Origin of the sequence: Lentzea sp. NPDC058450 (assembly GCF_042721395.1) — a bacterium.
Lineage (GTDB): Bacteria > Actinomycetota > Actinomycetes > Mycobacteriales > Pseudonocardiaceae > Lentzea.
The window spans coordinates 56,534-111,684 of the sequence record NZ_JBHXLO010000030.1; the positions used below are offsets into that span (position 1 = coordinate 56,534).

Consider the following 55,151-nt stretch of genomic DNA (forward strand, 5'->3'; position numbering starts at 1 on the left):
GTACATGTCGTACAACTGCAGGGCGATCTGAGGAACGACCTGGCTCTTGCCATACCCGATCATCGGTAGCAAGCGATCTACGATCTTCCCGGCGGTCGAACAGGTGCGCAGGACGTAGCAAGCCGTGTAGTATTCCATGAACGTCCGGTGCGTAAACCCGAAGCGCCGCTCCCCTTCAAGCGACATGTCGACCTGGGTCAGCACCCACGCCCGCTCGGCGCAATAGTCCAGGAACTCCCGAGCCTGCTGGTGATAAGACTGCGCGCCTTCCTCCTCACGCTCGCTCAGATGGGCAACGACGAGACGCTCCAACGTCCTCTCACCCTCGTCACCCTGACCGTCGAGCTGGAAGAAGAAGTGCTGGGCCAACTCCTGCACCAGGAACTTCGCCAGTTTCACCGAGCGGATCACCGAAGGCACCTGGCTAATGGCGTCCCACCGCACCAGCATCAGCTCAGAACACTCCCGGTAGACATCAGCGGTGTTCTCAGGGATGTAACCCTCGCTTTGATAGAGCATGCACAGCAGCGACAACATCAACGGGTTCGAGCGCAGGTCGGTCAAGTGCTCGCTGTCCCGCAGAAACCCCTCGATCCGACTCCCTGCGTGCACGAGGGTGAACCAGGTCCGCACGTACTGCTCAACCTGGTCAGTTTCGAAGTCCGGCAACCAGTAGACCGGAAAGGTGGTGGAATCTAGCTTCGCAACCGGATAGCTCTCCTGCCGACACGTCACCACGATCCGCGCCAACGGGAACCGCGCGGCAAAAGCCTCGATCGCTGCCACCGCCGACCGCCGAGCCATGATGTCGCCGACCTCGTCCAGGCCGTCGAAGACCACGAGGGCCTCACCTGCGTCCAGCAGGTCGGCGATGCGCTGCGCCGACTCGGCGCGCTGGGTCACTGGCCTCAGTTCCTGCGCGATGATCGTGACGAAGTCGTCCATCAGCTTCTGGTGTTGTTTGAGCTGTACCAGCAATGGCACCGACTCGGTCCTGCGCAGCAACCTGCGGATGAATGTGCTCTTGCCCGCGCCCGGATTGCCCACCACGACGACCCTCCGGTCGCGCAGCTCGTCCTCACCGATCAAGTCGTCGCCAAGGCGCAGTGTGCGCGGCACGTAGATCTGGTCGATGCGGAAGCGGAAGTCCGCCTTCGAGTGGGGCATGACCATGCGGTCGTACTTGTCCGCCATCGCCTTGCGGATGACCTCACCCGTCGCGCGCGATTCGGCACGCCGACCCGTGTCGAGCGCGAGCCCCAACCGCTCGGCGATCGGGCGTTCAGGGCCCGTGACCTTGATCCGGATGCGGTCACGGGCGTCCAGGGGCCGAAACGAGGCGTTCTGCTCGATCACGTCCCACAAAGACGCGGCGAAGTCTGCGGACTGCTGAGTCTCACGCCGCACCGCGCGCTGGAACTCTCGCCGGAACGCCTCGGCGAGTTCGGCGCGTTCGGCGGACTGGCGGAATCTGCCTTCCTCGGTGTGTTCCAGCTGGCAGAGGAGTTCCAGCAGGGATGCGCAATCAGAGCCGCGCAGGTAGGTGGCGATCCGGCGGCGGAGGGCCGAGGACATGGGGGTGTTGTCAGCCCAGGTCAGAGCGGTCTCGGCCAGGTCCGCCACGACGGTCGCGATCGCTGTCACGCTGAGTGGATCGGTGCCAAACGGTGGGCTGTTACTCCTGTTTGCGGGCGCGGGAAGGCTGCACTCGCATGGGTTCGCCGGGCATTTTCGGGTAGTCCGGCGGGTAGGGCATCTCGCCTCGCGGGTCGGCCGCGTACCACTCCAGCAGGGTCTCGATGCCGAACGCCTCGGAGTCCAACGAGGCGTGCAGGTTGCCGCGTTCCTCCAGCATCTTCGGGACGGTCAGCACGTCGAAGTCGTCGGGGTCCACAGAGGACAGTTCGTCCCACGTGACCGGGGTGGAGACGGTGGCGCGCGGGGTGCCGCGGACCGACCAGGCCGAGGCGATGGTGCGGTCTCGGGCCGCCTGGTTGAAGTCGATGAAGACGCGTTCGCCGCGTTCTTCCTTCCACCACGCGGAAGTCGCCAAGGACGGTGCCCGCTTCTCTACCTCTCGGGCCAGGGCGATCACGGCGTGGCGGACGTCGATGAAGTCCCAGTCCGGGCGGATGCGGACGGCCACGTGGATTCCTCGGCCGCCGGAGGTCTTCGGGTAGCCGGTCAGGCCCGCGTCGGCCAGCACCTCGCGCAGGACGAGAGCTACGCGGGCGGCGTCCGAGAAGTCGGTGCCCGGTTGGGGGTCCAGGTCGATGCGGAGTTCGTCGGGGTGGTCCACGTCGGCACGGCGGACCGGCCACGGGTGGAAGTCGAAGGTGCCCAGGTTGGCGGCCCACACGATGACGGCCTCGGAGGTCGGGCAGATCTCGTCGGCCGGGCGACCCGACGGGAAGCGGACCTGGACCGTCTCCACGTACGGAGGGGCTCCCTTGGGGACGCGCTTCTGGTAGAACGCCTCGCCCTCCACGCCGTCCACGTAGCGCTTGAGCACCACCGGGCGGTCGCGCAGCACGGTCAGCAGGTGCGGGGCCACGGTGCGGTAGTACTCGACCACCTGGCCCTTGGTGATGCCGCGCGCGGGGAAGTACGGCTTGTCCGGGTTGGACACCCGCACCAGCTGGTCACCGACCTCTAGCTCGATCGCCTTGGAAGCCACGCCAGCACACTAAAGGCCGCGCACGAACGCCGCGAGCGCCAGCTCGAAGCTGTCGCGGTCGAGTTCCCGCGCGACGCCTGGCAGGAGGTGGGCGCGGTCCAGGTGCGGGTAGCGGCCGGAGTAGTCGGCGGGGTCGGCGGAGAAGCCGCTGGAGAACGAGCTCAGCGCCGAGCCGAACACGATGTACATCAGGCCCGCGGCGATCATCGTGGCCTCGCGGCGCGACCAGCCGGCGTCCACCAAAGCGCCATGGAGCAGGTCCAAGCGTTGCAACGACTCGTCGCGGCCGGCCGGACCGTACGCCAGGAACGGCACGATGTTCGGGTGCGAGGACAACGCCGCACGGTAGGAGCGCGCGCACCGCAGCAGACCCTCGCGCCAGTCGACCGAAAAGCCCGACACGTCGACGGCGGACAACACCGAAGAGGCGATGTCGTTCAGCAACTGGTCCTTGGTGCGGACGTGGCCGTACAACGACGCCGCCTGCACGCCCAGCTCCGCGGCGAGCTTGCGCATCGACAGGCCGTCGAGGCCGTCGCGGTCGATGATGGCCAGAGCCACCGACCGGATCCGATCGGGGCTCAGCAGAGGGGTGCTCGGCCGGGGCATGTGGGTTAACCTAACACTGTTCGGTTAGTCGGGAGGGCCCGTGGATCTAACGCTTTCGGACGAACACCGGCAGCTCAGGGAGCTGGCCAGGCGGTTCACCGACGACCGCGTCGTGCCCCACGCGACGCGCTGGGACCGGGAAGAGGCCATCGACCGGGACCTGCCAAACCAACTGGGCGAGGTCGGGTTCCTGGGCCTCGGCATCGACGAGCGCTACGGCGGCAGCGGCGGCGACAACCTCGCCTACTGCCTGGTCCTCGAGGAGATCGCCCGAGGTGACAGCGCCGTCCGGGGCATCATCTCGGTGTCGCTGGGCCTGGTCGCGAAGTCGATCGCGAAGCACGGCACCGAGGAGCAGAAGCAACGCTGGCTGCCCGGACTCACCAGCGGCACCCAGGTCGGCTGCTTCGCCCTCACCGAACCCGGCACCGGCAGCGACGCAGGCAATCTCACCACCAAGGCGACCAAAACCGCCACCGGCTACAAGATCACCGGACGCAAGGTCTTCATCACCAACGGCACGTGGGCCGACGTCGCGCTCGTGTTCGCCCGCACCGGTGGACCAGGTCCAAGAGGCATCTCCGCGTTCCTGGTCCCCACGGACACCACCGGCTTCCAGGCCACCGAGATCAAGGGCAAGCTCGGCATGCGCGGCCAGGCCACCGCCGAAATCACCCTCGACGACGTCGAGGTCGGCGAGGACGCCCTCCTCAGCGACCAGGGCTTCAAGCTCGCGATGGGCGCCCTCGACAAGGGCCGCATGTCCGTCGCGGCAGGCTGCGTGGGAGCGGCACGAGGCGCCCTCGAAGCGGCCCTGAAGTACGCCAAGGAACGCGAACAGTTCGGCAAGCCCATCGCGGGCTTCCAACTCGTCCAGGAACTCCTCGCCGACATGGCCGTCGAAACGGACGCCGCCAGGCTCCTGACCTGGCGCGTGGCCGACCTGGCCGACCGGAACCAACCGTTCAGCACCGAGGCCAGCATGGCCAAGCTGTTCGCCAGCGAGGCCGCGGTCAAGGTCGCCAACAGCGCCATCCAGGTCTTCGGCGGCTACGGCTACATCGACGAGTACCCGGTCGGCAAGTACCTGCGGGACGCCCGCGTCACCACCCTCTACGAGGGCACCAGCCAGATCCAGAAACTGCTCATCGGTCGCGCGCTCACGGGCGTGAACGCGTTCGCCTGAAAGGAAAGCAATGGACTTCACGCTCGACGCCGAGCAGAAGGAGATCCGCGACTGGGTGCGGACCTTCGTGCGCAAGGAGATCGTCCCGCTGGAACCCGAGGTCCTGCGGCGCGAACGCGCGGGTCAGCCCGGCCTTCCAAAGGAAGAGCTGAAAGCGTTGCAGGACAAGGCCAAGCAGGCCGGGTTCTTCGGCGTCCTCACGCCGCAGGAGTACGGCGGCATGGGCCTCGGCGGGATGATGACCGCCCTCATCGAGGCCGAGCTCGGCAGGTCGTTCGTCCCGTTCCGCTTCGGCGGCTACGCGGACAACATCCTGTTCCACGGCAACGAGGAGCAGAAGCAGCGCTACCTCCTGCCGACGATCTCCGGCGAACGCGTCTCGTGCTTCGCGATCACCGAACCGGGCGCCGGCAGCGACGCCAAGGCCATCCGCACGACCGCGGTGCGCGACGGCGACGAGTGGGTCATCAACGGCGAGAAGACCTTCATCACCCAGGGCAACGAGGCCGACTTCGTCATGGTGTTCGCCGTGACGGACAAGGAGAAGGGCGCCGACGGCGGCGTCACGTGCTTCCTCGTCGACCGCGACATGGGCTGGAAGTCCGAGCCCATCCCGACCATGGGCCAGTGGGGCCCGGCGGCGCTGGTGTTCGACAACGTCCGCGTGCCGCACGAGAACATCCTCGGCGAGGAGGGCAAGGGCTTCCACCTCGCCATGCAGTGGATCGGCCAGGGCCGCTACCTGCTGCCCGCCCGCGCGCTCGGCAGCGTCGAGCGGCTGGTCGAGATGTCCATCGAGCAGGCCAAGAACCGCGTCACGTTCGGCCAGCCGATCGCCGAGTACCAGGCCATCCAGTGGATGATCGCCGACTCCGCGGTCGAGATCGAGGCGCTGCGCTGGCTCGTGCTACACGCCGCGTGGCTCGTCGACCAGAAGCAGGACTCGCGGCAGGCGCAGTCGATCGCGAAGCTCTACGGCGGCATCAAGGCCAACGAGATCGTCGACCGCGTGCTGCAGATCCACGGCGGCATGGGCTACACCCGTGAGCTGCCGATCGAGCGCTGGTACCGCGAGCTGCGGCTGCTGCGCATCTACGAGGGCACCGACGAGATCCAGCGCCGCACGATCGCCCGCAACCTCCTCAAGGGTCACGCGAACGTGCGCGGCACACTGGGTTGATGCTCGATCACGGAATCCTCGGCGTCGTCGAACGGCAGGTCCGCACCTGGTCGGACGACGACGCCGAGGTGTACGCGGCGGCCGCCGGCGGATACTCGCCGGCGTTCGCCATCCCGTTGCTGCAACACGGCGGGCCGCAGCTCGGCCTCACCGGCGCCGACATGACCCAGGTCCTGCACGCCGAACAGTCGTTGTGGCTGCACGGCGAGCTCCCGCGCCAAGGCACGACGGAAGTCACGAAGACCGTCACCGCGATCCACGACAAGGGCTCCGGCACTCTCGTCGTCAGCGAGTGGGCGTCTCAGTACGCCACCACGAGATCGTCGTGTTTCATCAAGGGAGAAGGCGGTTTCGGCGGCGAACGAGGTGAGACGCGCAAGTTCACCATGCCGGACACCCGCCCGGAGACCAGTTTCTTCCAGACCACGCCCGACCAGGCGTTGCGCTACATGCGCACCGGGGACGTCAACCCGATGCACCACGATCAAGCGTTCGCACAGAAAGCCGGGTTCGCGAAACCCATCCTGCACGGCCTGTGCACGCTCGGGATCACCGTGGCGTTCCTGGACTTCACGGAGCTGCACGCCCGCTTCACCGCCCCCGTCACGCCCGGCGACGAGCTGCGGATCGAACGCTGGCCGACCGGCGAGTTCCGCACGTCCGTCGGAACCACCCAGGTTCTGATCGGTTCGGTTTTCCGAAGTGGACAACCGAGGAAACCTCGCACGATCGGGGCATGAGCACTGCCCTGGCAGCCGCGGACGCCGGAATCGAACCGGTGCGCGTGGCGGTGGAGTCCCGTGACCTGATCAGCGCGGCCGGTGTGACGCACCTGCTGAAGACCTCCCCACGGGTGCGGGTCGTGCAGGAACGCACAGACGCGCACGTGCTGCTGGCGCTGGTGAACGAGCTGTGCGCGCAGCAGGCCGCCCGGCTGCGGGCATCGGGTTCGGCCAGGATCGTGGTGATCGCGGCCCGCGTGCACGACCTCACCCCGTCGATCGCGGCGCAGGCCGGGCTCGCGCTCCCGTTGCGGCGCGCCGACGTCAACGCCGAACGCCTGATCAAGCTCCTCGTCGGCGGCCAGACCGTGCAGGAACGCGCGGCCGTGCTGAACGACCGCGACCTCCAGCTGCTCAAGCTCCTGGCCGACGGCGCGACGATCGCCGAGGTGGCCGCACGGCTGTTCTGCTCGGAACGCACCGTGAAGTACGCGCTGCACCAGCTGCTGGAACGGTTCGGGCTGCGCAACCGGGTGCACGCGGTGGCGTGGGCGTTGCGGTCGGGCCTGCTCTAACGGCCGAAGACGGACGAGAGCTGCACCCGCCTGCTGATCCCGACCTTGCGGTAGACGCGGGTGAGGTGCAGTTCGACGGCCCGTTGCGTGACGCCGAACCGTTCCGCGATCACCCGATTCGTCTCGCCTTCGAGCACCAACGAGACGATGCGCGACTCGTGCGGCGTCAGCTTCTCCCACGCCGCCGACCGCAACGGCCGTAGTGGCTCCACCAACGCCATTCGCGCCCGTTCCACCAGATCGGGCACGCCCGCCCGTTCGGCATCGGCCAACGCGGACCGCGCGGCACCGAGTGCGAGATGCATGCGAGCCCGTTGGTGCAGCAACACCGTGCACGCCCAGGCCGGCGGCAAGGTTCCCGCGTAACCCAAGCGCACCAACATCTCCCGCGCCTCACCCGGCCGGCCGGAGTCCACACAGGACGCGACGAACGCCGCCGCCCCCAACGCCACGCAGCCACGCGACGGCGACGCCTGGGCGAGATCGCGCATCAACCACGACACCACGGCGTGATCACCGAGCCGCGCCCACATCTCCAGCGCCGTCAGCCAGTCCTGCTCCGCGCCGACGAGCCGGGCCCGCAGCCGCGGCAGGAACTCCAGCACCACGCGCGCCGAATCCCGTTGCAGCAGGCCGAGTCCGGCCAGGGCGAGCGCCGGGACCACCCCGGGCCCGTCCACCGGCAGCTCCCGCAACGCCTGCTCGGGGTCGGCGGGCACCGGTGGCATCGACCCGACGCCCAGCACGTCCTCGTCGCACTGCCAGTCGAGGACGACGGCGGCGAACCAGTCCCCCGCGACGCCCTGTTGCCGCGCCAGCTCGCCGGCCAGCGGCGGGATGCCGCAGCGCAGGTGGAGGTCCGCCATCCCCACCGCCACCCGCGCCGCGATCTCCGCGCTCTGCGGCTCGCGCAGAGCGGCTCGGAGGCACCGGGCCGCGAGCTCGGCCCGTCCGGCGGCCCGGTGCAGCCGTGCCGCGTCGTGCAGCACCGGGGCCACCCAGTGCGCGCCGACCGGTTCCGCGCACGCCACCACGTGTTCGGCGACGGCAGCGGGCGGATCACAACGCCGGTGCAGCACCTGCGAGGCCGCGCGGTGCAGCCGGTCGCGCGCCTCGGGCGTCATCTCGTGCCGGATCGCGTGCCCCAGCGCCGGCGACCGGACCCGCATCGGGTCCCCCACGGCCAGACGCGCGTCCACGAGCCGTTCGAACGCGGCGAGCGCTGGGAACGGCTCCAATCCGGCGACCTCGCCCACCACGTCCAGCGACGCCGTCCCCAGCACGGCCAACGCCCGTGCGACGGCCACGGCGTCCGCGTCCAGCACCTCCCAGCTGCGCCGCACGGCCCGCAGCAGCCTCGGCAGGCGCAGTCCGGGCAACGCGGCGGGCAACGCCGTCACGTCTTGGACGGCCTCCAAGACGTCGCTCAGCACGCCCGGCGCACCCCCGCTGTACGCCAGGCACGCGGCGGCGAGGTCCGGCGGGACCTCGGCGTCGAACCGGCGCCGGACCATCTCCGCGACCGCCTCGGCGCCGATCGGGCGCAACGGCACCCGCACGGCGCCGACGACCGCCAATTCGTCAGGGTCGCAATCCCCCGCGAGCACGACCGTTCCCCGGAATCGCGCGAGCCGGTCGGCCTCTTCCTCGCCGAGCCGCTCGGCGTCGTCCACGACGAGCACGGTGTGGCCGTCGACCCCGCTCAACGCCCGCAAACCGCGCACCGGCCGCAACCCGCTGCGCACGGCGATAGAAGATGCAACGGAAAGCAATGTGCTTTTCCCCATACCAGTTGCACCATGCACAACGCACGAGCGAGCGCCACCACTCAGCGCGTCCGTCAGGGCGGCGATCTCCCGCTCGCGGCCCACGAGCAGGTCACCGGCCCTGCGCACGGCGGTCCCGACGAGGCCGGGGCGAAGTGGGGCAACCATGTCCCCCAGCAAATCGCGCGCGGACCGGCAGGACCATGCAGAAGCACCGGCAGAAGTTCCGCAGGTCTGCCCAATCGCACAGCGCGGCGCCACGAACCGGGACGGGGGAACGCGAAAACCATTCGACCAATCAACTGGTAATCGACAGCCCTGTTCCCTGAACCATTTCGGTGCCCATTACGTGATGCCTTAAGTACACCGGCGAACACTTCAGGGAGTTCCGATGCGGGTCGCGTCACGCACCGTCTTCGACTTCGTCCGGCTGGACGGGTCCACCGCCCCGGTCGAGACCGAGCTGATCTACCAGGCAGAAGACCCGTTCGCGGTCACCATGCGGTTCCACGCGGGTGGCAAGGTCGCCACCTGGATCATGGGCAGAGACCTGGTCACCGAGGGCATGAGCATGAGAGCCGGCGACGGGGACGTGCGGCTGCGCCCCCTGTCGAGCCGGGTGCTGCGGCTGGAGCTCGTGTCGGACCGGCACGTGACGGTGTTCCAGCTGCCCTCGACGACGCTGCGGAAGTTCCTCGACGCGGCCTACCGGCTGGTGCCGCCCGGCACGGAGCGGTTCGACGCCGACGCGTTCCTGAGCACCGTCCTGCGCTGACCGCGTTCCGTCACGCTCCGGTGAGGCGCTCCCGCACGGCGGCGGCGATCTCCCGGGTGACGTCGGTGTCCCAGCGTTCGCACGCGGCGAGCGCGTCCCTCAGGTGCCGCTGGTACGTGGTTTGGTCGTTTTGCGTGTTTGCGTTCTCGGCGAGTTCGCGCAGGATCTCGATCTCCGCGAGGCCGTCGCCGATCGCCCGGAACGCCGCGAGAGCCTGGCCGAGGTCGTCGTCGGACGCGCCGAGCCGGTCCGCCGCGCGGTGGGCGAGGCCGCGGTGCCAGCGCGTGCGGGCGAGCCAGGACGCCATCCGAGCACGCCGGTAGACGTCCTCCGCTTCCGTCAGCGCCGCGACCGCGTCGTCCGGCCTGTCGACGTCTATCAGGGCGAGGCCGAGCCATCCGAGCGTGCGGCCCAACGCGGAGAGTTCGTAGATCGAGGTGGCGTAGGCACGTTGCTGCTCGGCTACCTCTTCGTGCGCGGTGACGGCCGCGATCGGCCGGTTCATCAAGCGCCACAACACCCCGAGCACCGAACGCGCGTAGTGCTCGTCCATCGGTTCGCGCATCGAGCCGATGGCTTTGAGACACACGCGTTCGGCTTCGTCGAAGTCGCCGAGGCCGCTGTGCGCGGCCGACGCGATCAGCCAGATCCAGCCGAGGTGCCCGGTCTCCCCCGTCCGTTCGGCGATCCCGGCCGCGCGGGTCAGCACCTCCAGCGCGGGGCCGGGTGCGTGGGCGACGTCGAACAGCGCCCAGCCGAGCTGCCCCAGCACGACGATCTCCTGCCACGGCTCGCGCGCGGACGCGAGGGCGAGGCGGTAGACGCGTTCCCAGACCAGGCCGGGTTCGATGGCGGAGTAGTGCGAGAGTGCGATCACCGCGCGGGCCACGTGGTCGTGCAGGCCGCGCGCCTGGGCCCGTGCGACGATCTCGGGCAGCAGGTCGCGGTGCTCGTCCAGCCAGCGCCTTCCCGTTGCCACGTCCGGAAAAGCCTGCGCACCGGCCGTGACGCGGCGGGCGTCGCCCGTCTGTCCGAAGAGGACTCCGGCCGCGCTCGTGCGCTCCAGCAGCCAGGCGAGCATCGCGCGGTCAGCGTCCGCGTCGGTCTCGTCGATCAGGCCGTGGGCGAACGTCCGCACCAGGCCGTGCATCGCGTACCCGTGGTCGTCGGGGTCGAGCAGGCTGACGTCGGTGAGCTCCTCGAGCGCCTGCTCGGCCTCGGCGGCGGAGGTACCGGCCAGGACGGCGGCGAGGCCGGGGGTGACGTGCGTGCCGACGAGCAGGCCGAGGCGCCGGAACACCCGCCGCGCGGTCTCCGGCAGGTGCGCGAGCGACACCTCGAACGCGCCGCGCACGTCGAGGTCGCCCGCCGTCAGCGCGGCCAGCCTGCGTTCTTGGAGCTGCTCCACGAGGTGCCGCACCGGCCAGCGCGGACGGCTGGCCAGGCGGTTCCCGGCGATCCGCAGCGCGAGCGGCGACATCCCGCACAGCCGGACGAGGTCCCGCGCGCTGCCGGGGTCGGCTTGGACACGCTCCAAGCCGACGATCGAGGCGAGCAACTCGGTCGCGCACGGTTCGGTGAGGCCGCCGAGCCGGACCCGGGCCGCTCCGGCCAGTCCGGCGAGACGACGCCGGGACGTGACGATCGTGAGGCATCCCAGGTCCGCCTGGAGCGTGCGGACCTCCTCCTCTGTGCTCACACCGTCGAGCACGAGCAGCAGGCGTTTGCCGGCGACCAACGACCGGTAGAGGCGCTTCTGGCCGTGACCGTCCTCCGGCACGTGCTCCGCTGGTACGCCGAGGTCTTTGAGCAACCGCTGCAACGGCCGTGCGGAGCCCTCCAGGTCGATGAACAACTGACCGTCCGGAAAGCGCCCCTCCAGCAGATGAGCGGCCATCACGGCGAGGCTCGTCTTACCGGTCCCCGCAGCTCCATGGACCACCACGAGCCCATGCGGCGTTTTCGCTATCGCGTCGAGTTCGGCGTCACGGCCGATGAGGTCCGCGACGTACATCGGCAACGACCAGACCGGACTCGCTTGCGTGACCCGCCCGGTCCGCGCGAGCCGGCGCAGCTCGGCCCGGTCCCGTTCGCCGAGCCCCAGCGCGTCCAGCAACGCCTCGGTCGTGCGGCGCTGCGGCGACCGGGCCCGTCCCCGTTCCATGTCGCTGATCGCGCGCACGCTCACGCCGGACCGTTCGCTCAGCTCCTCCTGGCTGAGCCCGGCGTTCCTGCGGTGCTGCACGAGCCGGGCGCCGAACATCATGCAACAGAAGTTAGTGGGTCAAACTGGTCAGCATCTGCGCGCACACGCGGGAGAGGTGCCGCCGCATCACGGTCGACGCCCTGGCCGCGTCCCCGTCGGCGATCGCGCGGACGAGCTCGTCGTGGTCGTCCATCGACGCGTGCTGGTGCGGCGGGTCGTCCTCCAGCGAACTGCGCAGCAACACCACCCGTTGCTGCACGAGCCGAACCTGCTCGGCGATGTACGGACTGCGCGCCGCGTCCAGCAACGTCTGGTGGAACGCGAGGTCCAGCCGGTACGGAAACGCCTGCCCGGCCCGGTAGTTGCGCCGGCTCTCCGCACACACGTCCTGCAACCGCACGAGGTCGACATCGGTCCGCCGCGACGCCGCGTGCTCGGCCGCCGCGCACTCCAACGCCGTCCGCAGCTCGAACAGCGCCCTGACGTCCTCCGGCGTGGCGTCGGGCACGAAGGCACCCCGATGCGGCACCAGCGTCAACAGCCCTTCGGACGCCAGATGCCGGATCGCCTCGCGCAGCGGCCCGCGACTGATGCCGAGCTGCTGCGCCACCTCGACCTCGTTGACCCGCGAACCCGGAGCGATCTCCCCGGTCAGCACCTGCTCTCGCAGCACGTCCACGGCCTGCCCGGCCAGGCTGAGGTGCAGAGGGGGTGTCACCTTCGTCTCCTGATCTGGACGGCACCGGCCGTCCTCCCGCTAAACTAGCGAACGTGTCAACTGTCGACAGTTGGCAGTTTCTAGGACCCAGGAGGGGCGGCATGGGACACGAAGTGGTGGCAGAGGTCTGGCGGGGCGACTTCCTGGAGTCCGTGCACCACGGCACCGTCGTGGCCACCGACCCGTCGGGCCGGCCCGTCGTCTCCGTGGGCCGCCCCGGCGACGTGGCGTTCCCCCGCTCCTCCAACAAGCCGCTCCAAGCCCTCGCGATGCTGCGGTCGGGCCTCGACCTGGACGGCGAGCTCCTCGCCCTCGCCTGCGCCTCGCACTCGGGCGAGGACTTCCACGTCGACGGCGCACTGAGGATCCTCGCCGCGGCCGGCCTGACCGAGGACGCGCTGCGCTGCACGCCCGACCTGCCGCTGGGCGAGGAGGCCCGTGCCCGGCACCTGGCGCTCGGACTGCCCGCCGCGCCCAAGTACATGAACTGCTCCGGGAAGCACGCCGCGATGCTCGCCACCTGCGTGGCGAACGGCTGGTCGGTCGACGACTACCTGGACCCGGCGCACCCGTTGCAGGTCGCCACCCGCGCGACCATCTCCGAGGTGGCCGGCGAGGCCGTGGCGCAGGTCGGCGTGGACGGCTGCGGCGCGCCCATCTTCGCCATCTCCCTGACCGGGCTGGCCCGCGCGTTCGGGCGTCTCGCCGCTGCTCGGCCCGGCACCCTGGAGCACCGGGTGGCCGCCGCGATGAACGCCTACCCGGAGTGGGTGGGCGGTACCGGGCGTGACGTCACCGAGCTCATGTCGGCGTTGCCCGGGGTCATCGCGAAGGATGGGGCTGAAGGGGTTTACGCGGTCGGGCTGCCTTCCGGTGAAGGGGTGGCGTTGAAGATCGCGGACGGGTCCTCGCGGGCACGGGCTGTGGTGGTCGTTGCGGTGCTTCGGCGGCTCGGGGTGGATGTTCAGGCGGTGGAGGGGCTGGCGACTGTGCCCGTGCTGGGGCACGGGCGCGCGGTGGGTGCGGTTCGGCCATCGTTGGCGCTCGCGAGCTGATCCCTGGCCAAACCCCCTGACGAGCGTGGTCGAGCCATCGCCGCTGGCGCGTCGATAGAGATTGGGGCTTGACTTCGGGGCCCTTGCGAGGCGCTCATCGGCCGGAAAAGGCCGGGCTGAAAAGCGCCCGGCCGAGCTCTCGAAGCTAGCACCTCGCACCCAAAGTCAAGCCCCAATCTCAAGCGTGCGTGGCTGCGTTTGTGCAGGTACGTCACGTCATTACCGGCTGCCGTGGTGCGCCCAGGAAGGACGCCTCGCCTTCGGCATTGCGTTGAGGCAAGGAAGCTCGGCTGCGCCATCGCCGTACGCGCGCTCGTACGGGCTCGCCTTCGGCTTCGCGTTCACCTAAAGCCATTGGTGACCTGAGTCTTGCCTTGAACCACGCCGCTTGGCTCACCACCACCCCGCCTCTCGTCACGGGCCACCTAGCCGTTCCCCGCCTCACCTCTGGTGCCGTCCCAGGTACGCGACACCTCCCGCCTGCCCCCTGCGCGCGCAATCTCCCCCTACAGGCGCCGCTCGGCCTCAGCCCCAGGCGGGCGTTGAACGTCAACGCCCGGCACACCGGAATGTTCACCCTCTGCCACTAGGCTGGTGGTTATGGGCGATTCGAAGGACGAGAACGAGAGACTCCAGGAGGAGCTCATCGGCCTCGACCCGCACGACCCCGAGACGCAGGCGTTCGCCGACCATCTCGGCAAGATGCAGCGGCAGCGTCCCGGGTACACGGTCGAGGGCTACCTCGACGGCGTGCAGGACTTCGCGGACTCGGCCAACCGCACGACCGGGCACCAGCGGCTCGTGGCGGTGCTCGTGGTCGGGTTGATCCTGCTCGGGGTCATCCTGACGATCTGGTTCGCGCTCGGCGACATCCTCGCCATCATCTTCTGACCCCGAACGAGAACGAGTCCTTAACGGGGTCTTACGACGGCCTGGACCGCGGCAGGCTCGGGAAGCCTCGCACCCGCCGCCGCGTTATAAAGGGACATGGAACCTGTTGTCGGCGCCACCCCCAAAGTCGTGCGTTCCGAAGAGGAATGGCGCACTGTTCTCAACCCCGCCGAGTTCGCGGTGCTGCGGCAGGCGGGCACCGAGCGTCCGTGGACCGGTGAGTACACCGAGACCAAGACCGAGGGCGTCTACGAGTGCCGCGCCTGCGGGGCCGAACTCTTCCGCAGTGACACCAAGTTCGACTCGCACTGCGGGTGGCCCTCGTTCTTCTCGCCGCTGGCCGGGGAGTCGGTGATCCTCCGCGAGGACCGGGCACTCGGGATGAAGCGCGTGGAGGTGCTCTGCGCCGCGTGCCACAGCCACCTCGGGCATGTTTTCGAGGGTGAGGGGTACCCCACTCCGACGGATCAGCGCTACTGCATCAACTCCGTCTCCTTGAAACTCGTTCCGTCCGAATAGGAGACTGAGCCCAGTCCGGCCACCACGGGCCGGACAGACCTGGGAGGCAGAAATGATCTTCTTCGGTACTGACGGTGAAGGCTCCGGCGGAGTCGATGGCGGCTCGTCGAGCTAGCGACCGGTGGAACGCTGACAACGTTCCACCCCAAAGCATGACGGAAAGCGGACAACCCTAAGGCTTCGTCAACAAGCCTTGCCGGGCTGTGGCCCGGACCACACCATGAGTGCACCGAAGCACATTCGGGGCAAGTCAGGGGGTGGGTCAGATGGCTTGGGGGTTGTCCGGACCGGAGTTCCTCCGGCTCTACTGGATCGCGCTGGCGCTGGCGGTGCTGGCGGCGATCGTCGTTCGGGTACGCGTGCGGGCGGGTCGGAGCACCCAGCCCGTGCGCTCCCTCGACATGGACGAGCTCGCATATCTTGCAGGCGGTCCAAGGCGCGTGGTCGAGACGTCCGTCGCGCGACTGCTCACCGCAGGTGAGCTCAGGACTTCACGGCGTGGCACCGTTCAGGCCACGTCCGACACGAAGTCGATCAACCACGTCGACCGCGCCGTCATCACCGACGCGCAGCGCTACACCAACCGCACGGTCAACCTCATGATCCCGTCGGTCGCCCAGGACCGGGTGGTCACGTCGATCGGCGAGCGGCTGCGCGAGATGGGCCTGGTCGTCGACCCGGACGTCGCGAAAAGCGCGCTGCGCAAGGGATCCCTCGGTCTCTGGCTGGTGCTCGCGGTCGGGTTCGCCCGCTGGATCAACGGGATCGTCATCGGCGCGAGCATCGGCTGGCTGACGCTGCAGCTCGTCATCACGGGTCTGCTGATCCTGGTGCTGACCAGGCGTGGCAAGCACATCCGCACCAGCAAGGGCAACGACGTGCTGTCGTCGGCGCGCGGCACGAGCGTGCGGGCGAACACCGACGAAGGCCTGTACGCCGGTGCGGCGGGCATGGTGCTCTTCGGCGGTCTCGCCACCTACCCGGATCTGGCGGTGCGCAGCTCGTTGCTCGCCTCGTCCGGTTCCGGTTCGTACTCCGCGACCACCGGCTACAGCGGGTGTTCGAGCAGTTCTTCTTCGTGTTCAAGCGGAAGCAGTTGTGGCGGTGGCGGCGGCTGTGGTGGCGGCTGCGGCGGCGGCAGCTGATCGTTCGGTCCTAATCAGGTAACACCGGGAACCCAGGGGTAGATCTCACGTCGAAGATGCACCGACACCAGTGAGGGGAGTGCTGATGTCAACGTCCTCGACACCGCACCGGACCACGTGGTCCGCGGAGGAGATCGGGTTCCTGGCAGGGGGACCGGGCAGGGCGGCGGAGGCCGTGCTCGCCCGGCTGCTGGACGGCGGTCTCGTGCGCATCTCCCGCGAGGGACTCGTGACCGCCGTCCACCAGAACACCTACGGCGCCACGAGCGCGCTGGAGGCGTACGTCCTCGCCGGACTGCACGGCACCGCCCGCCCGATCCACCAGGTCACGCAGGTGGCGATGGCGAGCCACGAGATGGGCGCGCTGCATCAGAGCCTCGTCGCGCGAGGGATGGTGCCGCAGCAGTGGGGACGGCCGCGCGGCGGCAAGTCCGCGTTGCGGGTGGTGCTGTTCATGCTGGCGTTCGTGTCGGTGTTCGTGGCGTTCGCGATCGACCCGCGGCTGTTCCTGGTGACGGCGCTGCTGGTGTTCCTCGCGATCCTGTTGCGCAAGAAGGGCAGGCTCACCCGCAACGGCAAGGCCGTGTGGATGTACGCGTTGCGCAACCCGCGCAGCAGTGCGGACAACGTCGCGTTGTTCGGGTTGCGGCGCGGCAAACAGCGGGCGACGAACACCGGTACGTCCACTTCGTACATCGCGAGCAGCTGCAGTTCGTACGACTGGGACAACCACAGCTGCGGCGGCGGATCGAGTTGTTCGAGCAGCAGCTGCAACAGTTCGAGCAGTTGCAGCAGTTCCAGCAGCAGCTGTTCCAGTAGCAGCAGCAGTTGCAGCAGTTCGAGTTGCAGCAGCAGTAGCAGTAGCTGCAGCAGTTCCAGCAGTTAGGGGGAAACTGATGGAAACACCCACGACGCAGGGGACGTGGTTGTCGGCCGAGGAGGCCGGCTACCTGAAGGCGGGTCCGCGGCGGGCGGCGGAAACGGTGCTGGCCCGGCTGATCGACAGCGACCTGGTGCGGGTGTCCCGGGAGGGGCTCGTCTCCGCCGTGCACCAGAACGGCCACGGCGCCACCACGTCGGTCGAGGCGCGGATGCTGAGCCAGGCGCGGACCGGTGTCCCGTTCGACACGATCCTGCCGTCGGCGGCGACCAGCACCGAGATGGTCCAGCTGCACCAGCACCTGCTGGGGCGCGGCCTCATGCAACGGGGGCGGCACCGGCACGAGGGCTGGTGGTTCTCGCTCGCGATCGCGGTCCTGCTGTTCGTGCTCGGGTTCTCCGCGCCGGGCTGCTTCTACGGCGTGCCGATCGCGCTGGGCTTCTTCTTCTGGCAGTACGGCCGCGATCCCGTCACGCACGCGGGCAAGGCAGCGCTGCGGCAGGTGACCGCCCAGGACCGCGTGCACGCGGTGGCGTTGCACGGTTTCGACGGCAGGATCGCCTCCCAGAGCGTCTGGGCGCTGTTCGGTCTCCCGGACAACCTCGTCGTGACACCGCCACCGGCGCGCAGGTCCCGGCGGTCCTCTTCGGGCAGTGCGGGGCACGGCGCTTACAGTGCGTGCGGCAGCACGTCCGGGTGCGGCGGTTCGAGCTGTTCGAGCGGGTCGAGCTGCGGTGGCGGCGGCGGAGGCTGTGGCGGCGGAGGAGGAAGCTGATGGCGGTTCCCACGGCGGCACGGCGCACGGACGTGTCCGCGGAAGAGATCGGTTTCCTCACGGCGGGTCCGGGCCGGGCGGCGGAGACCGCGCTGGCCAGGCTGCTCGACGGCGGGATCGTGCGGGTGTCCCGCGACGGCCTGGTGTCCGCCGTGCACCAGAACGGCCACGGCGCCACGACCGACGTCGAGACGCACATCCACAACCAGGTGCGCAGCAAATCGGTGCGAATCGGTCAGGTCGTGCGCAACGCCGCGGACAGCGTGAAAATGGATGCCCTGCAACGGGAACTGCGCCGGCGCCGGCTCACCCGCAGTGCCCGCCCCCGGCTGGGGGCGTGGTGGGTGTTCCTGGTGATCGGACTGGTCATGGCGCTGGCCGCCATCACGCAACCGTGGCTGCTCATCGGCACGGCCGGGTTCCTCGGGACCGCCTGGTACTCGTTCGGCGCGAAACCGCTCACGAGGGCGGGCAGGGCGGCGCTGGCGGGCGTCACCGCGAGCGACAGAGTTCTCGCCGTGGCACTGGAAGGCTTCCGCGGCACCATCAGCGGACGGCCCGTGGGCGCGCTCTTCGGGATGTCCCAGGCCGTGACGAACATGGTCCCGCGCAAGAAGAAGCGCCGGAGGAACGCCCGCGGTGGTGGTGCCGGTGCGGCATCGAGCGCGGCGTCGTGCGGCAGCTGCGGCAGCGGGTGTGGCAGCAGCAGCTGTGGTAGCAGTAGTTGTTCGTCGAGCAGCAGTAGTTGCAGCAGCTCGAGCGGCAGCAGTTGCGGCGGCGGTGGCAGCAGCTGCGGTGGTGGCGGAGGAGGCGACTGATGGCGGGCATCAAGGACCTGGGCGTCGGCATCGGCTGGCGTTCGGAGATCGACCTGACCGTGGAACGGCTGCCCGGCGTGGACTTCGTCGAGGTCGTCGCCGAGAACCTCCACATCGGACACCTGCCGGAGTCGGTGACGCTGCTGCTGGAGCGCGGCGTGCCGGTGCTCCCCCACGCCGTGTCGCTGTCGCTGGGCGGCGCCGACCCCGTCGACCTGCACCGCGTCGAGCACCTCGGCGCGGTCGCGGAGGCGGTCGGCGCGCCGATGGTGAGCGACCACGTCTGCTTCGTGCGGGCGGGCGGCCTCGACTCCGGCCACCTCATGCCGGTGCCGCGCACCAGGGACTCCCTCGACGTGCTCGTCGCCAACGTGAAGCTCGCCCAGGCGAACCTGCCCGTGCCGCTCGCGCTGGAGAACGTCGCCGCGCTGCTGGAGTGGCCGGACGGCGAGCTGTCCGAGGGCCAGTTCCTCGCCGAGCTCGTCGAGCGCACGGACTGCTGGCTGCTCGTGGACGTCGCGAACCTCTACGCGAACGCCCGCAACATCGGCACGGACCCGGAACGCTTCCTGGACGAGATCCCGCTCGAACGCCTCGCGTACGTGCACGTGGCCGGCGGCGAACAGCACGGCGACATCTACCACGACACGCACGCGCACGCGGTTCTTCCGGAAGTTCTCGAAGTGCTCGACGAACTGTGCTCGCGCGTCGCGCCTCCGGGTGTTCTGCTGGAACGCGACGACAACTACCCGTCCGACACCGAAATCGCGAGCGAACTGGCCGCGATCCGTGCGGTGGTGGACAAACATCGTGCCTGAAATCGTGAATGAGAACAGCCTTTCGGCAGCGCGCGAAAGGCTTGCCCAGCAACAGGCCGAGCTGCTAAATGCATTGCTCGGGAACGGCCCCGCACCCGCGGGATTCGACGAACAACGCCTGAACGTCGAACGCCGTGCACTGCTGTCGAAACGACGCGGCATCGTCCGCATGCTCGGGCCCGCCGTCGCCGACGAGCTCGGCGACCGGTTCAGGCAGCTGTTCGACGCCTACGCCGTCGAACACCCACGTCGTGCGGGCTCACGCGCGCGCGAGGATGCCGCATCTTTTGCGGATTGGTGCCGCGAACGCGGCGAACTGTCAGTTAATCGCAAGGCACGCTGGAAGTTCTGGCAGTCGAACTGACGGGCGAACAAAACGGGGGCGAGAATCCCCCGTTCGGCCCTGTGTGCCCACTACGGGCCGTCGTTACGTTCGAAAGGGTCGGGGGACCTTTGTGGACGCATTGCTTTCGCTTTGCCGCGAAAGGCCTCCGGCCTGCGCGAACCACAGCGCGCAGCAATTCGAAGCATGAGGGGATTCGAATGCGCGGAAAATTCACAGCGCTCGGCGCCGCGGTGGCGCTGGCCCTGACGGCACTACCGGCCGGGGTGGCCGGCGCCGCACCACCAGCACCTGATCACGCTCCAAGTCCGGGGCAAGCGGTCGACGAGGTCACCCTCGTCACGGGTGACCAGGTCGAACTGGGCAACGACAACCAGGTGCTCGCGATCCGGCCAGGTGAGGGTCGCGGGAAGATGTCGTTCAAGACCGCACGCACCGCGGACGGCCACGTGATGGTGGTCCCGCAGGACGCCTTCGGGCCGCTGGCGGCGGGCCGGCTCGACCGCAGGCTCTTCGACGTCACCACGTTGCTGGAGTTCGGTTACCGCGACCGCATGCCGTTGATCGTCGACGGCCGGGCCAGAGTCGGGGCGCGGTCGGCGAACGACTGGACGGCGCTCAAGGCGGAGACCGACAGCGGCGACAAGATCTGGCTCGACGGCATCCGCAAGCCGAGTCTCGACCGCAGCGTCGCCCAGATCGGCGCGCCGGCCGCCCACCAGAAGGGCATCACCGGCAAGGGCGTCAAGGTCGCGATCGTCGACACCGGTGTCGACGAGAAGCACCCCGACCTCGCCGGCCAGCAGGTCGCGGAGAAGAACTTCACGACCGACCCCGACAACACCGACAACGTCGGGCACGGCACGCACGTCGGGGCGACGGTCGCGAGCAAGGACGCGAAGTACGGCGGTGTCGCGCCGGGCGCGCAGATCCTCGACGCGAAGGTGTGCGTCGAGTTCGGCTGCCAGGAGTCGTGGATCCTCGACGGCATGCGCTGGGCGGCGGAGCAGGGCGCCCAGGTCGTCAACATGAGCCTCGGCGGCGGCGACACGCCGGACGTCGACCCGCTCGAGCAGGCCGTCAACGACCTGACGGCCCAGTACGGCACGTTGTTCGTCATCGCGGCGGGCAACTCGGGTTCGCCGGGTTCGGTGAGCTCGCCCAGCACGGCCGAGGCCGCGCTGTCGGTCGGCGCCGTCGACCGCGACGACAAGCTCGCCATCTTCTCCAGCAAAGGCCCTCGCGTTGGAGACAGCGGGCTCAAGCCCGAGGTGACCGCACCCGGCGTCGACATCGTCGCCGCCAAGGCCGGCACCGCCGACCACGTCGCGTTCAGCGGCACGTCCATGGCGACCCCGCACGTGGCGGGCGCGGCGGCGTTGCTGCGGCAGCAGCACCCGGAGTGGACGCCGGCACAGGTCAAGTCGGTGCTCGCGACCACGGCCAAGCCCACCGCGGGCGTCAGCGCGTTCGACCAGGGCGCCGGGCGCATCGACGTGGCCAAGGCGATCGGCCAGGTGCTGACCGCGGACACCACGGTCAACCTCGGCCTGCACGAGTGGCCGCACGCCGACGACGTGCCGGTGACCAAGTCCGTCACCTACGCGAACCCGACGGACGCGCCGCTCACGCTCGACCTCGCGCTGAAGACGACCGCTCCGGCGGGCATGTTCACGCTCGGAGCCACGAAGGTCACGGTGCCCGCCAAGGGAACCGCGTCCGTGAACGTCACCGGTGACAGCCGCGCGGGCACGAAGGACGCCGCGTACGCGGGCGAGGTCGTGGCCACGTCCGGCCCGCACACCGTTCGCACGCTCGTCGGGATCGACCGCGAGGTGGAGAGCTACGACCTCAAGATCGACCTGACGACCCGCGACGGCAAGGACCCGGAGAGCTCGTTCACGTTCGCCGTGGGCCTGGACAACAACGTGTTCACGCCGGTGTTCGGCGCGGGCGACCTGAAGGTGCGGCTGCCCAAGGGCACCTACATCCTCGACACGTCGCTCTCGGCCGGTCCGCAGGAGATGGACCTGCTCATCCAGCCGACGGTGAAGCTGACCGGGAACCTGACGGTCCAGCAGGACGCGCGACTCGCGCAGCCGGTGTCGGTGAAGGCCCCGGAGCAGACCGGCGACTTCACGGTCGGCGTGCTGAGCTACCGGCGCGCGCTCGGTGACCGCGGCGCGCTGGGGGCGACCTTCTTCATGTTCGGCGGCTTCGACGGTCTCCGGATCGCCCAGGGCGGCGGGCCGCTCCCGCCGGCCGAGCTGTCGTCGGTCGCGTCGTTGCAGGCCAACACCACGGCCGACCCGCACCGGTTCTACCGGCTCGCCTACCCGGTGCCCGGCGGCCTTCCGGTCGGGCTGACCAAGGCCCCGGCGAAGAAGGACCTGGCCGAGGTCAGGAGCACGATCGGAGGCGTCAAGCCGGACACCCTGGCGTCCAAGGGCGAGATGCCGTTGTCTCCGCAGGGCTTGAGCGGCGGCACCGCGCTCTACCCGGTGGCTCCCGGCGCGACCGCGGTCGAGTACGTGACGACCCAGGACATGCGCTGGCAGTCCCTCGTGATGTCGCGGCACGCCAACGGTTCCGAGGAGCGGCACTTCTCCCCGTACCGCGACTACAAGGCCGGTAGGTCGTACCAGGAGCGCGAGGTCCGGCCGGTGTTCTCGCCGAGCCTGCCCGAGTCGCAGTACGGCTACCTCCAGCAGTACGGGTCGCAGTTCTACGTCGGGGCGCCGATGCTGAGCGACGGCAACCACGGCGAGGGGTTGTCCACCATCGACAGCGGGCGGGTCGCGTTGTACCGCAACGGGGTCCTGCTCGGCGAGACCGACGGCGGCGGCACGTTCTCCAACGTCCCGCTGGCGCAGGGCGACTTCCGCGCCGAGGTCAGCCTCGACCGGAGCAAGCAGTTCGAGTTCAGCACGAAGGTGTCCGCGGCCTGGAACTTCAAGTCCCACGGTGTCGAGGGCAAGAGCACCATCCCGTCGCTGCCCGTGGTCCGGTTCGAGCCGAAGCTCGACGACGACGGCGCGGTGCCGGCGGGGACGTTGCAGCGCGTCGGGCTGCTCACGCAGTCGCAGGGTGACGCGGGCAAGGTCCGCGTCACCGGCGTCGAGTACTCGCACGACGACGGCAAGACGTGGCGCCGTGCGGGCGTGGTGGGCGACAGCGCGTTGATCTACCACCCCGGCAACGCCCAGTGGACCTCGTTGAAGGCCACGGGCAAGGACGCCAAGGGCAGCACCGTCGAGCTGACGGTCATCCGCGCCTACAGGGTCGCGGCCAAATAACCGGTTGGTCGGGGGCTCTCCTCTGAGCCCCCGACTCACCTCACGGCAGGTTGAGAACGAGCTCGGCCGCCGGGACGCGGGTGCCCGTGTAGAAGGGGATCTCCTCACGCACGTGCAGCCGCGCCTCGGTGCCGCGCAGGTGCCGCATGAGGTCGACGATGCGGTGCAGCTCGTCGGCCTCGAACGCGAGCAGCCACTCGTAGTCGCCGAGCGCGAACGACGCGACGGTGTTCGCGCGGACGTCCGGGTAGTCGCGGGCCTCCTTGCCGTGGTCCGCCAGCATCTTGCGGCGGTCCTCCTCCGGCAGCAGGTACCACTCGTAGGACCGCACGAACGGGTAGACGCAGACGTACTTGCGCGCCTCCTCACCCGCGAGGAACGCGGGGATGTGGCTGCGGTTGAACTCCGCGGGGCGGTGCAGGGCGACCTGCGACCAGACCGGCGTCGAGACCTTGCCGAGCGGGGTGCGGCGGAAGCCCGTGTAGGCGGCCTGCACCTGCTCGATCTCCTCGGCGTGCCACCAGATCATGAAGTCCGCGTCGGCGCGCAGACCGGCCACGTCGTAGACGCCGCGCACGACGACGCCCTTGCCCTCCAACGCGTCCAGGTAGTCCTGGGTCTCGCTCGCGGCAGCCGAACGGTCGTCCGGAAGCTTTCCGGGTTCGACCCGGAACACCGACCACATCGTGTAGCGGATGGTGTCGTTGAGCTCGTTGTAGTTCAGGCGCGCCATAGGTCCATCTTGGCACGCGCCGCTCAACGCCTGACGCGGCCCAGCAGGTGTGCTGCGACACGGGCTGCGGCCGCGTCGGCGGTGGCGATGCAGGCCGGAACGCCCACGCCGTGCAGGGTGGCGCCGGCGACGGCGAGGCCCGGCACCTCCGCGATGCCGCGTTCGATCGTGTCCACCAGATCCACGTGGCCGACGCCGTACTGCGGCAGCCCGCCGCCCCAGCGCTGCACCACGAAGTCGATCGGCGCGGCGGCGATCCCGGTCAGCTCGCGCAGGTCGTTGCGGACGGCCTTGACGAGGTCGGCGTCGCTGCGTTGCAGCAGCGCCGTCTCGCCGTGGCGGCCGACCGACCCGCGCAGGATGACGGGCTCGCCGTAGTGCGCCCACTTGCGGCTGGAGAACGTGAAGGCCTTGGCGGTGAACGGGGTGATGCGGTCGGAGTACCGCTCCCCCTCCCCGATGAGGATCCCGGAGCGCTGCGGCAGCTCGGTTCCCGGCGGAAGGGCCAGCGCGACGACGGCCATCGAGGCGACCTCGACCTTGCCGTACGCGGCGGACACCTGAGGGGCGATCTCGTGCAGCAGCTTGCGGGCGGACGGCGCCGGGACCGCGAGCACGACGCCGTCGCACTCCAGGTACTCGGGCGTCGCGGCCGAGCCGATCTCCAGGCGCCAGCCGTCGCCGAGCCACGACAGCACGCGCACCGGCAGGCCGAGCCTGATCTCGGGCTTCGCGACCTCGGCGAGCTTGTCGACCAGCGACGACACGCCGTTCGCGAGCGACGCGAAGACGGGCGGGCGGGACGCGCGGGGCTGCGGTGGCGCGGGCATCATCATCGCGGCCGCCGCGAGCAGCGAGCCGACGCCCTTGTCCAGCAACGTCGCGATCTGCGGCATGGTGGCGCGCAGGCCCAGCTCGTCTGCCCGGCCCGCGTACACGCCGCCGAGGAGCGGACCAACCAGTCGGTCGGAAACCTCGGGGCCGAACCTGTCCTTCATCAGCGCGCCGACGGCGACGTCACCGCCCCGCAGCTCGATCGGCGGCAGCGTCGGTTCCATCTCGACGCGCAGCGCGCCCTCGGACGACAGCATGTGCCGCACGGTCTCGACGCTCGCCGGGACGCCCATGAACGTGTGCGCCGGCAACTGGTGCGTGTGCCCGGCCGCGTGGACCGACGCCTTCGCGTCCGTGGGGTGCACGACGTGGTCGGAGAGCCCGACCTCGTCGATCAGCTCCTGCGCCTCCGGCTTGCGGTGCAGGAACGCCTCCGCGCCCACGTCGAACCGCACACCCGCGAGCTCGGTGGTGCGGAGCTTGCCGCCGAGCCGGTCGGACTGCTCGATCACGGTGATCCTGGCCTGCGGGCCGAGCAGCATGCGCAACCGGTGCGCGGCGGCGAGCCCGGAGATGCCTCCCCCGACGACGGCGACGTGCGGCGCTCTACCGTGCATTACAAGCTGTGGATCAGCTCGACGGTCCGGGTGATGATCTCCGGATCGGTGTCCGGCAGCACGCCGTGCCCCAGGTTGAAGATGTGGCCCGCCGCGGCCTTGCCCTCGGCGTGGATGCGGCGCACCTCGCGTTCGACGGCGTCGAAGCCCGCGAAGAACAGCGCCGGGTCGAGGTTGCCCTGCACGACCGGCTTCGGCAGCTCCGGCGCCGCCTTCTCCAGCCGGTCGACGGCGACGTCGAGGGGGATGCGCCAGTCGACGCCGACGACGTCCGCGCCCGCCTCGCGCATCGCGGGCAGCAGCTCGCCGGTGCCGACGCCGAAGTGGATGCGCGGCACGCCGGAGATCGTCTCCAGGACGCGCTTCGAGTGCGGCAGCACGAACTGGCGGTAGTCGCGCTCGGACAGCGCGCCCGCCCACGAGTCGAACAGCTGCACGGCCTGCACGCCCGCGTCGAGCTGCGCGTGCAGGAACGCCGCCGTGACGTCCGCGATCTTGGCGAGCAGCGCGTGCCACAGCTCGGGGTTGCCGTGCATGAGCGCCTTGGTGCGCTCGTGGTTCTTGCTCGGGCCGCCCTCGACGAGGTAGCTCGCGAGCGTGAACGGCGCTCCGGCGAACCCGATCAGCGCGACCTCGTTCGGGAGTTCCTTCAGCAGCAACCCGATCGCGTCCTGGACCGGCTGGACCTGCTCGGTGTGCAGCTCGGGCAGCGCGTTCACGTCTTCGAGCGTGCGGACCGGGTTCGCGACCACGGGACCGGTGCCCGCGACGATGTCGAGGTCGACGCCGGCGGCCTTGAGGGGCACGACGATGTCGGAGAAGAGGATGGCCCCGTCGACACCGTGCCGCCGGATCGGCTGCATGGTGATCTCGCAGACCATCTCGGGGTCCATGCACGCGTCGAGCATCGCGGTGCCCTGACGCAGGGCGCGGTACTCGGGCAGCGACCGTCCCGCCTGCCTCATGAACCAGACAGGGGTGTGCGACGGGGTGCCGCCACTTGCGGCCACGAGGAGGGGGACTTGAGTGCTCATATCTCTTTCATGGTCCCACGTCCCGGCGTGCCGCCGTCACTCGGCCGGATTGCGAGGCATACAGTCAGTTGTGTGACCGAGCCGGAAATCTTCCGCCGGGCGGTGGGGACGCTCAAGTCGGTTCGCCACAGGCCCGAGATCGAACTCACCGAAGTTCGCCCGCCGCAGCGGCTCGCTCCGTGGGCGTACGCGCTGACGGCTGAGGTCACCGGCCCGTCGGACGAGCTGTCGACCGGAAGGCTCGTGCTGCTGCACGATCCGGACGGCGACGAGGCGTGGGGCGGTGTCCTTCGCGTCGTGGCGTACGTGCGCGTCGAGCTGGACCACGAGCTGGCGTCCGATCCCCTGCTGCCCGAGGTCGGGTGGTCGTGGCTGACCGAGGCGCTGGAGCAGTCAGGCGCGGAGTTCACCGCGCTGGGCGGCACCGTGACGCAGACGTCGTCGGCCCGGTTCGGGGACATCGCGGGCCCCGCCCGCACCGACGACCTGGAGCTGCGCGCGTCGTGGACCGCGCTCGACGGAGAGCTCGCCGAGCACGGCACCGCGTTCTACGACCTGATGGCGACGGCCGTGGGGCTGCCGCCGGTCGGCGTCACGCTGTTCGGCCAGCGCTGAACCAACCAACCAGTCGCTTGGTAACTGACTAGTCGGATTCCTTCAGAACCCTCAGCACGTTCGCGCCCGCGAGCTTGGTGAGGTCGTCCTCGGACCAGCCCTTGTCGAGCAGCGCGCCGAAGAGCTTCGGATAGGTCGACACGTCCTCCAGGCCCTGCGGGAGCGCCTGGACACCGTCGTAGTCGCCGCCGATGCCGATGTGGTCGACGCCGACGACCTCACGCGCGTGCTCGACGTGCGCGACGACGTCGTCGAGGGTCGCGATCGGCTTCGGGTGCTCGACCGACCACTTCTCGGTGAACTCCTTGCGCTGGCCCATGTCGGCGTGGCTCTGGCCGGCCTCTGTCATCGCGTCCCGAAGGGCTGCGTCCCATTCAGCGACACGGGGTGACACGAAGTCCGGGACGAATGTGATCATGGCCACACCGCCGTTGGCCCTCAGCTTGATCAGGACGTCGTCGGGAATGTTGCGCGGGTGGTCCGCAACCTTGCGGCATGACGAGTGGCTGAAGATGACGGGCTTGACGCTCGTGTCGAGCGCGTCGTGCATGGTGCTGGGCGCGACGTGGCTCAGGTCGACGAGCATGCCGATCCGGTTCATCTCGCGCACGACGTCGCGGCCGAACTCGGTCAGCCCGCCGTGTTCCGGCTGGTCAGTGGCGCTGTCGGCCCACGGCGTGTTGTCGTTGTGGGTCAGCGTCATGTAGCGAACACCCAGGCGGCGCAGTGCGCGCAGAACGCCGAGTGAAGAGTTGATGGAATGTCCGCCCTCGGCACCCATCAGTGACGCGACACGCCCGGAGGCGAAAACTTCTTCAGCTTCGGCGGCGGTCGTCGCGATGCCGAGGTGATCGGAGTACCGCTCCGCCAACTCGTAGACCAGTTCGACCTGCTCCAGGACGGCGGTGACCGCTCCGTCACCCGCCAGCTTGCCGGGGATCCAGACGGACCAGAACTGCATTCCCAGGCCGCCCTCACGCATCTTCACGACGTCCGTGTGCAGGCTGGGATGACGCTCGGTCAGATCGATCTTGGCGGCCGTCTCGTAGACGTTCTCGGTCGTTCCGTACCCGAACTCGCGCAGACCCCACGGGAGGTCGTTGTGGCCGTCGACGAGGGGAACACGCTGCAACAGGGCCCGCGCTCGTTCGACACCAGCACCGCTAGACACAACCAACTCCAAGATGTCGTTCTGAGAGGGGCTCGCGTTACACCCCCTATCTAGTTGTCATCCAATCGTGTGACACATGAGGCCATCTGTCACAACTCAATAGGGATAGATACCCGATTGATCGTCCCGTAGACCCGCATGGGCGGCTACGCTGCCCCAGACGACACCACTTTCGGTCGATCAGTGGCGCGGCTGATTGGACGAAAGTCTCCGGTGCCGGTCGGGGGGCACGACCGACTCCAGGGAGGTAGTGACGTGGCTGCCGTCGGCTTAGGTCAGGCCGTTCGTACCACGCCAGCCGGCTCGTTGCCGGCGAACATGGTCCCGCACCCGCGGGAAGAGCTTTTTTCAGTGCTGGTGGTCGACGACCACCCACTGCTGAGGGAGGCGATATCAGCTCGGCTCACCCAAATGGGAGCCGGGACAGTGCATGAGGCCGCATCGGTGGCAGAGGCTCGGGCGCGGGCACTTGCAACCGGACCGTGCGACCTCGCGATCCTCGATCTGGGCCTGCCGGATGGCACCGGCATCGACCTGGTCACGGAACTTCGTGCCCAGGGCTGGCCCCGCATCGTGGTCCTCGCATCCTCCGACGACCCCTACGCGGTCAGGTCGGCCTTCCAGGCGGGCGCTCAGGCGTACCTCCTGAAGTCCGCCTCGCCGATGGTGGTCACCGATGGGGTGCGCAGGGTCCTCGACGGCGGCGTTTACGCAGATCCGAGCGTGGCACCAGTACTCGCAGCGGGTACTCGGGTGCCGGGCACGGACAACACGCCGCGGGAACTCTCCGCGCGTGAGGTCGAGGTGCTCCAGCTGGTCGCCGATGGCCAGAGCAACAAGGAAATCGGCGAGGCTCTGAGCCTGTCCGCGTTGACGGTGAAGTCTCACCTGTCGCGGATCGGCCGGAAGCTGGGCACCGGGGATCGCGCTCAGATGGTCGCGCTGGCCATGCGTGCCGGCGTGATCCGTTAGACACCGGTTCGAACCACTGAACCGGCCGAGAACACCTGTGAGGGGTGCGATCGTCGTAGGGTCATCCGTTGTGGATGTACCCGCCGACGAGCCAACCGCACCAACCGGACCAGAACCGGTACCGCTGACGGAACCTGCTGATGGGGTCCCGCCCGTGGTCGCCGATCCAGCTGCGCTCCGGCGAGCCGCTGACGCGCTCGCCGGGGCGAAGGGCCCGGTCGCGGTGGACACCGAGCGAGCCTCGGGCTACCGCTACTCACAGCGTGCCTATCTGGTGCAACTGCGCCGGGAAGGCGCCGGCACCTGGTTGGTCGACCCGATCGCCCTCGGCGGTCGGCTAGATCCCCTGGTGCAGGCGTTGGAGGGCACTGAGTGGGTGTTGCACGCGGCGTCTCAGGACCTGCCGTGCCTCGCCGAACTCGGTCTCCGACCCGGCGTGCTGTTCGACACCGAGCTGGCGGGCAGGCTGGCTGGGTTCGATCGCGTCGCACTGGGCACGTTGGTGGAACGGCTGCTCGGTTACCGGCTTGAGAAGGGGCACGGCGCGGCCGACTGGTCGCGCCGTCCTCTTCCCGCCGACTGGCTGACGTACGCCGCTCTGGACGTGGAGCTGCTCGTGCAGCTGCGCGACGTTCTCGAAGCCGAGCTGGAGCGCCAGGGCAAACTCGCCTGGGCGCTCGAAGAGTTCGAGGCGGTGCGGACGGCGCCATTGCCGCGTCCCCGCACCGACCCCTGGCGGCGCACGTCCGGTATCCACCGCGTGCGCAACCAGCGGCAACTGGCCCTCGTGCGCGCGCTCTGGGAAGCCCGCGACACAGTGGCCCGCGAACGCGACATCGCCCCAGGCCGGGTCCTGCCGGACTCCGCCCTGATGGAGGCTGCCGCCCGCAACCCCGCCTCCGACGCCGAACTGCTGGCCCTGCCGGTCTTCCGCGGCCGCTCGCAGCGCCGCATGGTGGGCGTCTGGATGAACGCCCTGCGTAAGGCGGGCGCTCTCGCGAAGTCCGAACTCCCGGAACCGGCCGGCCAGCACGACGGCCCGCCGCCGCCCAACCGCTGGGCGGACAAGGACCCGGACGCCGCGGCCCGCCTCGCCGCCACCCGAGCAGCCCTGGCCGCGATCGCCGAGGCCAACACCCTCCCGGTCGAGAACCTGCTGCTGCCGGACCTGGTGCGGCGCACCTGCTGGCAACCGCCGGCCGACCTCTCGCCCGACTCCGTCGCCACCGTCCTGCGCGACGGCGGCGCCCGGTCGTGGCAGATCTCGCTGACGCTGGAGGCTCTCACCAAGGCCCTGGCGTCGACCGCTCCACCACCGGCGTAACGCTGACCGCCTGGGCTGATATCCGATATATCAGCCCAGGCGACCTCAGCCCAGCTGAGCGTTGACGACGGCCTCGACGTCTTCGCGCCGACTCAGTCCCAGTGCACCGCCGAGCGCCGCCGTCAACGCGTCGAACGGGTCGACGACGTCGACGTCGTCCATTGCCACGGCCAGCGCCTCGACGCTCCACACGTCGCTCTCGTCGCCGACTCGCGGCCCGAGCGACCACCCCTGGTTGACCGCGACCGACCCGCCGCGCACCGACAGCACCTGCCCGGTGAGCGGGCACCCGTCCCCGGCGAGATAGGTGACGACGGGCGCGACCACCTCCGGCCCGGTCATGCGCTCCCCCGCCGGCACGCCGGCCGTCAGCCGGGTCCGCACCATCGACGGACTGACGCAGTTGACCCGCACCCCGAACCTCTTGAGCTCCAGAGCGTGCACGGTCGTCATCGCCGCGACGGCGGCGTTGGCCGCGGCGTAGTTCGACTGGGTGGGCAGGGGATTCAGCAGCCCGGACCCGGACGCGGTGTTCACGATCGCCCGGTCACTCCGCTCCCCGGCCTCGAACCGCTCCCGCCAGTACCGGGCGGCCCAGTGGCTGACCGCGAACGATCCCTTCACCTTGACCGCGACGACCCCGTCGAACTCCTCCTCGGTCAACGCCTCCATCCCCTTGTTGACCTCGGTGGCGGCGTTGTTGACCACGACGTGCAGGTCTCCGAACTCCGCGACGGCCAGCGCCACCATCCGCCGCGCCGCCTCCCAGTCCGCGACGCTCCCGGTGTCCGCCACGGCCCGCCCACCCCGCCTCCGGATCTCGTCGGCCACGGCTGCGGCGACCCCGGCATCCCCGCCCCGCCCGTCGATCCCGACCCCGGGGTCGTTCACCACGACGTTCGCCCCGGCCGCGGCCAGGTGCAAGGCCTCGGCCCGCCCGATCCCCCGCCCGGCTCCGGTCACCAGCACGGTCCGCCCGGCCACACCCATCGCAACCCCCAACGTTGACTACACTAGGCGCAAAACTACACCGAGTGCATCAATTTACGGGGTGCACTAACCTGCGCGCATGCCCGAAGGCCGTCGCGACCGCAAGAAACACGCCACCCGCCAGGCCCTGGTGGCCGCCGCGGTCCGCCTCTTCACCGAGCGGGGCTACGACAACACCAGCGTCGCCGACATCACCGACCTGGCCGACGTCAGCAAACGCACCTTCTTCCTCCACTTCCCCACCAAGGAGGACGTGCTCCTGGTCGACAGCGACACCCGCACGTCCCTGGCCGTGGCCGCCATCGCCGCTCACCCGACCCCGCGCGAGTCCCTGGCGGCGGCCGCCGATCACATGATCACGAACACCGCGGAGGGCGACCTGCCGTCCGGCCTGGCCGCCCTCCGCGCGGAACTGGTCGTGACCACCCCAGCCGTCCAGGCGCGCGTCCTGCACGCGACGTTCCAGGCCCAGACCCGGATCACCGCGGCCCTGCTCGCCGCCTATCCGGACGAGTTCGACGAGGTGACCGCGTCCGCCGCGGTCGGCGCGCTGGTGGGCGCCATCAGCGCCGCGGCCGTCACCAGCCTCAGCCGCGGCGACTCCCCCGCCGCCACCCTCGCCGCCCTGCACACCGCCACCGACGTGGCGCTGCGCTGCGTCACCCCCGGCAGCTGATCTCCATCCCGTCCTCGACGGGGAACGCGACGCTGACGTACCCGTTGGCCGGGTCCCGCACGTACTCGAGGTACCCGGCCATCGACTCCTGGTCGATGTCGTCGGCCACCACCAACGCCCCCGGCGCGAGCCGCGGCTCGAGGTCGCGCAGCACGGGCAGGCAGAGCTCCTTCCACCCGTCGAGCAGCACCAGGCCGATCGGCCCCTCGATCCCGGCCAGCGACCGCCGGGCGTCACCGGGCAACACCGTGGCGACACTCCCGAGCCCGGCGTCGTCCAGGTTCCTCCTGGCCGCCGCCACCTTCACCGCGGACATCTCGGTCCCGTAGACGTGCCCGCGCCCGTTGTCCCGGACAGCCGCCGCCAGGTAGAGCGTCGAGATGCCGAACGACGTGCCGAACTCCACCACGGTCTCCGGCCGGCAGGCCCGCACCAGCCCGTACAGCAGGTCGCCGCCCCGAGCGGAGATGGGCATGTAGACCGAGTCCAACGCGTCGGCCCGCTCCTGCGCGCCCGCCAACCGCAACTCCTCCCAGGGCGCCTCGAACCCCTCGTCCCCTTCCGCGGCCTCGAACAACCGCTCCAGCACTTCGCGAACCCGAACCTCGTGCAACGTGATCGTCATGGCCGCCAGAGTAGACGCAACGTTGCGTCTAGACTAGCCCCGGCTAAGGTACGCACGTGGGAGACAGGCGATGACCAGCGACACCGCACACCGCGGCAACAGGCACGGCCGCAGCGAGGAAGCCCGCCGAGCCGTCCTGGAGGCGGCCGACGACCTCCTGGCCGAAAAGGGCTTCGCCGGCGTGACCATCGAGGGCATCGCCGCCAGGGCCGGCGTCGCCAAGCAGACCATCTACCGCTGGTGGCCGTCCAAGGTCGACGTCCTGCTCGAAGCCTTCGCCGAGGACATGGCCGAACACCTCACCCCGGCCGACCACGGCGACCTGGCCACCGACCTCCGCGCCCACCTGGCCGCCCTGGCCGACTTCCTCACCACCTCGGACCCGGGCGCCGTCTTCCGCGCCCTCACCGGCCAGGCCCAGCACGACCCGGCCCTGGCCACCCGCCTGCGCGACGACCACCTGAGCCACCAGCGCACCCGAGACCGCCTCCCGCTGGAACGAGCCGTGGCCCGCGGCGACCTGCCGCCAGACCTGGACCTCGACGAGGCCGTGGACCACCTCGTCGGCCCGATCCACTACCGAGTCCTGGTCACCGGAGCCCCGGTCCCCCGCGCCTTCACCGACAACCTGGTGACGACCTTCCTGACCCGCCACCGATGATCACCACCGCCCGCCTGGACCTGCTCCCGCTGACCCCGGAGCACGCCACCGAGATGGCCACCGTCCTCGCCGACCCGGCTCTGCACACCTTCACCGGCGGCACCCCGCTCACCCCCGACGCCCTCCACACCCGCTACGAACGCCTGGCCGCCGGCTCCCCCGACCCGGCCGTGCGCTGGCTGAACTGGGTGATCCGCCTCCGGGGCGACAACCGCCTCACCGGCACCGTCCAGGCAACGATCACCGACGGAACCGCCGAGATCGCCTGGGTCGTCGGCACCCCGTGGCAGGGCCGCGGCATGGCCAGCGAAGCGGCTCAAGGCCTGGTCGCCTGGCTCCGCACCCAGCCGGTCCACACGGTGATCGCCCACATCAACCCGAACCACCACGCCTCCGCCGCCGTCGCCACCGCAGCCGGCCTCACCCCGACCGCCGACGTCCACGACGGCGAGGTCCGCTGGCTCCTCCGCCTCCCCTGACGGCAGCCGCCAACTAATACATCAGGCGCAATATATTAGTCGGCCATGCGCTCGCCGAGGCGCCGGGCAAGGTCGGCGACCTCGTCGTCCGGCACGTCCAGGACCCCGCGGGACGGCTCGAAGACGGCGATCTGCTGATCTTCGTAAGGCACTCCGGGCGGCAGCGGTGCGAGGTGCCAGTGGACGTGCCGGTTGGCCTGCTGGCTGCCGAGCGACACCACGTAGAGCCGCTCGACGGGCAGCAGTGAGCTCAGGGCGGTGCCTGCCCGGTGCACGACCCGTTGGATCGCCGCGTACTCGTCGGGAGTGAAGTCGGCGATGGCGTGCTCGCGGTGGTCGACCGGCGCCACCAGGAAGTGACCGACGACCGACGGGAACCTGCTCGCGAACACGATCGCGACGTCGTCCCGGTGAGCGACGTGGTGCGGGTAGTCCGGGTTGCCGGCGAGCAGTTCGCAGACGAAGCAGGCGCGGCGGGAGAGCGCGAGGTAGCTGTCGGAGTCCAACGGGACGCGGCTGGTCATGATCCAGCTGTACCGGAGGGCGCGCTGTTGACAGTTGCCGTTGCGAAATATCGGGGAGGAGTGACGGACATATGCCGCCGAGGAGTTGTCCGTCCCCAGGAGAGGCCTCCGTTGAAACCTCATCTCCCCCTCGCCGCCGCCGGCCTCGTGCTGGCCGCGGTCCTGAGCGGCGTCACCCCCGCCGCCGCGACCACGTCCGACACGAGCACCCGCACCGGCCAGGCAACCGCCCGGCAGCAGTGGATCACCCTCATCACGGGCGACCAGGTGCTGACCGACGACAGAGGCAGGCCGCTGCAGTTCAAGGCCGCGCCAGGCCGTGAGCACATCCCGGTCTCCACGAGAGAGGACGGCGCGCACCTCTACGCCGTGCCCGCCGACGTGGAGCCGCTGATCGCCGAGGGCCGGGTCGACCGGCGTCTGTTCGACGTCGCGTTGCTGAGCAGGCCCGAGTACGCGAAGCACGACGGCCTGAAGGTGCTCGTGTCGCAGGGTTCCGGGCTGGCCGCCGCACGGTCGTTCAGCCGCATCGGCGTGGACGCCGTCACGGTCACGGCCAAGTCCGCCCAGGACGTGTGGACGTCGCTGACGAGCACCAACGCCCGAAGTCGGCAAACAACCGTTTGGCTGGACGCGGTGCGCAAGGCGGCGCTCGACCGCAGCACCGCCCAGATCGGCGCGCCCCAGGCGTGGCAGGCCGGGCTCGACGGCACGGGCGTGAAGATCGCCGTGCTCGACACCGGCGTCGACAACACACACCCCGACCTCGCCACGCAGGAGATCGCGGAACGCAACTTCACCGACTCCCCCGACAACCAGGACCGCGTCGGGCACGGCACGCACGTCGCGTCCATCGCGGCCGGCACCGGGGCGAAGTCGGGCGGGAAGTTCCGGGGCGTGGCGCCGGGCGCGCGCATCCTCGACGGCAAGGTGCTCGGCGACGACGGCTCCGGCTACGAGTCGGGCATCCTCGCGGGCATCGAGTGGGCGGTCGAGCAGCAGGCGGACGTCGTCAACATGAGCCTCGGCGGCGACGACGGCCCGTTGCTCGACCCGATGGAGGTCCTGATCAACCGGCTCTCCCAGGAGACGGGCACGTTGTTCGTCATCGCGGCGGGCAACGCGGGGCCGAACTCCGTCGGTTCTCCCGGCAGTGCGGACGCCGCGCTGACCGTCGGCGCCGTGGACCGCGACGACAAGCTCGCGGGCTTCTCCAGCACCGGCCCGCGCAACGGTGACGGCGCCATCAAGCCGGACATCACCGCTCCGGGCGTCGGCATCGGCGCCGCGGCGGCGGGCAGGCTCGGCGAGACCAGGCCCAGCCCGGCCGAGGGGTACATCTCGCTCGACGGCACGTCGATGGCCACCCCGCACGTCGCGGGCGCGGCGGCGATCCTCGCCCAGCACCACCCCGACTGGCGCGGCGAGCAGATCAAGGCCGCGCTGATGGCGTCGGCCAAGCCGGGCGCGCACACCCCGTTCGAGCAGGGCGCCGGACGCACCGACGTCGCCAAGGCGACCAACCAGTTGGTCACTTCCGGCTCGGTCTCGTTCGGCACGGCGCTGTGGCCGCACCACGACGACGTCCCCGTCACCAAGAACGTCGTCTACACCAACCAAAGCAACCAACCGGTCAGTCTGACGCTCAAGGTCGACACCACGGCGCCGCAGGGCTTCTTCACACTCAAGGACGCCACCCTGACCGTGCCCGCGCACGGCACGGCCACCACCACTCTGACCGCTGACACCAAGATCGGCGGCGACGCGTCCGGCACGTTCAGCGCGTACATCAACGCGAGCGGCGGCGGCCAGTCCGTGACGACCCCTGCGGCCGTGACGCGCGAACCCGAGCGCTACAGCCTCACGATCAAGACGATCGGCCGTGACGGCAAGCCCGCCGCGAACTGGGGCGCGAGCCTGCAGGGCGTCACCGACGAGGCGAAGGGCGCCTTCGCCGGACTCGGCACCGGCCTGGAGACCCTGCGCGTGGCCAAGGGCCGCTACCTGCTCAACGGCCACGAGTGGGTCCGCCCCGACCAGCCGAACCCGTACTACACCTGGTTCAACGGCACGAACATCGACATCACCGCGGACACCACGATCACGCTCGACGCCCGCCAGGCCAAGCCCGTCGACATCGGCCTGCCCGGCAAGCCCACCGAGCGGCACTCCTACATCCGCGTCGGCCACAAGGTCCCGGACATGGAGTACGGCTTCGGCCTGCTGGGCGTGCCGCTGAACCTGCTGAGCACCGCCCACGTCGGCCCCGAGGGCAGGTCCGGCGAGATGAACGAGCTGGTCATCGCCTCCTACACCGGCGCGGACCGCGAGGAGTTCCACGTCGTCGACCAGAACACCACGCTCACGAAGTTCTGGACGGGCTACCGCAAGCAGCTCAAGCAGAAGGACCTCGTGACCATCGAGGCCTCGGCGGGCACCACGGCTCCCGACCGCACCGGCTACCTGCACGCCCAGGCCGAGGTGGGCGACAGCCCGTTGTTCGGCGTCGCGTTCGGCCACGCCCTGCCGCACACGCGCAAGCTGAACCTGCACTCCCCCGACAACACCTGGAGCCTGCGCTTCGAACAGGACCATGGCGAGGCCTCCGAGGCCTACTGGAACTCGCCGAACGAGCAGTTCAAGCCGGGCCGCACCTACAAGAAGACGTTCAACACCGGCGTCTTCGGCCCGCTGCTGACCGACGAACGCCGGGTCGGCCTCTTCCGCGACGGCGACATCCTGTTCGGCAGCCTGCCGTTCTTCGCCGACGGGCAGGGCCGCTCCGGCGGTTCGGTCGTCGACGCGGGCTCGACCGTGCTCAAGCGCGGAGGCGAGGTCATCGACTCCACCGACCGCCCGCTCGACCTGGAGACGTTCTTCTCGCTGCCCGCGACGCCCGGCCGCTACGAGCTGACCACCACCGCGACCCGCTCGGGTGTCGCGGCGATCAGCACCTCGGTCACCACGACGTGGGGCTTCGACTCGGCGACGACCTCAGCCGTCACGCAGGTGCCGTTGTCGATGGTCCGGTTCACCCCGGAACTCGCCCTCGACGGAACCCTGCCCGCGCACCGGTTCCAGCGAATCCCGCTGACCGTCCAGGGCAAGACGAGGTCGTTGTCCGCGCAGGTGTCCTACGACAGGGGCGCGACCTGGCAGAAGGTGCTGGTCGTCGGCAACGCGGCCTACGTGGTCAACCCCGGCCGCGGCGGCAGCGTCTCGCTGCGCGCCACGGCGACGGGCAAGGGCGGTGACTCGATCACCCAGACGGTGATCAACGCCTACCTGACCAGGTAGTCCTGGCGACGGCGGTGCGCCCTCGGGACGCACCGCCGTTCACCGCCCGGGGAACGCCTCGTCGTAGACCGCCCGCAGCCCGGGTTCGTCGGGACCGCTGTACCCGCAGCCCATCACCCGCAGGTCGCTCGCCGCGACGAGGTACCGCCGTCCGACCTCGGGCTCGAACCCGGCCAGCACCGGCGCGGTCGCGGTGTTCCTGACCTCGACGAGATCGGCCTCACCGACCCACGCCCGATGCACCTGCAACGTCACGACGGTGCCCTCGATCTTCAGCACGGTCGCCTCGAACGCCATCTGCGCGCGCTCCCGGAGCACCGCCGCCTCGGGCGCGCGGCACCGGACCTCCGGATCGACCGGCCCGTCCGCGAGCACCGCGACCGTGGTCTTCCGCCCGTCGGACGAGGTCGTGGTCGGCGCCGGAGCGGTGGTGGTGCTGGTCGTGGGCGGCAAGCTCGTGGTCAGCCGCCCACCGCTGGTGTCCGGCAGCCCCGACCCGTTCTCCAGCCCGGGCTGCGTCGACGTGGGCAACGCGACGTCCGGCCGGGACACCGGCTCTTCCCCACCACCGCTGAACACCAGCACCCCGACCACCACGGCGACGACCGCCGCCGCCCCGACGAGCACCGGCAACCGCCGCGAGGCGAACCGGGGCGCCGCCGGAACCGAGGGCCTGGCGAGCAGCCTGCGCGCCTCGTCGTCGGGCAACGGCCGCAACGAGGCGGCGGGGTCGGCGCGGCGCATCCGGTCGCGCAGGTCGTCGTCGGTCATGGCCGCTCTCCTTCCGCCTGCTCGTCCAGCAGGGACTTCAACCTCCGGCGCGCCCGGTGCAGGCGGATGCTGACCGCGTTGGCGCTCATCCCGACGACCAGGGCGATCTCCGCGGGCCCGAGCTCCTCCCACGCCCAGAGCCGCACGAGTTCAGCGTCCACCGCGGACAACCGCGCGAGCGCCCTGGCCAGCCCCGGATCGGGGTCATCACGAGCGGGTGCGTGCTCGGGCGGTCTCGCCAGCTGCCAGATCCGCACGAGCAACCGGTCCTGCCGCCGCCGAGCCCGTTCCGCGTTGGCGAGGCAGTTGCGCGCCACGGTGTACGCCCACGCGAGCGGCTCGGCCGGCATCTCGGCCCGCCGCCGCCAGGCCACCAGCAACGTCTCGGACAGCACGTCGTCCGCGGTCGCCGCGTCGGTCCGGCGCGCGAGGTACCGGCGCAGCGGCTCGATCAGCTCCTGCGCGACGGCGTCGAAACCCGTCCGGCGCGGTTCCACGTCCACCTGCTCCACCCCGGGACATGTCCGGCAGGACGCCCGGTCTTTCACCCTGGACGGATCAGTTCGGGAGGTACGGCTCCGTGCCTTCTCCGAGCCGCTCACGCGACACCTGTGCGTGCGCGAGCCGCCGCACCGCCTTGAGGACGGTGTCCCCGATCAGCGTGCCCACGACCATCGCCTCGATGACGTCGTCGGGCGAGCTGTGCCGGGTGACGTACTCGAGGTCCGCCCGAGCGATGATCTTCAGCCCCTCCAGGTAGGGGTCGAGCAGCTCGTGGATCCGGTCGTGGCCGACCGACCGGGCCGAGGACAGCGCGGCCGCGAGCATGTGGGTCACGTTCGACTCGGTGACGTCGACGCACTCGGTCTGGCCGTTGCGCGTGAAGAACGCCTGGACGTCCGCGACCGCCAGCGGGTCGAGCTCCACCGGGCTCGGGTGGCTGATGGCCTCCTGGACGGCGCCGAGCTTGTTGTGCAGCGACTCGTCGTGCGTGTCGATGGCGCCGAGCACGTCACGCACGGAGGCGATCGACAGACCTCCGACGTCCATCAGGGCCCGGACCAGGCGCAGCCGCCGCAGGTGCTCGTCGTCGTAATGAGCCTGGTTCGGGCTGGTCAGCACGCCGGCGGGCAGCAGTCCCTCACGCAGGTAGTACTTGATCGTCGGCACCGGGACGCCGCTCTTCTTCGAAAGCTCGCCAACACGCATATGGATAGTGTACCTTCCCGTTTATCGATAGTGGAGAGCTCCACTATCCATTCTACGCAGGGGGTTCCGATGCTGAAGGCCATGCAGAACTGGCACCGCCCATTAGTCGTCTTCGGGTGGGCGATGGTGGCGCTGATCCCGATCGCGCTCGTCGGACTCCTGGTCGACGACCGCACGGTGATGAACTCGCCGATCTGGCTCAAGCCGTTCAAGTTCGCCGTGTCGCTCGCGCTCTACTCGTTCACGCTCGCGTGGCTGCTCACGTTCCTGCGGCGGTTCCAGCGCGTCGGCTGGTGGGCGGGCACGGTGCTGACGGTGGCCGGCGCGGCCGAGATGGTCGTGATCGTCGGCCAGGTGATCCGCGGCAAGCGCAGCCACTTCAACTTCGAGACGCCGCTCGACACCGCGCTGTTCTCGATCATGGGCTCGACGATCGTCGTGCTGTGGGTGACCCACGCGATCGTCGCGATCCTGCTGTGGCGCACGGACATCGAGGACAAGGCGTTCTCCTGGTCCATCCGGCTCGGGCTCGTGATCTCGTTCCTGGGCCTCGGCGTCGGCTTCCTGATGACCAGCCCGAAGCCCGGCCAGGCGCTCGACGGCGACACGCTCGGCTCGCACACGATCGGCGCGGCCGACGGCGGCGCCTACATGGCGGTCACCGGCTGGAGCACCGAGCACGGCGACCTGCGCATCGGCCACTTCGTGGGCATGCACGCGCTCCAGGTCCTCCCCCTGCTGATCCTGCTCGCGGGCCGCTGGGCCAACGCGCGCCTCGCGTGGGTCATCAGCGGCGGCTACCTCGGCTTCACGCTGCTCACGACCTGGCAGGCGCTGCGCGGGCAGGCGTTGGTCAAGCCGGACGCGCTGACGCTGATCGTCGCCGCCGCCATCGTCGTCGCGACCGCGCTCGGCGTGGCGTGGGCGCGGCAGACGCCGAAGAACACCAAGAAGGAGTACGTGCTCGCATGACCGCCGTTCTGTTCGACCTGACGTTCCTGGTGGCAGCGCCGTTCTGGGCGCTGATGATCCTCGCGCCGAACTGGTCGTGGACGAGGAAGATCGCCGAGTCGTACCTGATCGTGCTGCCGCCGGCCCTGATCTACGTCGTGCTGCTGATCCCCGAGTTGTCCACGGTGCTGCCGCTGGTCACCCGGCCCGAACTCGGACCGCTGGCGGAGTACCTGGCCACTCCCGCCGGCACCGCGCTGGTGTGGGCGCACATGCTCGCGTGGGATCTGTTCGTCGGGCGCTGGATGTACCTCGAGGGGCGCCGGCTCGACGTCCACCCGCTGGTCATGGCACCCGTTCTGGTGATCACGATCCTGCTGGCGCCGGTCGGGTTGCCGCTGTTCCTGATCATCCGCAAGGTGTGTGACACAACCAACAGGGGTACCGCAGTGGTTACTGGCCAGTAACTAGGGCTAGAGTTGGCGTTACCGACCGGTAGGGATGTCGCGCAGCCCGACCCGGTAGTGGACAGAGTTGTCACCACAAGTGGAGGAGACGCCGTGGCCGCACCAGCAGCGCCGGCACGCGTTCGGAACGTGGTCTTCGTCGACGGCGTCCGGACGCCGTTCGGCAAGGCCGGCCCCAAGGGGATTTTCGCCGAGACCCGTGCCGACGACCTGATCGTCAAGGTCATCCGTGAGCTGCTGCGCAGGCACCCCGAGCTGCCGCCGGAGCGGGTCGACGAGGTCGCGATCGCCGCGACCACGCAGATCGGCGACCAGGGCCTCACGCTCGGCCGCACCGCGGCACTGCTCGCGGGCCTGCCGAAGTCGGTGCCCGGCTACTCGATCGACCGCATGTGCGCGGGCGCGATGACCGCCGTGACCACGGCCGCGAGCGGCATCGCGTTCGGCGCCTACGACATCGCCATCGCGGGCGGCGTCGAGCACATGGGCCGGCACCCGATGGGCGAGGGCGTCGACCCGAACCCGCGCTTCCTGTCGGACCGGATCGTCGACACCAGCGCTCTCGTCATGGGCCAGACCGCGGAGAACCTGCACGACCGGTTCCCGCACATCACCAAGGAGCGCACGGACGCCTACGCGGCCAACTCCCAGGCCAAGTACGCCGACGCGCTCAAGAACGGCAAGATCGGGCCGGAGCTCGTGCCCGTCGCGACCCGCTCCGCGGAGAACGGCTGGGGCCTCGCGACGGCCGACGAGCCGCCGCGTCCGGGCACCACGGTCGAGGACCTCGCGAAGCTCAAGACGCCGTTCCGCCCGCACGGCCGGATCACCGCGGGCAACGCGGCCGGTCTGAACGACGGCGCGACCGGCTGCATCCTCGCCGAGGAGGAGACCGCGCGCGAGCTCGGCCTGCCCGTCGGCATGCGGATGGTCGGCTACTCGTTCCTGGGTGTCGAGCCCGAGGTCATGGGCATCGGCCCGGTTCCGGCCACGGAGAAGGCACTGCAGCGCGCCGGTCTGTCCATTGAGGACATCGGCCTGTTCGAGGTGAACGAGGCGTTCGCGATCCAGGTGCTCGCGTTCCTCGACCACTTCGGCATCTCTGACGACGACCCCCGCGTGAACCAGTGGGGCGGCGCCATCGCGACCGGCCACCCGCTGGCCTCGTCCGGTGTGCGTCTGATGACGCAGCTGTCGCGTCAGTTCGCCGAGCGTCCGGACGTTCGCTACGGCCTCACCACCATGTGCATCGGCATCGGCATGGGCGGGACCGTCATCTGGGAGAACCCGAACTGGAGTGGCAAGTGACCATCACCGCTGAGGAAGCAAAGGCGATCTTCCCCGACGAGGTCGTCACCGTTGCCAAGACCCGTCTGATCTCCGTACCGGGCCTCGAGAAGCCGGTCGCGTTCATCACGATCGACAACGGCCTGGACCACACGCGTCCGTCGACGTTCGGCCCGCAGTCGCTGGTGTCGCTCGGCGCCGCCTTCGACGAGGCCTACGCCGCGAAGCCCGCCGCCATCGCGGTGACGGGCAAGCCGTTCATCTTCGCCGTCGGCGCCGACCTGTCGGGCGTCGAGGAGACCGGGGACCGCGCGCAGGGCGTGATGATCGGCAAGCTCGGTCACGACGTCTTCAAGAAGTTCACCGACTCGGACGTCCCGACCTTCGCCTTCGTCAACGGCGCGGTCATGGGCGGCGGGCTCGAGCTCGCGCTGTCGTGCCACTACCGCACGCTGGCCTCGAACGCGGCCGCGATCGCGCTGCCCGAGGTGTTCCTGGGTCTGTTCCCGGGCTGGGGCGGCACGCAGCTGCTGCCGAACCTGATCGGCGCCAACGACGCCGTGACGGTGATCTTCGAGAACGCGTTGAACCAGAACAAGATGCTCAAGCCGAAGGAAGCTCTCGCGCTGGGCATCGCGGACGTGCTGTTCGACTCCGCCGACTACCTGGAGCAGTCGCTGCTGTGGCTGTCCGGTGTCGTGCGCGGCGAGATCTCCGTGCCCCGCAAGGAGATCGACCGCGGTGACGCGTGGGACGCGGCCGTGGCACGCGCCAAGGGCATCGTGCACGGCAAGACCAAGGGCGCGGCGCCCGGTGCCCAGAAGGCGCTGGAGCTGCTGGAGCTGGCGCGCGAGAACGACCTGGACAAGGGCTACGCCGCCGAGACCGAGGGCCTCGCGGACCTCATCATGAGCGACGAGCTGCGGGCCGGCCTGTACTCGTTCAACCTGGTGCAGAAGCGGGCGAAGCGACCGGCGGGCGCGCCCGACAAGTCGCTGGCGCGCAAGGTCACCAAGGTCGGTGTCGTCGGCGCGGGCCTGATGGCCTCGCAGATGGCGCTGCTGTTCATCCGCCGCCTGCACGTGCCGGTCGTGCTGACCGACATCGACCAGGCGCGCGTGGACAAGGGCGTCGGCTACGTCCACGCCGAGATCGACAAGCTGGCGGGCAAGAAGCGGATCTCGCCGGACGAGGCGAACCGCTTGAAGGCCCTGGTGTCGGGCTCGCTCGACAAGGCCGCGTTCTCCGACGCCGACTTCGTGATCGAGGCCGTGTTCGAGGACCTCGCCGTCAAGCAGCAGGTGTTCGCCGAGGTCGAGGAGCACGTCTCCGCCGAGGCGATCCTGGCCACGAACACGTCGTCGCTGTCCATCACGGACATGGCGTCGAAGCTCAAGCACCCCGAGCGGGTCGTGGGCTTCCACTTCTTCAACCCGGTCGCGGTCATGCCGCTGCTGGAGATCGTGCGCGCCGAGCAGACCGACGACGCGACGCTCGCGACGGCGTTCTCGATCGGCAAGCAGCTCAAGAAGTCCTCGGTGCTCGTGAAGGACGCGCCCGCGTTCGTCGTGAACCGCCTGCTGACCCGCTTCATGGGCGAGGTCATCAAGTCGGTCGACGAGGGCACGTCGTTCGAGGTCGCCGACAAGGCCACCGAGCCGCTGGGCCTGCCGATGTCGCCGATGATCCTGCTGCAGCTGGTCGGTTCCGCCGTCGCGCTGCACGTGTCGGAGACGATGCACGGCGCGTTCCCCGACCGCTTCTCGGTGTCGGAGAACATGAAGAAGTTCGTCGCCGCCGGCAAGGGCGCGGTGTGGCAGTGGGACTCGGCGGGCGCGCAGACCGTCGACCCCGAGGTCCTCGCCCTGTGGAACTTCGGTGACGCGCCGCTGACCGGCGACGAGGTGAAGAACCGCGCGCTGGAGGCGTTGGCCGAGGAGATCCGGATCATGCTCGACGAGGGCGTGGTCGCGGAGGCGCAGGACATCGACCTGTGCATGATCCTGGGCGCCGGGTGGCCGTTCTGGCTGGGCGGCATCACGCCGTACCTGGACCGCACGGGCATCTCGGAGAAGGTCACGGGCAAGCGTTTCCTGGCGCCGGGTGTGGCGTCGGTGCCCGCCTAGTCCGCTGTGGTCGAAGCCCCGGTTCCTCCTCGACGGAGCCGGGGTTTCTTCATGCCGCGAGAAGCCCGGAACAGGCAGTGGTGCCTGCCCGCTAGGCCTCCGGCACCATCTGAGGCTGGTGCAGCTCCGCCTTGCCGGCCTGGCAGATGAAGTAGGCGTCGATGTTCGTCGCGCGCAACGTCACCTCGGAGCCCGCCACCAGTTCCCGGTAGCGCGGCAGGTCCGGCAGGCCGAGGGCGACGGTGTCGAACGGGTGGGTCTGGCGCAGCATCAGCGACCTGCGCAGCGCCTCACCGAACGCCCAGCGGGGTGCTTCGTCGTCCTGGGGAACCTCGACCAGCGCGCCTTCGAGGTGACGCTCAAGCGCGGCTCGCACGTGGTCCGCCGTGCCCCACGTCGCGATGTCCGTGACAGTCATGTGTGAGGTATCGGGATGAAACGCCGGATCATTAGCCGTTCGGACGTCCCGATCGGGTCGAATTCGAAATTCACGCGCCGGTAACGGGCGGAAATGATCTCATCGGGGCATGCCTCGTCCCGCGATCCTGCTGGACGTCGACGGCCCGCTGAACCCGTTCCTGGCGAAGCCGACCCGGCGCCCGGCCGGCTACACCACGCACCGGATCACTCCGTTCGGCTTCTTCCGGCCGTTGCGCGTGTGGCTGGACCCGTCCCACGGCCCGTGGCTGCTCTCGCTCGCCGCCACCGTCGACGCCGACCTGGTGTGGGCGACGACGTGGGAACGCGAGGCGAACGAGTTCATCGGCCCGCGCCTCGGCCTGCCCGAGCTGGAGTGGGTCGACTTCGGCGGACGCGGCTCCGACCACGCGGACGGCCTGCACGGCAAGGTTCCGGCGATCACCGAGTGGGCGGGTACGCGGCCGATCGCGTGGCTGGACGACGAGTTCCAGCGCCGTGACACCGAGTGGGCCGCGGCACGGCCGGACACGCTGCTGGTGCCCGTCGACCCGCGCAAGGGCCTCGGCATCGACCACCTGGAACGCGTCAGGGCGTTCCTCGCTGGTGCAGGGCGATCTCCGCGAACTCCTGCACCCGCGCGACCGTGATGCCCTCGCGCTGTTCGACGGCGAGCGGGTGACCCGTCGGTTCGAGCTCGATCAACGGCCGCACACCGAGTTCCTGCGTGTGCAGCTTGGTCTTGAGGTTGACGGTCGGGTACTCGTAGCCGGGCAGCGCCGTCGACAGCCAGCCGAAGTACGGCGGCTCGTCCACCCGCGCCGGTTCGTCGAAGACGTCGAGCATGCGCTGGTAGTTCGCGGGCGAGAGCGACACCCACACGCCCCACTCCAGGTCCTCCTCGGCGTCGCGCACGGGCAGCACGATCCGTCCGCGCGCGAAGAAGTGCTCGTTCCCGATCACGCACTGCTCCCCGGCGAGGAAGCTGCCGGGCAGCCCGGCGACCTCCTCCGACCAGTACACCGGCGCCGGCATCGAGTAGGCGAACGGCAGCCCGTCGTGCACCTCACCGCAGCACGAGCAGCTGAACCCCAGCGCAGTCATGCCGGGAGCCTAGAACGACGATCTCCGTTCACCTCGCCCACCTACCCTCGCGGCCGTGCCAACGGTCGCGATCACCACGAAGCGCAAGGCCTGCCTGGCGGCCGAGTACGTCGCCGTCTTCTTCGGCCTGGCCCTGCTCTACTCCCTGCTGGCCCGCGGCACGAGCCCGATCCCAGTGCTGCTGGTCCTGGGCGGCGCGAGCGTCGCGTACCTGCTGCGGTCCAGGACGTTCGACCGCAGGTCGCTGTGGCGCGCCGAGGCCGTGCGGCTCAGGCCGATCCTGACGTTGTGGGCCCTGGCGGCCGCCGCCGCCATCGCGGTCGTGGCGGTGGCGTTCCCGGCGCGGCTGTTCGAGCTCCCGCGTGAGCAACCGCTGCTGTGGCTGGCGGTGATGGTGTTCTACCCGCTGCTCAGCGTGTACCCGCAGGAGCTGGTGTTCCGCGCGTTCCTGTTCGAACGCTACGGCCAGGCGTTCGGCGCGTGGACGGTCGCGGCGAGCGCGGCGGCGTTCGGGTTCGTGCACATCATCTTCGGCAGCTGGGTGTCGGTGGTGCTGTCGGCGGTGGGCGGCTGGCTCTTCGCCACCCGCTACCAGCGCACGCGTTCACTGCTCGCGGCGTCGGTCGAGCACGCCCTCTACGGCGTGCTCGTGTTCACGGTCGGTCTCGGCCAGTACTTCTTCCACGGCGCTCAGACCTGACGGATCGGCACGACCTCCACGAGCCGTTCGACGTCCTTGAAGTCCTTGACGTTCATCGTCAGGACCGGCACCCCGGCGACCGCCGCCGTGGCCGCGATCTGCAGGTCCATCCGGCGGGGCCGCGGACTGCGCCCGGCCCGCCGCACCAGGGAGGCCATCTGCCCGTAGACCTTGGCCTCCTCGACCCCGAACGGCAGCACCTCGAACGTCTGCAGCGCCGCGTAGTACCGCTCGGTGCGCGCGAACCGCTCGACCGGATCCTCGGTGTCGAGCCCGAAGGCCAGCTCCGCGATCGTCACGGCACTCAAGTACGGCTGGGCGTTGACGTAGTCGCCCAGGTTCGCCCGCTCCAACCTGATCAGCACACAGGTGTCGAGCAGACAGCTCAGCTGCGCCACGGGTCGTCCAGGGGGTCGTCGGCACCGAAGACGGCGTCGGCCGCGCGCCGGTCGGCCTCCCAGCGGTCGGCGTCGACCGACGGCAGGGTGCCGAACAGCACCTGCACGTCCCCGAGAGGCGGCCTCGACACGGCCTCCTCTCGGTACGGCGAGAGCTGGGCGACGGGCTTGTTGTTGCGGGTGACGACGAAGCTCTCACCCGCCTCGACGCGCCGCATGATCTCCGCGTTGTCGTTGCGGAGCTCACGCTGGCCGATGGCTTTGAGCTGCTGCATGCCACCAAGGTAGCACCAAACCGAAATAAGTGCTACAGAGGCGCTACGGACGTCGGAGCCTACACCCGCGCCCGAACATCTGCGCCGCAACAATTTGACGCCGTCAGTCGATCCTGGTCATGAGAAGCATGATCCGACGTCGCGAGGAGCATCGGTGCCCGGCCTGGACGAACTCAACAAAGCGCTGCGCGACCACGCCAAGCCGGACTTGACCGCCGAAACGCAACTGGCCGACCGCGAACGCACGGAGGTGCTCGCCGACTACCCGCTGACGGCGTGGAACTCACTCCCGATCGAGCGCTTCGCCGTCGGCACCGGACAGCCGTCGTTCTGCGACATGCTGGAGGACCGGACGCCGCACCTCGGCACCATCAAAGGTGGCAGCTTCGCGAGGCACGTCATCTTCCGACGTGAGCGCACGCAGGACTGGTTCGTCTCAGGTAGTCGCGTTGGCGTGTCACCAGACCGGTCCTGGGCCGTCTTGAACGACGCCTTCACCGAAGCGCTGCTCTTGGGAGAGTTCGAGACGGCACCGTTGCTGCGGCATGGGCAGTCGCTCGTCACCAAGGCGCTGCACATCTACCACCCGCAAGAGTTCCTCCCTCTGTACTCAGCACAGGACCTCCGCGAACTCATCCGCCTCTTCGGAGACATTCCGACACCGAACGGGCTCGTGTGGGAGCTCAACCGTCAGTTGAAGGACCTCGTCGACTACCACTCCGTTCTCAGCCGTTGGACCTACAAGGAGGTTGTCAGCTTCTTGCTCGACCACTTCCGGGCTGCTGAGGCGGCCAAGACCGTGGTCAAGATCGCTCCCGGCCGCACCGGCCGATACTGGGACGAGTGCCTTAGGGACGGCGTGATCCGGGTCGGCTGGGACCAGGTGGGCGACCTCAGGCAGTACACCACCGGCGCGGAACTCACTGCGGCACTAAGCGAGGAGTACCCAGACAAGACGGACCGTTCGCACCGGACTAGCGCGACCAGGCTGTTCCGCTACTTTCGCGATCTGCCGGTCGGCGCGAAGATCATCGCGAACCAGGGCAAGTCGAAGGTGCTCGCTGTCGGCACCGTCACTGATCGCGGTTACCGCTACGACGCCGGCCTCGACCACTACCGGCACACCGTCGCGGTCGACTGGAACACCGCGTACGCGCAGAATCTCGACGCTCCGGTCGGCGCTTGGGTGCGCACCTTCGCACCAGTGCAGGCGGCGTTGTGGAACGCGATCCGCGCGAAAGCTCCTGACGGATCGACTCAGCCGGCTCCCCTGCCCAAGGACGTCGAAGACGTCATCCACGGATTGGAGCGTAAGAACCAGGTGGTGCTGTTCGGGCCGCCTGGCACAGGCAAGACCCGCCTGGCGTTCGCGGCCGCGACGCAGTTCGCGGGCGACCGAGTCACCCACACGACCTTCCACCCGTCTTACGGCTACGAGGATTTCGTCCTGGGCTACCGACCGTCCGAGAAGGACGGTGAGGACGGCCTGACGCTGACGCTTGCGGAGGGCGTGTTCCATCAGGTCTGCGACGCGGCGGCGGACGAACCGGGACACAGGCACGTGCTGGTGATCGACGAGATCAACCGCGCGGACCTGCCAAGGGTGCTGGGTGAACTGGTCACCTACCTCGAGAAGGACAAGCGAGGTAGGAAGTTCCAGCTCTCCACCGGCAGCAGGACGTTCAGCGTCCCGCCGAACGTCTTCATCATCGCCACTATGAACACCGCCGACCGAAGCGTCTCACACCTGGACGCGGCGATCCGCAGGAGATTCGAGTTCCAGCCGGTCCGCCCGGACTACGAGGTGGTCGCGGGAGCGGTCGGACCACTCGATCTCGCCGCATTCCTGGAGGACCTCAACACGAGGATCGCCGAGCACCTCAGCACCGACCACGAGATCGGCCACGCGTTCCTCCTGCGCGATGACAAACCACTCGACGACGAACGTGACGTCCACTCGGTGTACTTCCATGATCTGGTGCCGTTGCTCGAGGACTACACGAACAACGACCAACACCTCCTCACCCTGATCCTCGGAACCGCCAGGGTCGGTTCGGAGACCGCACCGGCAGACCTGCTGGAGGTCCTCGCCAAGGAGTTCGGCGCGGATGCGGACGCCGATGCCAACAGTTGAGATCCGTGAGCAGCAGGCGACACAGCTGGGGTTCCCTCTCACCGCGGCGGATCTCCAAACGTTCGAGGATCCCCTGCTGCGGAAGTACTTCACCCCGCGGCTTACCTCGAAGGGCACCGAGCTCAAGGTCACAAAGGTGATCGGCCTCCTGCGACTCGCCAATGCCGACCTTGTGATCACCCCCAAGGTCCCGGTGAGCGGCTCGATGTTGCTTCACTGGCTGCACTACGCGGTGAACGGAGACCACCCGATCTTGCCGCGATCGCGACACTGGGACTCAGCGGGCGACTACTTCCCGGACATGGTCGTGCAGGCACTGCTGGAGGAGTGCCGCAAGCTGTTGCGGGACCAACTGCACAAGGACTACCAGCGGCGAGAGGTCATCGAGCCGACCGTACGCGGGCGCCTCGACGTCACGCGACAGGTGACGCACCGGTACGGAATGCTCGATCGATTGCACGTCCACACGTTCGACCGCACCTCGGAGATCTGGGAGAACGAGGTGTGCGGAGCCGCGCTTCGGCACGCCGCCAAGACCGCCAACGACCCGAAGCTGCGCCAGCAGGCCAGGCAACTCGCGGCGAAGTTCCCTTCCTGCAGCTCTGAACGGGCCCGGTCGGCACTCGCGCGAGCTCGGCACCATCTGCTCAACCTCAGGTATCGCGCCGCTCACACCTGGGCTGAGGTCGTGCTCCGGGCCGGCGGCGTGTCGGACCTGTTCCTGCCGCGCGAACTGGTCGGCGACTCCCACCTGTTGGTGATCGAGCAGCTCTGGCAACGAGTTGTGCACAGGATGGCGGGCAGTCTGCCGAAGATCGACGGCGTCAAGATCCACCGCAACCGCGGCCGTCAGGTGGCCAACTTCAGCCCGGACGCGCTCGTGGCGACATCAACGGGGCATGTCGCGGCTGACGCGAAGTGGAAGAACTACGACGACGCCATGGTCAGCCGCGATGACATCCACCAACTGCTTACCTACGCGAATGCCTACCAGCCCTCCGATCCTCGGGCCGTCATCGTCTACCCGTCCGCCCTGCCAACGGCGTGGCACACGATCGACGTCAAGCACCTGGGCAGCCGGATCGCCTCTATCGACGTGGTCGGAGTGGATGTGACAGTTCGGCCAGAAGTCAGCGCGACCATTCTGCGAGAGCGCTTCCACAGCTAAGCTGTTCAGATATGAGAACGATTCGCGTCTTGGCTCCCCTGCTCCTGGCCGCGAGTCTCGTGGCTCCCGTGCAAGCGCACGCGGAGGAGGCGGCCTGGACCGGCCCCCTCAGCACCCGAGGCCGGTGGATCGTCGACGCCCACGGCGACCGCTTCAAGCTCAAGTCCGGCAACTGGCACGGTGCGAGCGGCACCTACACCGGTTCCGGCGACATCAACGACCCCGCCAACCACCACTCCGGCGAGAAGGCCGACCAGGTGCCGCTCGGCCTCGACCGCGCGTCGATGGCCACGATCATCAGCGGCTTCAAGGAGATCGGCGTCAACAGCATCAGGCTGCCGTTCTCCAACCAGATGATCAAGGACACCAACCCCGTCAACGGCCTGAAGGACGCGCAGCTCAACGGCAAGCGGCCGCTCGAGGTCTACGACGCGGTCGTGGCCGAACTGACGCGCAACAACCTCGCCGTCATCCTCAACAACCACACCACGACGTCGCGCTGGTGCTGCGGGGTCGACGGCAACGAGCGCTGGAACACCAGCCAGAGCACCGACCAGTGGATCAACGACTGGGCGTTCATGGCCGACCGCTACAAGGCCAACAAGCGCGTCGTCGGCGCCGACCTCTACAACGAGGTGCGCCGCAACGTCTGGGACGACCCGAACTGGGGCTGGGGCAACGACCACGACTGGCACAAGGCCTCGCAGCAGGCCGCGGACCGGCTTCAGCAGACGGCTCCGGACCTGCTCGTGATCGTCGAGGGCATCAACTGGACGGGCATCCCCGTCGACGGCTTCGCGCACGGCCGGCCGACGCTGGAGCCCGCGCGGTTCCTCAGCCACACGCTCGCCAACCCCGAGAAGCTCGTGTACTCGGCCCACTTCTACGGGTACACGGGGCCGAACCACAGTGGCGCCACGGGAATCGGCGAGACGACCGACCCGCGCTACCAGGACCTGTCGCCGCAGGAGCACATCAACGTGCTGCAACGGCAGGCGTTCTTCATCACCGAGGCGCAGAAGCACTTCACCGCGCCGTTGTGGATCAGCGAGTTCGGTGTCGGCGGCCGCAACGAGAACAACCCCAAGGCACGCGACTGGTTCGAGCGGTTCGTGAACCAGCTGGTCGCGAACGACACGGACTTCGCCTACTGGCCGCTGGTCGGTTTCCACACCAACCGCGGCGGCAACGGATGGGCGTTGCTGCACTGGGACGCCAACGGCAACCGCATGGGCGTCAACGACGGCGACGACTGGCGGGCCGGCGCGTGGAACCGTCTCGTGAACGCACCGAGCCGCACCGGCCAGGTGCCGCGCGAGACCCGGTGGAACCAGCTGCTCAAGGAATCGTGCCCGCAGAGCGAGAAGCTGGTCGGCATCAGCCACACCGGCAACCGCGGCCTCTGCGTCAGCGGTCCACAGTGGAGCAACACGACCCGCGTCACCAACGAGCAGCACGTCACGAACGACTGGGCGTCCGGCTACACGAAGCTCCAGTGCCCGCAAGGCAACGCCGCCGTCGGCTACGCGAACTTCACGCTGATCTGCGCGCCGGTCGCCCAGGGCAACCAGACCCGCGTGCTCTGGTTCGACCGGGGCGACAACCGGCCGGACCAGGGCGGTGACTGGGCGAACGGCCACTACAAGGGGCAGTGCGCCCAGGACGAGCACATCGCCGGTGTCGCCTACAACTGGCGCAGGACGCCGGACGCGTTGCTCTGCCGGAAGTGAAGTCCGAAGTGCTCTAGGAAGGCGGCCGCAGGATCGTCGACGGGATCGTCGGTCTTGTGGCCGTTCTTCGTGACCACGATCTTCTTGTCGGTCACGGTGATCCGCCCGTCCGGGGTGGCGATGGTCGCCCGCGGCGCCACCCGGAAGTTCGACTCGGGCCCGGTCTGCTGCCACCAGCAGGCCGGAACGAAGTCCGACAGCTCCCGCGGCCGCCGGTCGATCCGGTAGCGCGGCACGTCGCCGTTGTGGACCTCGACGTCGTCACCGTGATCCACCAGCGTGAAGACGCCCGCCGGGTCCGCCTGTTCCTCGCGCGAGTCCCAGCGCAGCGGGTGCAGCGCGAACGCCCCGAACCCCACGTCGCAGAGCCACTCACCGTCCACGAGCAACGTCAGGTGGGCGAACGGGTAGCCGAGCCTGCCGTCCTCGCCGAACACCCGCGCGGCCAGCAGGTCGACGTGATGTCCCAGGTGCCGCAACAACTCCGCGAACAACCCGTTGAGCTCGTAGCAGAACCCGCCGCGCCGCTGCACCACGATCTTGTCGTGCAGCCACGGGATCTCCAGCACGATCCGGGTGTCCATGTGCGTGTAGAGGTTCTCGAACGGAACGCTCATCAGGTGCCGTTCGTGCAGCTCCGCCAACGAAGAGGACCTCGTGGCGCCGATGCGCTGAAGGTAGTCGTCCACCGTGTCACGATAGCGACATGGGCGAGGTCAGGATCGGCACTTCGGGATGGGTCTACCCGCCCTGGCGCGGCACGTTCTACCCCAAGGGCGTCACGCAGAAGCGCGAGCTGGCGTACCTGAGCGAGCAGCTCGGCTCGGTCGAGATCAACGGCTCGTTCTACTCGCTGCAACGCCCGTCCAGCTATCAGAAGTGGGCCGCGGAGACGCCGGACGACTTCGTGTTCTCCGTCAAGGGCAGCCGCTTCATCACCCACATGAAGCGCCTCCAGGACGGCCACGAGCTGCTCGCCAACTACCTCGCGTCCGGGGTGCTCGCCCTGGGCCCGAAGCTCGGCCCGATCCTCTGGCAGCTCCCGCCCACGCTCCGGTTCGACGCGGACCTGCTCACGGCGTTCTTCAAGGCGCTCCCCCGCACCACCACCGAGGCCGCCGAGGTCGCGAAGCGCCACGACCACCGCGTGGACCCGGCCCACACCACCACGGACGCCGAACGGCCGATGCGCCATGCCCTCGAAGTCCGTCACGACAGCTACGCCACCCCCGAGTTCTTGGAGCTCCTCCAACGTCACGGGATCGCGGTCGTCATCGCGGACGCCGCCGGCAAGTACCCGTTCATCGAGGAGGTCACGGCGGACTTCGTCTACGTCCGGCTGCACGGCCACGACGAGCTCTACGTGAGCGGCTACACCCCCGAGGGCCTCGACCTGTGGGCGGAGAAGGTCCGGGCGTGGCGGAAGCACGGGGACGTGTTCGTCTACTTCGACAACGACGCCAAGGCCTACGCGCCTCGCGACGCACGGGCGCTTCAAGATCGTCTGGCCGACTGACCCGAATGGACGCACACTCCTTTGCGACGGAGGTGCGCCCATGTCGACGAAGAGCCTCATCGCCGCCTTGGTGATCACTGCGGGCGCGGTTGCCTCCAGTGGGATCGCTGTAGCGCAGAGTGACAAGACCTGCGACAAGGGCGAGTTCTGCGTGTGGGCCGGGCCGGAGTACACCGGCGCCGTGCAACGCCTCGACCTGGAGACCGCGAACCCCGGCGAGTGCATCACCCTCACGCTGACCGGGAAGTCGTTCGCGAACCGCCTGAGCAGGGACGCGACCGTCTACCAGCGGGACAACTGCTCGACCGAGGCCGAGTTCACCACCTACCCGAAGCACGGCACCTACGTGCCGGACGCGTACTTCGTGATCAGGGGCATCGAGGTGTGGGGTCCCTAACGAGCACGGGCTACTTTAGTCACCCTATGTAACTCCACTCGATCGTGTGAGTACTCACCAGTAGGTCCCCTTTCGTGCCTAAGTTGCCGCCCTATCGAGTGGTGGCAGCTGGAGGAAATGTGACCGTGGCGGGTGAAGCCGGGTTACTCGAACTGATGGCCGGGCGACTGGCCAAAGACGAACTCACCCCACGTGCGGCGGAACTGGTGCTGGCGGCGTGCCGGGGCGACGCGGCGCTGGACCGCGCGCTCACCGGCGTGGCGGCCGAGGAGGAGGCGCCGCCGGCCCGGTCGGACGGGCCCGGCCAGGGCATCTTCGTGTCGGAGGTCCGCGTGCGCGGCTTCCGGGGCATCGGCCCCCAGACACGCCTGCCGCTGGCGCCCGGCCCGGGACTGACCGTCGTCACCGGCCGCAACGGCTCGGGCAAGTCGAGCTTCGCCGAGGCGGCCGAGCTCGCGCTGACCGGCTACAACGCCCGCTGGACGCGCGCCAGGCACGACACGTGGAAGCAGGGCTGGCGCAACCTGCACCAGCCCGACACCGCCGTCGAATTGGAGCTCGTCCAAGCCGACCCCGAGGACGGCCCGGAAGACGACACCGCCGCACGGACCACGATCCGAAGACGCTGGGCGCCGGACGACGATCTGGCGCAGGGCGAGTGGACGCAGGACGACCGGCCGTTCGACCACGGCAGGTGGCACGACGCGTTGGAGACCTACCGGCCGTTCCTGCCCTACAGCGAGCTAGGGACCGTTCTCGACGCACAACCGGAAGACCTCTACGAGGCGATGCACCGCCTCCTCGGCCTCGAGGCCATCACCGACGCGCAGCAGGCGCTCGCCGAGCACCGCAAGCGCCTCGCCGAGATCGTCGCCCGCCCCTACGACCGGCGCGAACGCGTGCGCGCGGAGCTGCTGGCGTCCCAGGACGAACGCGCCCGCCGGGCCGCCGCGCTGCTCGGCAGCGACTCCCCCGACCTCGACGCGATCGCGGAC

Annotated in this window: 55 protein-coding genes and 1 pseudogene (2 of these 56 running past the window's edge); 34 read left to right on the forward strand and 22 right to left on the reverse strand. The window is 69.4% G+C overall.

All coding sequences use genetic code 11. The features are described 5' to 3' along the window. The 3 genes in view from ACFWNN_RS35070 to ACFWNN_RS35080 are tightly spaced (at most 31 nt apart) and all read right to left on the reverse strand, a layout consistent with a single transcriptional unit that may run on beyond the window. Window positions 1-1,644, reverse strand: partial view of an NACHT domain-containing protein gene (locus ACFWNN_RS35070; protein WP_382444246.1) — the 5' portion only. It extends 774 nt beyond the left edge of the window; only the first 1,644 of its 2,418 coding nucleotides appear in the window; the start codon lies at window positions 1,642-1,644; its stop codon lies off the left edge, out of view. A gap of 31 nt (window positions 1,645-1,675) precedes the next feature. Next, window positions 1,676-2,677 (reverse strand): non-homologous end-joining DNA ligase, encoded by a 1,002-nt coding sequence (gene ligD, locus ACFWNN_RS35075; RefSeq protein WP_382444247.1) that lies wholly within the window; start codon window positions 2,675-2,677, stop codon window positions 1,676-1,678. A gap of 9 nt (window positions 2,678-2,686) precedes the next feature. Then, window positions 2,687-3,286, reverse strand: coding sequence for a TetR/AcrR family transcriptional regulator (locus ACFWNN_RS35080; protein WP_382444248.1), 600 nt, complete (start codon window positions 3,284-3,286; stop codon window positions 2,687-2,689). A gap of 40 nt (window positions 3,287-3,326) precedes the next feature. Here ACFWNN_RS35080 and ACFWNN_RS35085 point away from each other — a divergent pair, with 40 nt between their 5' ends. The 4 genes from ACFWNN_RS35085 to ACFWNN_RS35100 are packed head-to-tail and all read left to right on the forward strand — an operon-like array spanning window position 3,327 to window position 6,949. Continuing rightward, window positions 3,327-4,472, forward strand: a complete 1,146-nt coding sequence (locus ACFWNN_RS35085; RefSeq protein ID WP_382444249.1) for an acyl-CoA dehydrogenase family protein — start codon at window positions 3,327-3,329, stop codon at window positions 4,470-4,472. Between the two features lie 10 nt (window positions 4,473-4,482). After that, entirely contained in the window at window positions 4,483-5,652 is a 1,170-nt protein-coding gene (locus tag ACFWNN_RS35090) for an acyl-CoA dehydrogenase family protein (RefSeq protein ID WP_382444250.1), read from the forward strand. Continuing rightward, window positions 5,652-6,392, forward strand: coding sequence for a MaoC/PaaZ C-terminal domain-containing protein (locus ACFWNN_RS35095; protein WP_382444251.1), 741 nt, complete (start codon window positions 5,652-5,654; stop codon window positions 6,390-6,392). The genes ACFWNN_RS35090 and ACFWNN_RS35095 overlap by 1 nt, the downstream gene beginning before the upstream one ends. After that, a complete protein-coding gene (locus ACFWNN_RS35100) occupies window positions 6,389-6,949 on the forward strand; it encodes a LuxR C-terminal-related transcriptional regulator (protein WP_382444252.1) in 561 nt (186 codons plus the stop codon). Before ACFWNN_RS35095 ends, ACFWNN_RS35100 begins: the two co-directional genes overlap by 4 nt. On the opposite strand, the gene ACFWNN_RS35105 is transcribed toward ACFWNN_RS35100, so the two are convergent. Together ACFWNN_RS35105 and ACFWNN_RS35110 are read right to left on the reverse strand one after the other, a co-directional pair. Further along, window positions 6,946-8,694 carry a LuxR C-terminal-related transcriptional regulator gene (locus ACFWNN_RS35105; RefSeq protein WP_382444310.1) on the reverse strand — a complete coding sequence of 583 codons (1,749 nt, stop codon included), beginning with the start codon at window positions 8,692-8,694 and terminating at the stop codon, window positions 6,946-6,948. The genes ACFWNN_RS35100 and ACFWNN_RS35105 overlap by 4 nt on opposite strands. A 3-nt stretch (window positions 8,695-8,697) precedes the next feature. Continuing rightward, window positions 8,698-8,883: pseudogene (locus ACFWNN_RS35110) on the reverse strand (ATP-binding protein); the annotation flags it as partial. A gap of 223 nt (window positions 8,884-9,106) precedes the next feature. Here ACFWNN_RS35110 and ACFWNN_RS35115 point away from each other — a divergent pair. After that, window positions 9,107-9,490: an SsgA family sporulation/cell division regulator gene (locus ACFWNN_RS35115; protein WP_382444253.1), complete on the forward strand. Its 384-nt coding sequence runs from the start codon at window positions 9,107-9,109 to the stop codon at window positions 9,488-9,490. A 10-nt stretch (window positions 9,491-9,500) separates the two neighbouring features. On the opposite strand, the gene ACFWNN_RS35120 is transcribed toward ACFWNN_RS35115, so the two are convergent. Both ACFWNN_RS35120 and ACFWNN_RS35125 read right to left on the reverse strand, forming a co-directional pair. Next, complete coding sequence (locus ACFWNN_RS35120; protein ID WP_382444254.1) at window positions 9,501-11,756, reverse strand: helix-turn-helix domain-containing protein; 2,256 nt, start codon at window positions 11,754-11,756, stop codon at window positions 9,501-9,503. Between the two features lie 10 nt (window positions 11,757-11,766). Then, window positions 11,767-12,414 carry a GntR family transcriptional regulator gene (locus ACFWNN_RS35125; protein ID WP_382444255.1) on the reverse strand — a complete coding sequence of 216 codons (648 nt, stop codon included), beginning with the start codon at window positions 12,412-12,414 and terminating at the stop codon, window positions 11,767-11,769. Window positions 12,415-12,515: 101 nt separating this feature from the next. Here ACFWNN_RS35125 and ACFWNN_RS35130 point away from each other — a divergent pair, with 101 nt between their 5' ends. The 10 genes from ACFWNN_RS35130 (at window position 12,516) to ACFWNN_RS35175 (ending at window position 22,954) form a co-directional block, all read left to right on the forward strand. Beyond that, window positions 12,516-13,469, forward strand: coding sequence for an asparaginase (locus ACFWNN_RS35130; protein ID WP_382444256.1), 954 nt, complete (start codon window positions 12,516-12,518; stop codon window positions 13,467-13,469). Between the two features lie 600 nt (window positions 13,470-14,069). Then, a complete protein-coding gene (locus tag ACFWNN_RS35135) occupies window positions 14,070-14,360 on the forward strand; it encodes a hypothetical protein (RefSeq protein ID WP_382444257.1) in 291 nt (96 codons plus the stop codon). Window positions 14,361-14,456: 96 nt separating this feature from the next. Beyond that, the gene (gene msrB / locus ACFWNN_RS35140; protein WP_382444258.1) at window positions 14,457-14,879 is read left to right on the forward strand and encodes a peptide-methionine (R)-S-oxide reductase MsrB; all 423 of its coding nucleotides are present in this window, start codon (window positions 14,457-14,459) and stop codon (window positions 14,877-14,879) included. 266 nt (window positions 14,880-15,145) lie between these two features. Next, a complete protein-coding gene (locus ACFWNN_RS35145; protein WP_382444259.1) occupies window positions 15,146-16,024 on the forward strand; it encodes a TIGR04222 domain-containing membrane protein in 879 nt (292 codons plus the stop codon). A gap of 85 nt (window positions 16,025-16,109) precedes the next feature. Then, the gene (locus tag ACFWNN_RS35150; protein WP_382444260.1) at window positions 16,110-16,910 is read left to right on the forward strand and encodes a TIGR04222 domain-containing membrane protein; all 801 of its coding nucleotides are present in this window, start codon (window positions 16,110-16,112) and stop codon (window positions 16,908-16,910) included. A gap of 10 nt (window positions 16,911-16,920) precedes the next feature. Next, the gene (locus tag ACFWNN_RS35155; RefSeq protein ID WP_382444261.1) at window positions 16,921-17,679 is read left to right on the forward strand and encodes a TIGR04222 domain-containing membrane protein; all 759 of its coding nucleotides are present in this window, start codon (window positions 16,921-16,923) and stop codon (window positions 17,677-17,679) included. Further along, a complete protein-coding gene (locus tag ACFWNN_RS35160; protein WP_382444262.1) occupies window positions 17,679-18,497 on the forward strand; it encodes a TIGR04222 domain-containing membrane protein in 819 nt (272 codons plus the stop codon). The genes ACFWNN_RS35155 and ACFWNN_RS35160 overlap by 1 nt, the downstream gene beginning before the upstream one ends. Next, window positions 18,497-19,315, forward strand: coding sequence for a DUF692 family multinuclear iron-containing protein (locus tag ACFWNN_RS35165; protein ID WP_382444263.1), 819 nt, complete (start codon window positions 18,497-18,499; stop codon window positions 19,313-19,315). Before ACFWNN_RS35160 ends, ACFWNN_RS35165 begins: the two co-directional genes overlap by 1 nt. After that, window positions 19,308-19,679, forward strand: a complete 372-nt coding sequence (locus tag ACFWNN_RS35170; protein ID WP_382444264.1) for a hypothetical protein — start codon at window positions 19,308-19,310, stop codon at window positions 19,677-19,679. Before ACFWNN_RS35165 ends, ACFWNN_RS35170 begins: the two co-directional genes overlap by 8 nt. 179 nt (window positions 19,680-19,858) lie before the next feature. Further along, window positions 19,859-22,954 (forward strand): S8 family serine peptidase, encoded by a 3,096-nt coding sequence (locus ACFWNN_RS35175; RefSeq protein ID WP_382444265.1) that lies wholly within the window; start codon window positions 19,859-19,861, stop codon window positions 22,952-22,954. Between the two features lie 40 nt (window positions 22,955-22,994). Here the strand turns inward: ACFWNN_RS35175 and hemQ are convergent, their stop codons facing one another. The 3 genes from hemQ to hemE are packed head-to-tail and all read right to left on the reverse strand — an operon-like array spanning window position 22,995 to window position 26,172. Continuing rightward, window positions 22,995-23,687 (reverse strand): hydrogen peroxide-dependent heme synthase, encoded by a 693-nt coding sequence (gene hemQ, locus ACFWNN_RS35180; RefSeq protein WP_382444266.1) that lies wholly within the window; start codon window positions 23,685-23,687, stop codon window positions 22,995-22,997. A gap of 23 nt (window positions 23,688-23,710) precedes the next feature. Next, window positions 23,711-25,138, reverse strand: a complete 1,428-nt coding sequence (gene hemG / locus ACFWNN_RS35185; protein ID WP_382444267.1) for a protoporphyrinogen oxidase — start codon at window positions 25,136-25,138, stop codon at window positions 23,711-23,713. Next, window positions 25,138-26,172, reverse strand: coding sequence for a uroporphyrinogen decarboxylase (gene hemE, locus ACFWNN_RS35190; RefSeq protein ID WP_382444268.1), 1,035 nt, complete (start codon window positions 26,170-26,172; stop codon window positions 25,138-25,140). Before hemE ends, hemG begins: the two co-directional genes overlap by 1 nt. Before the next feature lie 72 nt (window positions 26,173-26,244). Between hemE and ACFWNN_RS35195 the strand changes: the two genes are divergently transcribed. Beyond that, window positions 26,245-26,787 (forward strand): DUF3000 domain-containing protein, encoded by a 543-nt coding sequence (locus ACFWNN_RS35195; protein WP_285646726.1) that lies wholly within the window; start codon window positions 26,245-26,247, stop codon window positions 26,785-26,787. A gap of 28 nt (window positions 26,788-26,815) precedes the next feature. Here ACFWNN_RS35195 and ACFWNN_RS35200 read toward each other — a convergent pair whose 3' ends face one another. After that, the gene (locus tag ACFWNN_RS35200; protein ID WP_382444269.1) at window positions 26,816-27,919 is read right to left on the reverse strand and encodes a dipeptidase; all 1,104 of its coding nucleotides are present in this window, start codon (window positions 27,917-27,919) and stop codon (window positions 26,816-26,818) included. A gap of 357 nt (window positions 27,920-28,276) precedes the next feature. Between ACFWNN_RS35200 and ACFWNN_RS35205 the strand changes: the two genes are divergently transcribed. Then, window positions 28,277-28,930: a response regulator transcription factor gene (locus tag ACFWNN_RS35205; protein ID WP_181320591.1), complete on the forward strand. Its 654-nt coding sequence runs from the start codon at window positions 28,277-28,279 to the stop codon at window positions 28,928-28,930. A 70-nt stretch (window positions 28,931-29,000) separates the two neighbouring features. After that, window positions 29,001-30,254: an HRDC domain-containing protein gene (locus tag ACFWNN_RS35210; RefSeq protein ID WP_382444270.1), complete on the forward strand. Its 1,254-nt coding sequence runs from the start codon at window positions 29,001-29,003 to the stop codon at window positions 30,252-30,254. A 45-nt stretch (window positions 30,255-30,299) separates the two neighbouring features. Here the strand turns inward: ACFWNN_RS35210 and ACFWNN_RS35215 are convergent, their stop codons facing one another. Beyond that, entirely contained in the window at window positions 30,300-31,256 is a 957-nt protein-coding gene (locus ACFWNN_RS35215) for an SDR family NAD(P)-dependent oxidoreductase (protein ID WP_382444271.1), read from the reverse strand. Between the two features lie 67 nt (window positions 31,257-31,323). Between ACFWNN_RS35215 and ACFWNN_RS35220 the strand changes: the two genes are divergently transcribed. Further along, window positions 31,324-31,920: a TetR/AcrR family transcriptional regulator gene (locus tag ACFWNN_RS35220; protein WP_382444272.1), complete on the forward strand. Its 597-nt coding sequence runs from the start codon at window positions 31,324-31,326 to the stop codon at window positions 31,918-31,920. Here the strand turns inward: ACFWNN_RS35220 and ACFWNN_RS35225 are convergent. Continuing rightward, window positions 31,904-32,545 carry an O-methyltransferase gene (locus ACFWNN_RS35225; protein ID WP_382444273.1) on the reverse strand — a complete coding sequence of 214 codons (642 nt, stop codon included), beginning with the start codon at window positions 32,543-32,545 and terminating at the stop codon, window positions 31,904-31,906. The genes ACFWNN_RS35220 and ACFWNN_RS35225 overlap by 17 nt on opposite strands. A gap of 70 nt (window positions 32,546-32,615) precedes the next feature. Here ACFWNN_RS35225 and ACFWNN_RS35230 point away from each other — a divergent pair, with 70 nt between their 5' ends. Together ACFWNN_RS35230 and ACFWNN_RS35235 are read left to right on the forward strand one after the other, a co-directional pair. After that, window positions 32,616-33,206, forward strand: a complete 591-nt coding sequence (locus tag ACFWNN_RS35230) for a TetR/AcrR family transcriptional regulator (RefSeq protein ID WP_382444274.1) — start codon at window positions 32,616-32,618, stop codon at window positions 33,204-33,206. Next, window positions 33,203-33,685, forward strand: coding sequence for a GNAT family N-acetyltransferase (locus tag ACFWNN_RS35235; RefSeq protein ID WP_382444275.1), 483 nt, complete (start codon window positions 33,203-33,205; stop codon window positions 33,683-33,685). The genes ACFWNN_RS35230 and ACFWNN_RS35235 overlap by 4 nt, the downstream gene beginning before the upstream one ends. A 35-nt stretch (window positions 33,686-33,720) precedes the next feature. Here the strand turns inward: ACFWNN_RS35235 and ACFWNN_RS35240 are convergent, their stop codons facing one another. After that, complete coding sequence (locus ACFWNN_RS35240; RefSeq protein WP_382444276.1) at window positions 33,721-34,209, reverse strand: HIT family protein; 489 nt, start codon at window positions 34,207-34,209, stop codon at window positions 33,721-33,723. Window positions 34,210-34,320: 111 nt separating this feature from the next. Here ACFWNN_RS35240 and ACFWNN_RS35245 point away from each other — a divergent pair, with 111 nt between their 5' ends. Continuing rightward, entirely contained in the window at window positions 34,321-37,506 is a 3,186-nt protein-coding gene (locus tag ACFWNN_RS35245) for a S8 family serine peptidase (protein ID WP_382444277.1), read from the forward strand. Between the two features lie 39 nt (window positions 37,507-37,545). Here ACFWNN_RS35245 and ACFWNN_RS35250 read toward each other — a convergent pair whose 3' ends face one another. From ACFWNN_RS35250 to ACFWNN_RS35260, 3 genes are read right to left on the reverse strand one after another with little or no spacing between them, the layout of a single operon-like run. Continuing rightward, window positions 37,546-38,277: a hypothetical protein gene (locus ACFWNN_RS35250; protein WP_382444278.1), complete on the reverse strand. Its 732-nt coding sequence runs from the start codon at window positions 38,275-38,277 to the stop codon at window positions 37,546-37,548. Then, entirely contained in the window at window positions 38,274-38,780 is a 507-nt protein-coding gene (locus tag ACFWNN_RS35255) for an RNA polymerase sigma factor (protein WP_382444279.1), read from the reverse strand. Before ACFWNN_RS35255 ends, ACFWNN_RS35250 begins: the two co-directional genes overlap by 4 nt. Before the next feature lie 55 nt (window positions 38,781-38,835). Further along, window positions 38,836-39,486 (reverse strand): MerR family transcriptional regulator, encoded by a 651-nt coding sequence (locus tag ACFWNN_RS35260; protein ID WP_382444280.1) that lies wholly within the window; start codon window positions 39,484-39,486, stop codon window positions 38,836-38,838. Window positions 39,487-39,555: 69 nt separating this feature from the next. On the opposite strand from ACFWNN_RS35260, the gene ACFWNN_RS35265 reads away from it, so the two are divergent. The 4 genes from ACFWNN_RS35265 to ACFWNN_RS35280 all read left to right on the forward strand — a co-directional run bounded on the left by ACFWNN_RS35265 (window position 39,556) and on the right by ACFWNN_RS35280 (window position 44,317). Continuing rightward, on the forward strand, window positions 39,556-40,458 hold the full coding sequence (locus tag ACFWNN_RS35265; protein WP_382444281.1) for a hypothetical protein: 903 nt from the start codon (window positions 39,556-39,558) through the stop codon (window positions 40,456-40,458). Continuing rightward, entirely contained in the window at window positions 40,455-40,904 is a 450-nt protein-coding gene (locus ACFWNN_RS35270) for an ABA4-like family protein (RefSeq protein WP_382444282.1), read from the forward strand. The genes ACFWNN_RS35265 and ACFWNN_RS35270 overlap by 4 nt, the downstream gene beginning before the upstream one ends. Window positions 40,905-40,997: 93 nt before the next feature. Then, window positions 40,998-42,212, forward strand: a complete 1,215-nt coding sequence (locus ACFWNN_RS35275; RefSeq protein ID WP_382444283.1) for a thiolase family protein — start codon at window positions 40,998-41,000, stop codon at window positions 42,210-42,212. Then, window positions 42,209-44,317: a 3-hydroxyacyl-CoA dehydrogenase NAD-binding domain-containing protein gene (locus ACFWNN_RS35280; protein ID WP_382444284.1), complete on the forward strand. Its 2,109-nt coding sequence runs from the start codon at window positions 42,209-42,211 to the stop codon at window positions 44,315-44,317. The genes ACFWNN_RS35275 and ACFWNN_RS35280 overlap by 4 nt, the downstream gene beginning before the upstream one ends. Before the next feature lie 91 nt (window positions 44,318-44,408). Here the strand turns inward: ACFWNN_RS35280 and ACFWNN_RS35285 are convergent, their stop codons facing one another. After that, window positions 44,409-44,735: a hypothetical protein gene (locus tag ACFWNN_RS35285; protein WP_382444285.1), complete on the reverse strand. Its 327-nt coding sequence runs from the start codon at window positions 44,733-44,735 to the stop codon at window positions 44,409-44,411. Between the two features lie 109 nt (window positions 44,736-44,844). Between ACFWNN_RS35285 and ACFWNN_RS35290 the strand changes: the two genes are divergently transcribed. Then, the gene (locus tag ACFWNN_RS35290; RefSeq protein WP_382444286.1) at window positions 44,845-45,384 is read left to right on the forward strand and encodes an HAD domain-containing protein; all 540 of its coding nucleotides are present in this window, start codon (window positions 44,845-44,847) and stop codon (window positions 45,382-45,384) included. On the opposite strand, the gene ACFWNN_RS35295 is transcribed toward ACFWNN_RS35290, so the two are convergent. Continuing rightward, window positions 45,323-45,838 (reverse strand): DUF2199 domain-containing protein, encoded by a 516-nt coding sequence (locus ACFWNN_RS35295; RefSeq protein ID WP_382444287.1) that lies wholly within the window; start codon window positions 45,836-45,838, stop codon window positions 45,323-45,325. The genes ACFWNN_RS35290 and ACFWNN_RS35295 overlap by 62 nt on opposite strands. A 55-nt stretch (window positions 45,839-45,893) precedes the next feature. Here ACFWNN_RS35295 and ACFWNN_RS35300 point away from each other — a divergent pair, with 55 nt between their 5' ends. Then, window positions 45,894-46,538 (forward strand): CPBP family intramembrane glutamic endopeptidase, encoded by a 645-nt coding sequence (locus ACFWNN_RS35300; RefSeq protein ID WP_382444288.1) that lies wholly within the window; start codon window positions 45,894-45,896, stop codon window positions 46,536-46,538. Here ACFWNN_RS35300 and ACFWNN_RS35305 read toward each other — a convergent pair. Both ACFWNN_RS35305 and ACFWNN_RS35310 read right to left on the reverse strand, forming a co-directional pair. Continuing rightward, window positions 46,529-46,936: a type II toxin-antitoxin system VapC family toxin gene (locus ACFWNN_RS35305; RefSeq protein ID WP_382444289.1), complete on the reverse strand. Its 408-nt coding sequence runs from the start codon at window positions 46,934-46,936 to the stop codon at window positions 46,529-46,531. The genes ACFWNN_RS35300 and ACFWNN_RS35305 overlap by 10 nt on opposite strands. Further along, window positions 46,924-47,211, reverse strand: a complete 288-nt coding sequence (locus tag ACFWNN_RS35310; RefSeq protein WP_382444290.1) for a type II toxin-antitoxin system Phd/YefM family antitoxin — start codon at window positions 47,209-47,211, stop codon at window positions 46,924-46,926. The genes ACFWNN_RS35305 and ACFWNN_RS35310 overlap by 13 nt, the downstream gene beginning before the upstream one ends. Window positions 47,212-47,365: 154 nt before the next feature. On the opposite strand from ACFWNN_RS35310, the gene ACFWNN_RS35315 reads away from it, so the two are divergent. The 3 genes from ACFWNN_RS35315 to ACFWNN_RS35325 are packed head-to-tail and all read left to right on the forward strand — an operon-like array spanning window position 47,366 to window position 52,243. Continuing rightward, window positions 47,366-49,345, forward strand: a complete 1,980-nt coding sequence (locus ACFWNN_RS35315; protein WP_382444291.1) for an McrB family protein — start codon at window positions 47,366-47,368, stop codon at window positions 49,343-49,345. Further along, window positions 49,332-50,513: an McrC family protein gene (locus tag ACFWNN_RS35320; protein ID WP_382444292.1), complete on the forward strand. Its 1,182-nt coding sequence runs from the start codon at window positions 49,332-49,334 to the stop codon at window positions 50,511-50,513. Before ACFWNN_RS35315 ends, ACFWNN_RS35320 begins: the two co-directional genes overlap by 14 nt. A gap of 29 nt (window positions 50,514-50,542) precedes the next feature. After that, complete coding sequence (locus ACFWNN_RS35325) at window positions 50,543-52,243, forward strand: glycoside hydrolase family 5 protein (RefSeq protein ID WP_382444293.1); 1,701 nt, start codon at window positions 50,543-50,545, stop codon at window positions 52,241-52,243. Here the strand turns inward: ACFWNN_RS35325 and ACFWNN_RS35330 are convergent. Then, window positions 52,198-52,932, reverse strand: coding sequence for an arylamine N-acetyltransferase (locus ACFWNN_RS35330; RefSeq protein WP_382444294.1), 735 nt, complete (start codon window positions 52,930-52,932; stop codon window positions 52,198-52,200). The genes ACFWNN_RS35325 and ACFWNN_RS35330 overlap by 46 nt on opposite strands. 17 nt (window positions 52,933-52,949) lie before the next feature. Here ACFWNN_RS35330 and ACFWNN_RS35335 point away from each other — a divergent pair, with 17 nt between their 5' ends. The 3 genes from ACFWNN_RS35335 to ACFWNN_RS35345 form a co-directional block, all read left to right on the forward strand. Then, on the forward strand, window positions 52,950-53,759 hold the full coding sequence (locus ACFWNN_RS35335) for a DUF72 domain-containing protein (RefSeq protein ID WP_382444295.1): 810 nt from the start codon (window positions 52,950-52,952) through the stop codon (window positions 53,757-53,759). Window positions 53,760-53,799: 40 nt separating this feature from the next. Next, on the forward strand, window positions 53,800-54,156 hold the full coding sequence (locus ACFWNN_RS35340) for a peptidase inhibitor family I36 protein (protein ID WP_382444296.1): 357 nt from the start codon (window positions 53,800-53,802) through the stop codon (window positions 54,154-54,156). 155 nt (window positions 54,157-54,311) lie between these two features. Then, on the forward strand, window positions 54,312-55,151 hold the 5' end (the start) of the coding sequence (locus tag ACFWNN_RS35345; protein ID WP_382444297.1) for an AAA family ATPase. 1,569 nt of this gene lie beyond the right edge of the window; the window shows 840 of its 2,409 coding nt (coding positions 1-840); its start codon is at window positions 54,312-54,314; the stop codon falls past the right edge of the window.

Excerpts from the sequence above, each read along its gene's own strand:
- ACFWNN_RS35080 (WP_382444248.1), bottom strand. The coding sequence starts at position 3,286 with ATGCCCCGGCCGAGCACCCCTCTGCTGAGCCCCGATCGGATCCGGTCG.
- ACFWNN_RS35090 (WP_382444250.1), top strand. The coding sequence starts at position 4,483 with ATGGACTTCACGCTCGACGCCGAGCAGAAGGAGATCCGCGACTGGGTG.
- ACFWNN_RS35095 (WP_382444251.1), top strand. The coding sequence starts at position 5,652 with ATGCTCGATCACGGAATCCTCGGCGTCGTCGAACGGCAGGTCCGCACC.
- ACFWNN_RS35100 (WP_382444252.1), top strand. The coding sequence starts at position 6,389 with ATGAGCACTGCCCTGGCAGCCGCGGACGCCGGAATCGAACCGGTGCGC.
- ACFWNN_RS35115 (WP_382444253.1), top strand. The coding sequence starts at position 9,107 with ATGCGGGTCGCGTCACGCACCGTCTTCGACTTCGTCCGGCTGGACGGG.
- ACFWNN_RS35120 (WP_382444254.1), bottom strand. The coding sequence starts at position 11,756 with ATGATGTTCGGCGCCCGGCTCGTGCAGCACCGCAGGAACGCCGGGCTC.
- ACFWNN_RS35130 (WP_382444256.1), top strand. The coding sequence starts at position 12,516 with ATGGGACACGAAGTGGTGGCAGAGGTCTGGCGGGGCGACTTCCTGGAG.
- ACFWNN_RS35135 (WP_382444257.1), top strand. The coding sequence starts at position 14,070 with ATGGGCGATTCGAAGGACGAGAACGAGAGACTCCAGGAGGAGCTCATC.
- msrB (WP_382444258.1), top strand. The coding sequence starts at position 14,457 with ATGGAACCTGTTGTCGGCGCCACCCCCAAAGTCGTGCGTTCCGAAGAG.
- ACFWNN_RS35145 (WP_382444259.1), top strand. The coding sequence starts at position 15,146 with ATGGCTTGGGGGTTGTCCGGACCGGAGTTCCTCCGGCTCTACTGGATC.
- ACFWNN_RS35150 (WP_382444260.1), top strand. The coding sequence starts at position 16,110 with ATGTCAACGTCCTCGACACCGCACCGGACCACGTGGTCCGCGGAGGAG.
- ACFWNN_RS35155 (WP_382444261.1), top strand. The coding sequence starts at position 16,921 with ATGGAAACACCCACGACGCAGGGGACGTGGTTGTCGGCCGAGGAGGCC.
- ACFWNN_RS35160 (WP_382444262.1), top strand. The coding sequence starts at position 17,679 with ATGGCGGTTCCCACGGCGGCACGGCGCACGGACGTGTCCGCGGAAGAG.
- ACFWNN_RS35165 (WP_382444263.1), top strand. The coding sequence starts at position 18,497 with ATGGCGGGCATCAAGGACCTGGGCGTCGGCATCGGCTGGCGTTCGGAG.
- ACFWNN_RS35175 (WP_382444265.1), top strand. The coding sequence starts at position 19,859 with ATGCGCGGAAAATTCACAGCGCTCGGCGCCGCGGTGGCGCTGGCCCTG.
- hemQ (WP_382444266.1), bottom strand. The coding sequence starts at position 23,687 with ATGGCGCGCCTGAACTACAACGAGCTCAACGACACCATCCGCTACACG.
- hemG (WP_382444267.1), bottom strand. The coding sequence starts at position 25,138 with ATGCACGGTAGAGCGCCGCACGTCGCCGTCGTCGGGGGAGGCATCTCC.
- hemE (WP_382444268.1), bottom strand. The coding sequence starts at position 26,172 with ATGAGCACTCAAGTCCCCCTCCTCGTGGCCGCAAGTGGCGGCACCCCG.
- ACFWNN_RS35205 (WP_181320591.1), top strand. The coding sequence starts at position 28,277 with ATGGTCCCGCACCCGCGGGAAGAGCTTTTTTCAGTGCTGGTGGTCGAC.
- ACFWNN_RS35220 (WP_382444272.1), top strand. The coding sequence starts at position 31,324 with ATGCCCGAAGGCCGTCGCGACCGCAAGAAACACGCCACCCGCCAGGCC.
- ACFWNN_RS35225 (WP_382444273.1), bottom strand. The coding sequence starts at position 32,545 with ATGACGATCACGTTGCACGAGGTTCGGGTTCGCGAAGTGCTGGAGCGG.
- ACFWNN_RS35230 (WP_382444274.1), top strand. The coding sequence starts at position 32,616 with ATGACCAGCGACACCGCACACCGCGGCAACAGGCACGGCCGCAGCGAG.
- ACFWNN_RS35235 (WP_382444275.1), top strand. The coding sequence starts at position 33,203 with ATGATCACCACCGCCCGCCTGGACCTGCTCCCGCTGACCCCGGAGCAC.
- ACFWNN_RS35240 (WP_382444276.1), bottom strand. The coding sequence starts at position 34,209 with ATGACCAGCCGCGTCCCGTTGGACTCCGACAGCTACCTCGCGCTCTCC.
- ACFWNN_RS35250 (WP_382444278.1), bottom strand. The coding sequence starts at position 38,277 with ATGACCGACGACGACCTGCGCGACCGGATGCGCCGCGCCGACCCCGCC.
- ACFWNN_RS35260 (WP_382444280.1), bottom strand. The coding sequence starts at position 39,486 with ATGCGTGTTGGCGAGCTTTCGAAGAAGAGCGGCGTCCCGGTGCCGACG.
- ACFWNN_RS35265 (WP_382444281.1), top strand. The coding sequence starts at position 39,556 with ATGCTGAAGGCCATGCAGAACTGGCACCGCCCATTAGTCGTCTTCGGG.
- ACFWNN_RS35270 (WP_382444282.1), top strand. The coding sequence starts at position 40,455 with ATGACCGCCGTTCTGTTCGACCTGACGTTCCTGGTGGCAGCGCCGTTC.
- ACFWNN_RS35285 (WP_382444285.1), bottom strand. The coding sequence starts at position 44,735 with ATGACTGTCACGGACATCGCGACGTGGGGCACGGCGGACCACGTGCGA.
- ACFWNN_RS35290 (WP_382444286.1), top strand. The coding sequence starts at position 44,845 with ATGCCTCGTCCCGCGATCCTGCTGGACGTCGACGGCCCGCTGAACCCG.
- ACFWNN_RS35295 (WP_382444287.1), bottom strand. The coding sequence starts at position 45,838 with ATGACTGCGCTGGGGTTCAGCTGCTCGTGCTGCGGTGAGGTGCACGAC.
- ACFWNN_RS35310 (WP_382444290.1), bottom strand. The coding sequence starts at position 47,211 with ATGCAGCAGCTCAAAGCCATCGGCCAGCGTGAGCTCCGCAACGACAAC.
- ACFWNN_RS35320 (WP_382444292.1), top strand. The coding sequence starts at position 49,332 with ATGCCAACAGTTGAGATCCGTGAGCAGCAGGCGACACAGCTGGGGTTC.
- ACFWNN_RS35335 (WP_382444295.1), top strand. The coding sequence starts at position 52,950 with ATGGGCGAGGTCAGGATCGGCACTTCGGGATGGGTCTACCCGCCCTGG.
- ACFWNN_RS35340 (WP_382444296.1), top strand. The coding sequence starts at position 53,800 with ATGTCGACGAAGAGCCTCATCGCCGCCTTGGTGATCACTGCGGGCGCG.